Here is a 54,861-nt window from a genome sequence, read left to right as displayed (position 1 = left end):
TGCCAGCCCCGCGCCCAGGCCCGTTCGCCACGGGCATCGAGATCGCCGGTGAGCAGCAGTTTTTCGCCGTTTGCCTCGACCAGCAGCACACAGGAATCCTGGTTGCTGTCGCCAGCATCCTGCCACTGCCACAGTGAAAAATTCACCCCGTCCCACTGCCAGCGTTCGCCGCTGCTGCACGGCTGCGCTTGCAGCACTTCAGGCAAGGCCGCAGCCTCACCAGCCTGCACCCGCAGCACCGGCAACCCGCGCTGCACGGCGCGGGCGCCCCCGGCGTGATCGGCGTCGGCGTGGCTGAGCAACATCAGGTCGAGCTTGCTTACCCCCAGCTTGCGCAAGCTGGGAAGCACTACCCGCTCGCCCAGATCGAAATCGCCCATGGCCGGGCCGGCGTCATACAACATGGCGTGGTGCCGGGTGCGCAGCACAAAGGCCAGCCCCTGGCCGACATCCAGCTGCCAGACCTCTACCTGCCCCTGCGGCACGCGCTCTCGGGGCGCAAACACCGCCAACAGCAACAATGGCCAGCCCAGCACCCGCATCGGTATGCCACGCGGCAACAACACCAGCAATGCCCCCAGGCACACCAGCAACCAGGCCCAGAACGGCAATGGTTCTGGGATCCAGGCCGGTTGCCAAATCGCCACATGCGCCAGCAAGCGAAACAAACCGTCGAGCAGGCCGCCGGCAAGCCACAGCAAGCCTTCCCCCAGAAGCGGCACCGGCAGCAACACAGTGCCGAGCAACGCCATTGGCAACACCGCAAGGCTGATCCACGGCACTGCCAGCAGATTGATCAGCGGCGCCGTCAGGCTCACCGGCAAACCTTGCGCCAGCAGCACCGGCAGCAAGCCGATGGCGATCAACCACTGGGCGCGACTCCAGGCCAGCCAGGGGTTCCAGGCGCCAAGGCGGCCGCTGAAGGTGAAGATCAGAATGGCCACGGCCATGAACGACAGCCAGAAGCCCGGCTGCAAGCTGGCCAATGGTTCCCACAGCAGCACTGCATCGAGCGCCAGCAACAACGGCAGCCCGACACCCAGGTGACGAAAGCGCAGGCGCCAGAGCAGCACCATGGCCAGCATCATGCAGGCGCGCTGCACCGGCACCTGAAACCCGGCCAGCAAGCCATAGGCCAGTGCTGCGGCAAAGGCCAGCGCACAGGCCCAAGGCAGCCAGGGTAGCCGTTGCGGCCACCAGCCCAGGCGCGCCAGCCCGGCAATCAAGGCGTATACCAGCCCGGCCAACAGGCCAATATGCTGGCCGGAAATCACCAGCAAGTGCACCGTGCCGGTGGCCTGCAGCGCTTGCCAGTCCTGGCGCGCCAAAGCGCCGCCATCGCCGAGTATCAAGGCCACCAGCGCCGCCTCCCGGCCCTGGGCATCAACGCTGAGCAAGCGCTGGCGCAGATCATCCCGCCAGGCCGCCGTTGCCGGCAGCAGCCGCTCGCCGGCCTTGACGCTGCCGGTGGCGCCGATGCGCCGGGCCAACAGGTTGGCCTCCTGGTCCGGGCCGTGAGGATTGAGCAAACCTGCGGGGCGCTTGAGGCTGACTGCCAAACGCCAGTATTCACCGCTATTGACCGCCGGGCCGCCGAACCAGCTGAGCTGCATGCGCCTTGGCAATTGCCCCCGGCGCGACTCGGCATCGCTCAACTCGAACCTCACCGAGCGCGCACCCTGCTCCGGCAAACCAGTAACCCGGCCCTCTATCCACAGGGTACGGCCATCGAACTGCGCCGCCAGGCGCTCATCCAACGCCCATTGCGCCGAGACACAGGCCCAGCTCAAGCCCAGCAGAAACAGCCCGGCGGGCCACAGCCGCGTAGGCAGGCAGCAAAGCCCGGCAATTGCCAGCAGGACAAGTATCCAGACGGGCGGCAAAGCCGGCAGGAACCCGAGGCTGAGCAGCCCGAGTGCAAGCGCCAACATCCCTGTGCGCATAAGCGTGAAGCTCCAGAAGTAAACCACCCCCTGAGGCTTAGATCAGTGACGGCAACCGCTCGCTAAATAATTGTCACAAAGTCTGAATAAGGCACTTTTAGAATCCGTGCATACTGGCACCCTTCAGATTGCCGAGACCCCACATGCCGCGTCGTCTCTTCAAACGCTACATGCCCGATCCGACCAGCATCAGGGAACACAAATCCTTACGCTTTCTCGGCCGGCTGTTGCACGACCCCAACCTCTGGCACCTCAACCGGCATTCGGTTGCGCGCGCCATGGCTGTCGGCCTGTTCGCCGCTTTCATTCCGATTCCGATGCAAATGCTGCTGGCCGCAAGCCTGGCGATCATGGTCCGCGGCAACATGCCGATCGCGGTCAGCCTGGTGTGGCTGACCAACCCGATCACCATGCCGCCGGTGTTCTTCTGCACCTACCAGATGGGCGCCTGGCTGATGCAGATCCCACCACGCACCCTGCCTGAAGAACTGACCTTCGAGTGGATCACCGACCAGCTGTCGACCCTGTGGCAGCCGTTCCTGCTCGGCTCAGTGGTGTGTGGCGTGCTGCTCGGCGCCCTCGCCTACTGCCTGACCATGCTCTACTGGCGCTGGTGGGTCGGCAGGCAGTGGCGCCGGCGCAAGGTCAAACAATCAGGTGCGCATTCCTCGCCCACTGACCAGTAACCGCGCGCAGCCGATATACAGCACTGCCGTGGCGACCAGCATGAAGCTGATGGCGACGCCGATGCGGATGTCCGACACGCCGAGAATGCCGTAGCGGAACGAGTTGACCATGTGCAATACCGGGTTGGCCATCGACACGGTCTGCCAGAACGGCGGCAACAGGGTAATCGAGTAGAACACCCCGCCCAGGTAGGTCAGCGGCGTCAACACGAAGGTCGGGATGATCGAGATGTCATCGAAGTTGCGGGCGAACACGGCGTTGATGAAGCCCAGCAGCGAGAAGATTGTCGCCGTCAGCAGCACCACGACAATGGTCACGCCCAGGTGATGAACCTGCAGGTCGGTGAAGAACAGCGACAGCAAGGTGACGATCACCCCTACCGCCAAGCCGCGCAACACGCCGCCCAGGGTGTAGCCGACGAGGATGGTATGCGGCGACACCGGCGACACCATCAGTTCCTCGATCGAACGCTGGAACTTGCTGCCGAAGAAGCTCGAGACCACGTTGCCGTAGGAGTTGGTGATCACCGACATCATGATCAGCCCCGGGACGATGTACTCCATGTAGGTGAAGCCGCCCATGTCGCCGATCTGCCGGCCGATCAGGTTACCGAAAATCACGAAGTACAAAACCATGGTGATCGCCGGGGGCAGCAGGGTCTGCGGCCAGATCCGGGTAAAACGGCGTACTTCGCGGTAGACGATGGTATTGAGGGCGACCAGGTTGGCGCTCAGTTCCGAACTCATACCGCCACCTTTGCCAGGTTTTTCTCAACCAGGGACACGAACAGCTCCTCGAGACGATTGGTCTTGTTGCGCAGGCTCTGCACCTCGATGTTCTGCAGCGCCAGCTGGCCGAACAGCGCAGTAATGCCCACTTCCTTGTCAACTTGCACTTCCAGGGTGTGCGGGGTGATCAAGCGGCACGGATAGCCGACCAGGTTTGGCGCCTGGGGCAGGTCCTGCTTGAGGTCGAGCAGGAAGGTCTCGACATGCAGCTTGCTCAGCAAGGCGCGCATGCTGGTGTTCTCGACGATGGTGCCGTGGTCGATGATGCCGATGTGACGGCACAACTGCTCAGCCTCTTCCAGGTAATGGGTGGTGAGGATGATGGTGATGCCTTTCTGGTTGAGCTCGGTCAAAAAGCTCCACATCGACCGGCGCAGCTCGATATCCACACCCGCGGTCGGCTCGTCGAGGATCAGCAGGCGCGGCTCGTGGATCAGCGCGCGGGCGATCATCAGGCGGCGTTTCATGCCGCCCGACAGCGAGCGCGACGGCACATCGCGCTTGTCCCACAGGCCCAACTGGGTCAGGTACTGCTCGGCCCGCTCCTTGGCGACCTTGGCCGGGATACCGTAGTAACCGGCCTGGGTGACGACAATGTCGAAGGTCTTTTCAAACTGGTTGAAGTTGAACTCCTGCGGCACCACGCCGATGCAGCGCTTGAGCGCGGCGGGCTGGCGATCGAGGTCGTGACCAAAGATGCTGACGCTGCCGCTGGTCTTGTTGACCAGGGTCGAGAGGATGCCGATGGTGGTGGATTTGCCGGCGCCGTTGGGGCCGAGCAAGGCGAAGAAGTCACCTTCGGCGACATCCAGGTCAATGCCCTTGAGGGCCTGGAAACCGTTGCCGTAGGTTTTGGTTAGCTGCCTTATGGACAGAGCAGAACTCATAGCGGGTCGCGTACCAGTGTGGAAGGTTCTAGACGCGGCCGGGCGAGGCCAGCCGCAGTGAATAGGAGCATGGTGCTTGTGCAGACCAGACAAGTACAGTCATGTGTATCGATATTAACTATCAGCTTGACCGCACTTTCCCGGTAACCGTCAATCAGGTCAGCGCCGTCATCACCGCCGCCTGATAGGCCGGACGTTCTTGCAGGCGCTCATACCAGGCGCGCAGGTGGCGCATCTCGGGGCGCTCGATGGGCATCTCGAACCAGGCGTAGGCAAAGCAGCCCAGGGGGATATCGCCCATGCCCAGCTTGTCGCCAGACAAATACGGCTGGTGCGCCAGGGCCTGGTCGGCAATCGACAGCAACTGCGCGCAGGTCTTGTGTGCGGCATTGATTGCCACCCAGTCCTGCTGATCGGCAGGCGTGCGCAGGATGCCCCAGAACAACGGCCGGAACGGCGTGGCCAGGGAGGAAGTAACCCAGTCCATCCACTTGTCGGCCTCGGCACGCTTGCGTGCGTTCTGCTCATACCAGCCCGACTCGCAGCCGTACTGCGCCGACAGGTAGCGCACAATGGCATTGGACTCCCACAGCACCAGGCCGTCGTCCTCGATCATCGGCACCAGGCCGTTGGGGTTCAGCGCCCGGTACTGCGGCTCGTTGACCAGGCCGAAGGCGCCACCGGCATCGATCGACTCATACTCAAGACCAAGCTCTGCGGCGCACCACAGTGCTTTCCTGACATTCGACGAATTCTTCCTGCCCCAGATCTTGAGCATGTCGTTTCCCTGATGATTTGGCTGGTCGCCCAGTCTACTCCAGGCGCTCGCGCTGGCAATCGTTTGGCGTGCAGGCGAACTCCTGAGGTCATGTCCTGTCACTGTTCAGACAAGCCGTTTAGCCGATGCGGTCTAAGCTTCGATGGATGGCGAAATGCCCCGATGTTTCACGGAGGAATTCCTATGTTGCTGTTGTGGTTAGTGGTCCTGGTGATCGGCGTGGCTTACCTGGCCCACCGTCGCATCGCCGCCTTGCCGGCGTTGGGCATCGTTGCCCTGTACCTGCTGGCGATGGGCATTTTCAGCCACGCCCCAGGCTGGCTGCTGACGATTTTCTGGCTGCTGCTGGCCGCCGTCGCCGCGCCCCTGCTGCTCCCCGACCTGCGCCGCAAAGTGCTCACCGCGCCCCTGTTCGGCTGGTTCCAGCGCACCTTGCCGCCAATGTCGCAGACCGAACGCGAAGCCATCGACGCCGGCACCGTGTGGTGGGACGGCGAGCTGTTCAGCGGCCGACCGGACTGGAACACCCTGCTCGGCTACTCCAAGGCCGAACTCACTGAAGAAGAACAAGCCTTTATCGACGGCCCCACCGAAGAACTCTGCGCCATGGTCAGCGACTGGCAAATTGGCCAGGACCTGGATTTGCCCCCCGCGGCCTGGGAGCACATCAAGAGCCACGGCTTCTTCGCCCTGATCATTCCCAAGGAGTACGGCGGCAAGGGCTTTTCGGCCTACGCCCACTCGCAGGTGGCAATGAAGCTGGCGACCCGCAGCGGCGACCTTGCTTCCACCGTGATGGTGCCCAACTCCCTCGGCCCGGCCGAACTGCTGCTGCACTACGGCACCGACGAGCAGCGCAATCACTACCTGCCGCGCCTGGCCCGCGGCGACGAAATCCCCTGCTTCGCCCTCACCGGTCCGCTGGCCGGCTCCGATGCTGGCGCCATGCCCGACACCGGGATCATCTGCAAAGGCCAGTGGCAAGGCGAGGAAGTCATCGGCCTGCGCCTGAACTGGGAAAAGCGCTACATCACCCTCGGACCGGTCGCGACCCTGCTTGGCCTTGCCTTCAAGGCCTACGACCCCGAACACCTGCTGGGCGATAAAGAAGAACTGGGCATTAGTCTCGCGCTGATTCCCACCGACACCCCCGGCGTCGAAATCGGCAAGCGTCACCTGCCCCTGGGCGCGGCGTTCATGAACGGCCCCAACAGCGGCAAGGATGTGTTCGTGCCGCTGGAGTTTCTCATCGGCGGCCAGGACATGCTCGGCAAGGGCTGGATGATGCTGATGAACTGCCTGTCGGTGGGCCGCTCGATTTCCTTGCCAGCCGTGGGCACTGGTGCAGCCAAGTACACCAGCCTGGTGACCGGCCAGTACGCGCAGATTCGTGAGCAGTTCAACGTGCCGCTGGCGGCCTTCGAAGGTATCCAGGAATCCCTCGCGCGCATTGGCGGCAACGCCTTCCTGATGGACAGTGCGCGACTGCTCACCGCCAAGGCCGTGGACCTGGGCGAAAAGCCCTCGGTGCTGTCGGCGATTCTCAAGTACCACCTCACCGAGCGCGGGCGCGAATGCATCCAGCACGCCATGGACGTGCACGGCGGCAAGGGCATCATCATGGGCCCGAACAACTACCTGGGACGCAACTGGCAAGGCGCGCCGATCTTCATCACCGTCGAGGGCGCCAACATCCTCTCGCGCAACCTGATGATCTTCGGCCAGGGGGCGATTCGCTGCCATCCGTTCGTACTCAAGGAAATGGCCCTGGCCGGTCGCGAAGACCACGACCAGGCGCTCAAGGAGTTCGATCACCTGCTGATGCAGCATATTGGTTTTGCCGTCGGTAACGCCGCCAGTACCCTGGTGCTCGGCCTGGGCCTGGGCCATTTCGAGAAAGTCCCGGGCGACGCGTTAAGCCAAGGTTACTTCCGCGCCCTCAATCGCCAGTCGGCGGCGTTCGCCTTGCTCGCCGACCTGTGCATGATGCTCCTGGGCGGCGAACTCAAGCGTCGCGAGCGTTTGTCGGCGCGCCTGGGCGATGTGCTCAGTCATTTGTACCTCAGCTCGGCGGCGCTCAAGCGTTACCACGACCTGAATTCGCCCGAGTACCTGCAACCGCTGCTGCGTTGGGCCCTGGAGGAGAGCCTTGGCCAAGCCGAAAAAGCCCTGGACCGCTTGCTCGACAACTTCCCCAACCGCTTGCTCGGTTGCGCCCTGCGCCTGGTGGTGTTCCCCTTCGGCCGCCGGCATACCGGGCCAAGCGACGAACTGGACGCGGAGATTGCCGAACTGATCGGCCGCGCCAAGGGTGACCCGGCGCTGGAGGAGCTGCTTGCCGGTTGTTATCGGCCGCAAGCGGACGGCGACCCGGTTGCCGCCCTGCAACAGGCCTGCGATTTACTCAGCGCCGGCGCGCCGCTGCGTAAAAAACTGCACCAGGCCGTCAAGAGTGGCCAGGTTGACCCTGCGCCAGGCGAGTCGACTATCGACGCGGCGCTGCACGCTGGCGTGCTGCAAGCCAGTGAGGCGCAAAGCCTGCATGCCGCTGAGTCGGCACGCCGGCGGGTGATCGATGTCGATGCCTTCGACAAGGAGCAACTGCTACCGGCCGACGGCAAGATTCGCTAAGGGCCGGGACATCGGGCGCCGGGAGCCGTATACTCCCGCGCCCGTTTTTGCTCAAGAGGACTGCCTGCATGGCTACCGATCGCCTGGAATACCATCTCGCCCTGCTCACCCACCTGCGCACCATCCTGGTTGCCCTGGGCGAAGCCGAGCAGGTGCCGGAAGAAAGCCACGCGTTGTTTCTGGAGCGCTTCGACGATCTGATGCTGCAACTGCCCGTCGACCCGGAAAGCACCTATCTTGGCCAGGACCTGATGTGCCAGGTCATCCAGCGTTATCCACAGGTCGCGCACCTGGTACCGCGCGACCTGCTGTGGTTCTTTGGCGGCGACTGCCTGCACTTCATGCCGGAGAACGAACTGGACATGTACCAGGAACTGGAAGAGCGCCGCTTCGAGGCCGAGCAGAATGATGAACCCTTCGACTGGAACCAGGAAAAACAGCTGCTGAGCATGTCGGACGACGACAGCAAGCATTAAGCGATGAAGCTGCGCAGGGCTGACAACAGCCCTGCCGCACGCAGACAGCGGATAAAATCGAGACGAAAAAAAACGCCGTTCAAACGAACGGCGTTTCTTTATTTGGAGCGGGAAACGAGACTCGAACTCGCGACCCCGACCTTGGCAAGGTCGTGCTCTACCAACTGAGCTATTCCCGCAAATTTGTAGCGACCGGCCGGACCGGCAAGAACAAGCACTGACGCCCTTGTTCCATCACTACAGCGTTATCAAACGCTGGAGCACCATATTTGGAGCGGGAAACGAGACTCGAACTCGCGACCCCGACCTTGGCAAGGTCGTGCTCTACCAACTGAGCTATTCCCGCAAAAATGGCGTCCCCTAGGGGACTCGAACCCCTGTTACCGCCGTGAAAGGGCGGTGTCCTAGGCCACTAGACGAAGGGGACGACGCCCGAAACATGCAATGCATGCTTCAGTTACCAACTCAAACCATAAAGATCTGACGCTGGGTTTTTACAAGCCCTGCCGTTAAGCAAAGCCTTTGTAAACTGGAGCGGGAAACGAGACTCGAACTCGCGACCCCGACCTTGGCAAGGTCGTGCTCTACCAACTGAGCTATTCCCGCATTGGCGTCCCCTAGGGGACTCGAACCCCTGTTACCGCCGTGAAAGGGCGGTGTCCTAGGCCACTAGACGAAGGGGACACGCTACAACATTCACTCCCTGCCGCGTTCCGCTGTGTGCTTTACGCTGCAAGTGGCGCGCATTCTAGGGATGCTTTGATAAGCCGTCAACCCCTCTGTATAAATTTATTTAAATCAATGACTTCCCGGCGCTTTGCAGCCTTGCGCCAGGGCAACGCGCGCCTGAGGCTTGACGATTATTTTCTGACGCCCTACCCGCCTTCGGCCCAGCAGCCACGGCGATCTACCAGCAAAAGGCCATCAATCGCCCCCGGGCAACCGCCAAACAGCTCTATCCGGCTAAAAGCTTAGCCACTACACTCAAACAGTAAATCATCCTGTATGAGGCGTTAACGGTGACACCACTTCTGATCACCCTGCTTATAGTAGCGGGGATCGCGTTATTGATCGTGATCGGCTACCTGAACAACGTGGTCGAGAACAACAAGCTCGAGCGTGCCCGGCTGAAGATCGAGCTGGCCGAACGTTTGCGCCGTTGTGGCGAAATCACCGAAACCTTTCCTGGCCAGTTGATGACCCCGGCCCTCAAGTTGCTGTTGACCCGCCTGGAACTCAACCTCAACCAGCGCCAGTTGGCCCTGGACAAGCACAGCCGCGATATTCGCGCACGGATCGCCGAACTCGAAGGGCTGATTGCCAAAGGTGAAGCACTGCCGGTGAACAACCCGCCGATGCCGATCCAGACCGAAGCCCGGGCCAAGGATGTGCGTTTTTTGCTGGAAGGCATGCACAACCAGATCACCCGCGCCGCCCAGGAAGGCTTCCTGCCGACCAACGAGGCCAAGTACTGGGTCAAGGAAATTCGCCACATCCTGGTGCTGCTGCACATCGAGTTCTTCAACAACCTCGGCCAGCAGGCGCTGCAACAGAACCAGCCGGGGCACGCGCGCCTGGCCTTCGAGCGTGGCGTGCAATACCTGCGCAAGCAGCCTGACCCGGTGATTTACCGCGAACAACTGGAATACATGGAGAAGCTGCTGGCCCGCGCCAATGCCCAGGTGTTGAGCCAGCTGGAACCGGCCGAGGACGAAACCAACGCCCTGACCGAAGGCCTGAAGACCGATACCACCGAAGACTGGAAGAAAAAGGTCATCTACGACTGAGTTCTAATTGACCCAATCGCCGGCAAGGCCGGCTCCCACAAGGTTCGCTACATACAAGACCTGTGAGAGCTGGCCTTGCCAGCGATCGAGTGCAAAGCGCTCGTCAGCAATCGGTCAGTCGCAGGAAAATCCCCGCCAAACGCTCCAGCCCCGCCTGATCCACTTCACTGAAACGGGCAAGCTTAGGGCTGTCGAGGTCCAGCACGCCAATCAATCGGCCATCCTTTACCAGCGGAATCACCAACTCGCTGTTCGATGCACTGTCGCAGGCAATGTGCCCGGGAAACGCGTGCACATCTTCCACCCGCTGGGTTTCCCGGCTGGCCGCAGCCGCGCCGCATACACCACGCCCGAACGGGATGCGCACGCAGGCCACCTGCCCCTGGAATGGCCCCAACAGCAGTTGCTCGTTGCGGTTGAGGTAGAAGCCGGCCCAGTTCAGGTCTTCGACCTGACTGTAGAGAAACGCCGAAAACTGCGCGGCGTTGGCGATGAAGTCACGCTCATCGGCCAGCAGGGCTTCCAGTTGTGCCGCCAGCAGACCGTAGCCTTCGAGGCCGGCGCCGGTAGCGTTGAGGTCGATCATGATTTTTGCTCCAACAGTTTCAGTCCCACCCAGTAACGGGCGAACTGGTAGGCACAACGGCCGTTACGGTTGCCGCGACCGGTTGCCCAGCGCACGGCGAGAATGTCCAGTTCCTCGTCGCGGCGCCAGGCCAGGCCAGCGCTCTGCGCCAGCTGGGTGATCCAGTGCTCGACCACGTTGAGAAAATGCTCCTGGGTGAAGGGGTAGAACGACAGCCACAGCCCGAAGCGGTCAGACAGGGCAATTTTGTCCTCCACCGCTTCGTTGGGATGCAGCTCGCCGTCAACCATCTTCCAGTTTTCGTTGTCGCTCTGTTTTTCCGGCACCAGGTGGCGGCGGTTCGAGGTGGCATACAGCAGCACGTTATCCGGCGCCTGTTCGAGCGAGCCGTCGAGTACGCTCTTGAGCACCCGGTAGTCGCCCTCCCCGGCTTCGAACGAGAGGTCATCGCAAAACAACACGAAGCGTTGCGGCAGTTTCTGCAGTTGCTCGACCACCCGCGGCAGGTCGGCCAGGTGATCGCGCTCGATTTCGATCAGGCGCAGGCCGGCTTCGGCATGCTCGGCCAGCAGTGCGCGCACCAGCGACGACTTGCCGGTACCGCGCGAGCCCCACAGCAGTGCGTGGTTGGCCGGCATGCCATCGAGAAACTGGCGGGTGTTGCGCCCCAGTTGCTCGCGCTGCTGATCGACGCCGATCAGGTCGGACAGGCGCATGTCGAGGCTGACCTGCAGCGGCAGCAGGTAGCCGCTACGGCCATCGCGCTGCCAGCGCGCAGCCAGGCATTGCGACCAGTCGATGCTCGGGCGTGGCGCCGGCAACAGGGGCTCAAGGCGCGCAAGTACGGTTTCGGCGCGCTCCAGAAAAGCATTCAAACGTGAGTCCACAAGAATTCCTCAAGACAGATGCAAGGACAAAAGCACAGCTGAATGTGTGACAGGGCGTGCCAGCAGCCGGGACTGATCGGCTATGCTTGCGCAGCGCACGGAACGTGAAACTGGCTCGGGACTCATGGATATCAAGTTCACCAATCGCCTGTCCTACAAGCAAGCCCGGCTGACGGTCCTGGTCGGCTTCATCCTGGGTACATTGCTCAGTCTCATCCAGATCGGTATCGATTATGCCAGTGAAGACGCCTCCATCAACCGCGAGATGCAGGCGCTGCTGCAAATCAGCCATAACCCGGCTTCGCGCATCGCCTATAACATCGATGCCGAACTGGCCCAGGAACTGACCCGCGGCCTGCTGCAATCGCCGGCGATCACCCGCGCCTGGCTGATCGACAACAACGACACCGTCCTCGCCGATGTTCAGCGCCCACGCCAGGAAAGCAGCTACCGGCTGATCAGCGATTTCCTCTTCGGCGAATCGCGCCAGTTTCGCGACCAGCTGTTTCTCAGCCATATGCCCGACGAATACCTCGGCACCCTGTACCTGGACGTCGATACCTTTGCCTTTGGCAGCCGCTTTCTCAAGCGCGCCGAAGTCACCCTGCTCAATGGCTTTGTGCGCAGCCTGGTCCTGACCGGGATTCTTCTCGGCCTGTTCTACATCATGCTGACCCAGCCGCTGGTGCGGGTGATCAGCGCCCTGAGCAACAGTGATTCGCGCAACCCGGCGCAGTCCAAACTGTCGTTTCCACCCGGCCACGAGCAGGACGAAATCGGCGTGCTGGTCAAGGTCGCCAACCAGCAGTTCGTCAGCATGGCCACCGAGATCCAGCAGCGGCGCAACGCCGAAAACCGCCTGACCGACTACCTCAACGAGCTGGAGAACATCGTCTCGGCGCGCACCAACGAGCTCAAGGCCAGCAACACTCGCCTCAGCCAGTCCAACGAAGAACTCGAAGACGCCCGGCGCCGCGCCCTGGACATGGCCCAGGCACGCGCGGCCTTTCTGGCCAACATGAGCCACGAGATTCGCACCCCGCTCAATGGCCTGCTGGGGATGATCGCGCTGTCACTGGACAGCCCGCTCAATGCCGAGCAGCGCCAGCAGCTGTCGATTGCCCACGACTCGGGCAAGGTTCTGGTCGAGCTGCTCAACGATATTCTCGACCTGTCCAAGTTCGATGCCGGGCAACTGGAGCTTGAACGCATTCCCTTCGACCTCGGCGCGCTGGTCGAAGACACCGCCAACCTGCTGTCGCAGAACGCCGCGCCCAGTGTCGAGCTGACCTGCCTGATCGACCCGCAGTTTCCCTCGATGGTGCTCGGCGACCCGACACGGGTACGGCAGATTGTCAGCAACCTGCTGTCCAACGCCTTGAAGTTCACTCGCTTTGGTCGCGTCGATGTGCGCCTTTGCAGCTACGCCGGCGGCGTTCGCCTGGATGTCTGCGACACCGGCATCGGCATCCCCAGCGAAGCCCAGGTACGGATCTTTCAGCCCTTCACCCAGGCCGGCGCCGGTATCACCCGCCAATACGGCGGTACCGGCCTGGGCCTGGCGCTGACCAATAACCTCTGCGAAGCCATGCAAGGGCGCCTGAGCATCAGTTCTGAAGCCGGCTTTGGCAGCCAGTTCAGCGCCGAGCTGCCACTGCCCAGCCATACCGCGGCGGTGCCCGCGCAACCTTTGCATGGCAGCGTTGCGGCCATCAGCAATGCCAGCAGCGGCCTGGCCGAACTGCTGCAGACACTGCTGCCCGGCTGGGGCCTGGGCTACCAGCGCTACGACACGCCAGAGCAACTCAAGGACGCGACCCCGGACCTGCTGATCACCGACGACCTGGATTGCCTGTTCAGTTTGCGTCCGCAGATCAGTGCGCCAATCCTGCTGGTTACCGCCTATGGCAATTTCCTGCCCGGCGAACAGGCCGCGCACCTGGCGCCCTTGCAGCAGCAGGCCCGACCGCTGGCCCGCAACGCCCTGTATCAGACACTGCGGCGCACCCTGCACGGCGCCGACCACATCAACCAGTCACCGCTTGGCGGCGCCTCGCACAGCGAACGCCGTGCACGCATCCTGCTGGTCGAGGACAACCCGGTGAACCAGTTGGTGGCCAAGGGTATGCTGGCCAAGCTCGGCTGTGAGGTCAGCGTCGCCGCCCATGGCGCCGACGCCCTCGAACAGCTGGAGCAGTCACCCTTCGACCTGGTGCTGATGGACTGCAACATGCCGGTGATGGACGGCTATGAAGCCAGTCGGCGGATCCGCCAGAGCGGGCGCTGGCCAGACCTGCCGATCGTCGCCCTGACCGCCAACGCCATGCCCGAAGAGCGCGAGCGCTGCCGGGCCGCAGGGATGAGCGACTACCTGGCCAAGCCGTTTCGCCGCGAGGAATTGCTGGCGCTGATCGATCACTGGGTGCCGTTGACGGCTACCTGAGCAGTTTCTCGATCGAACCGGCCAAGGCGTCCGGCTTGGTGCTCGGAGCATAGCGGGTGACCTTGCCGGTGGCCGGATCGAGCAGGAACTTGGTGAAGTTCCACTTGATGCCTTCGGAGCCGAACAGCCCTGGGGCGCGCTTTTTCAGCTCGATAAACAGCGGATGGGCTCCGGCGCCGTTGACTTCGATTTTGCGAAACAACGGGAAGCTGACCCCAAACTTGAGCTCGCAGAACTGCGCAATCTCGCTCGCATCGCCCGGCTCCTGCTTGCCGAACTGGTTGCAGGGAAAGCCCAGCACCACCAGCCCCTGCTCGCGGTAACGTTGCCAGAGCTGCTCCAGGCCCTTGTATTGCGGGGTAAATCCGCACTGGCTGGCGGTGTTGACCACCAGCACTGCCTTGGCCGGGTAATCGGCCAGGGCTTTTTGCTCACCGGTCAGGGTAATGCAGGGAATCTTCAGCATTGCGTCGGCCATGACCTTGCTCCTTTGTCAGCGTGGCACCAGGTCCAGGCAGACCGAGTTGATGCAGTAGCGTAGCCCGGTCGGCGGCGGACCGTCGGGAAATACGTGGCCCAGGTGGGCGTCGCACTTGGCGCAGGTGACTTCGGTACGAATCATGCCGTGGGAGGTATCGCGAATTTCGATCATCGCGCTGTCGGCAATCGGCTCATAGAAGCTAGGCCAGCCGCACCCGGAATCAAATTTGCTGCTCGAATCGAACAGCGGCTCGTTGCAGCAGATGCAATGGTAGACGCCGTCGGTCTTGGTGCCGTTGTATTTGCCGCTGAACGGCCGCTCGGTGCCCTTCAGGCGGCACACGTTGTACTGCTCGGGGTCGAGCATGGCGCGCCATTCTTCAAGGGTTTTCGCGAGTTTTTCCATCATCAGGCCTCATCTGTCCAAAAACCCCGCGCCATGGCTTTTCCACAGGGCGGGCGGCACGTATATTATTGCGCCTCATCAGACATCAGTCTGGCACCCGCGTCATACGCATTTCAAACGTTTTCACAGCGCAATGCGCGGCGATCTTTTCTAATCGGGATCACATCATGCAGGTCAGCAAATCGAACAAGCTCGCCAATGTCTGCTATGACATTCGCGGCCCGGTGCTCAAGCACGCCAAACGCCTGGAAGAGGAAGGCCATCGCATCCTCAAGCTGAACATCGGCAACCCGGCGCCCTTTGGTTTCGAGGCGCCGGACGAGATCCTCCAGGATGTGATCCGCAACCTGCCGACCGCCCAGGGTTACAGCGACTCCAAGGGCCTGTTCAGCGCGCGCAAGGCGGTGATGCAGTACTACCAGCAAAAACAGGTCGAAGGTGTCGGTATCGAAGACATCTACCTGGGCAACGGCGTCTCCGAGCTGATCGTGATGTCGATGCAGGCGCTGCTCAACAATGGCGACGAAGTGCTGATTCCGGCCCCGGACTACCCGCTGTGGACCGCCGCGGTGAGCCTGGCTGGCGGTAACCCGGTGCACTACCTGTGCGACGAGCAGGCCGACTGGTTCCCGGACCTGGACGACATCAAGGCCAAGATCACCTCCAACACCAAGGCCCTGGTGATCATCAACCCGAACAACCCGACCGGCGCGGTGTACTCGCGCGAACTGCTGCTGGGCATGCTCGAACTGGCCCGCCAGCACAACCTGGTGGTGTTCTCCGACGAGATCTACGACAAGATCCTCTATGACGAAGCCGTGCACATCAGCACCGCCTCGCTGGCCCCGGACCTGCTCTGCCTGACCTTCAACGGCCTGTCCAAGTCCTACCGGGTGGCGGGCTTCCGCTCCGGCTGGCTGGCCATCTCCGGGCCCAAGCATCACGCCATGAGCTACATCGAAGGCATCGACATGCTGGCCAACATGCGCCTGTGTGCCAACGTGCCGAGCCAGCACGCGATCCAGACCGCCCTGGGCGGCTACCAGAGCATCAACGACCTGGTACTGCCACAAGGCCGCCTGCTTGAGCAGCGCAACCGCACCTGGGAGCTGCTCAACAGCATCCCCGGGGTCAGCTGCGTCAAGCCGATGGGCGCGCTGTATGCGTTCCCGCGCATCGACCCGAAAGTCTGCCCGATCCACAACGACGAGAAGTTCGTCCTCGACCTGCTGCTGTCGGAAAAGCTGCTGATCGTCCAGGGCACTGCCTTCAACTGGCCGTGGCCGGATCACTTCCGCGTCGTGACCCTGCCACGGGTAGACGACCTCGAGCAGGCCATTGGCCGGATCGGAAACTTCCTGAAGACATATCAGCAGTAACCTACTGCGCATATGGAAACGTCTGCGCCGCCCTCGGCGCAGACCTTTCAGACCCAGCATTCAGCCCTTACATCACCCGCCGCTCTGGCGTGCGGGTTGCTGGAATTCGTCTGTAATAAAGGCAAGTACACAGTTTGAAATAGTCGCCCGGTTGAATCACTGCAGCGCGCACCTTATATACCCCGCATACGTGACACTTTTATCCGTCAGGAGAACGTAACAACCATGATGCGCATCTTACTGTTTGTGGCCACCAACCTCGCGGTTGTGCTGATTGCCAGCATTACCCTGAGCCTGTTTGGCTTCAACGGGTTCATGGCGGCCAACGGGGTTGACCTCAAACTCGACCAGCTGCTGATTTTCTGCGCGGTGTTCGGTTTTGCCGGCTCGCTGATCTCGCTGTTCATCTCCAAGTGGATGGCGAAGATGAGCACCGGCACCCAGATCATCAGCCAACCGCGCACCCGCCACGAACAATGGCTGCTGCAGACCGTCGAGGAACTGTCCCGCGAAGCCGGCATCAAGATGCCCGAAGTGGGTATCTTTCCGGCCTACGAGGCCAACGCCTTCGCCACCGGCTGGAACCGCAACGACGCCCTGGTAGCGGTCAGCCAGGGCCTGCTCGAGCGCTTCTCGCCCGATGAAGTGCGCGCCGTACTGGCTCACGAGATCGGCCACGTGGCCAACGGCGACATGGTCACCCTTGCCCTGGTGCAAGGCGTGGTCAACACCTTCGTGATGTTCTTTGCCCGCATCATCGGCAACTTCGTCGACAAGGTGATCTTCAAGAACGAAGAAGGCCAGGGTATCGCCTACTACATCGCGACCATCGTCGCCGAACTGGTACTGGGCATCCTGGCCAGCATCATCGTCATGTGGTTCTCGCGCAAACGCGAGTTCCGCGCCGACGAAGCCGGCGCCCGCCTGGCCGGCACCAACGCGATGATCGGCGCCCTGCAGCGCCTGCGCTCGGAACAAGGTGTGCCGGTGCACATGCCCGACACCCTCAACGCCTTCGGCATCAACGGCGGCCTCAAGCAGGGCCTGGCCGGCCTGCTGATGAGCCACCCGCCGCTGGAAGAGCGCATCGAAGCCCTGCGCCGTCGCGGCTGATCGGTAGCAGCAATAAAAAAGGGCGACTTCGGTCGCCCTTTTGCATTTCAGCGCTGCAGGCGGTACACCCGCTCAAATAGCATCGGCACCCCGGCCTGAACGAACTTCGGGCTCTCGGCGAGAATATCCCGCGCCTCAAGCTCATGCGGCTGCCAGTCAGCGAACAGTTGCCGCACCTGGGCATCAACCACCGCAAAGGGCGGGCCCGGCAGCAGGGCCTGGTCGTAATCCATGGTGATCAACAGCCCCCGACACTCGGACCCCAGATAGCCACTGAGCAGCGCGGCATAGCGCTGGCGCAACGCAGGCGGCAAGGCAATCACTGCGGCCCGGTCATACAGCGCGGTGCAGTCGGCGATATCCTCGGCGCTCAGGGCGAAGAAATCACCACACCACAGCTGCAGGTTGCCACTGCGATAGGTCTTGAACGCGCCCCGCTGGCCGACTTCGGGCGTCAACCGCTGTTCGTTGAAGAAATCCTCCACCGCCCGCTGGGACAGCTCGATGCCGAGCACCTGATGGCCCTGCCCGGCCAGCCAGGCCAGGTCGAGGCTTTTGCCACACAACGGCACCAGCACCTTGCTGCCGGGCGCCAGGCCCAGGCTGGGCCAGTACTGTTGCAGGTCGCCGTTGACCTGGCGCTGATGAAAGCCGATCTGGTTGTCTGCCCAACGCTTGTGCCAGAACTCTGCCTGCATGGCATACCTCGAATTATTCGATCAGATTATGCGAAAACTTATATTGGAATCAGATCAATGATCTGCCGGAAGATGGACCCATCTTAACCGCCAGGACCCTCTCCATGCTGCCCAGCCTGTTTATTTCTCACGGCTCGCCCATGCTCGCCCTCGAGCCCGGTGCCAGCGGCCCGGCCCTGACGCGCCTGGCCGCAGAGCTACCGCGGCCCAAAGCCATTGTGGTGGTCTCGGCGCACTGGGAGAGCCGCGAGCTGTGGGTCAGCAGCCACCCGCAACCAGAAACCTGGCATGACTTCGGTGGCTTTCCTGCCGCCCTGTATGCCGTTCAGTACCCCGCTCCTGGCGAGCCGGCACTGGCCGAGCGCTTGATCGGCCTGTTGGGAGATGCCGGGCTAGCCGCGCGCCTCGACCCCAAGCGCCCGTTTGATCATGGCGTGTGGGTGCCGCTGTCGTTGATGTACCCGGCAGCCGACATCCCCGTAGTACAGGTGTCTCTACCAAGTCAGATGGGCCCGCAGTTGCAGGAGCAGGTGGGCAAGGCGCTGGCGCAATTGCGCGAGGACAACATCCTGCTGATTGGCTCGGGGAGCATTACCCACAACCTGCGCGAGCTCGACTGGCAGGCTGGACCCGAAAGCGTCGAGCCCTGGGCCCTGGCGTTTCGCGACTGGATAATCGACAAGCTGGTAGCCGATGACACCCCCGCCTTGCACGACTACCGCCAGCAGGCGCCGTTTGCCGTGCGCAATCATCCCAGTGATGAGCACCTGTTGCCGCTGTATTTCGCCCGGGGTGCGGGCGGGCGATTCGGGATTGCCCATCAGGGGTTTACGCTGGGGGCGCTGGGGATGGATATTTACCGGTTCGATTGATCCTGTCGCTGGATTGCGACCGATCGCGGGTCAAGCCAACACATCACCTCGTACAGGCAAAAAAAATCCCCGAACCAGTCGGGGATTTTTTTATCGCTCGCGGATCAGTCTTCGCGGTAGCGGCGCAGCTTCAGCTGCTTGCCGGCAACACGAGTGTCCTTGAGCTTGGTCAGCAGACGCTCCAGACCTTCCTCCGGCAGCTCGACCAGGCTGAAGCTGTCGCGCACCTGGATGCGGCCGATCGCTTCGCGGGCCAGGCCGCCTTCGTTGAGGATCGCGCCCAGCAGGTTCTTGGCGGCGATACCGTCACGCGCGCCCAGCGCGGTACGGCAACGCGCACGACCTTCGCCCAGCGGCATGGGTGCACGACGCTCACGCTCGCCACGCTCCGGACGATCGCCAGTGCGCTCACGCGGGGTGTAGGTCGGAACCAGCGGCTGCTCTTTCTCGACCGCTTCAAGGGTCAGGGCCTGACCGTTGGTAGCCTTGCGCAGCAGGGCAGCGGCCAGGGCACGCGGGCTGCAACCGATGTCGGCGGTCAGGCGATCAAGCAGATCACCGTGGGTCGACTCGGCGTCAGCAACCAGCGGCGCCAGGCTGTTGGTCAGCTTCTTGATGCGCGCATCGAGAACGGCCTGGGCGTTCGGCAGGCGAACTTCAGCAACCTTCTGACCGGTAACACGCTCGATCACCTGCAGCATGCGACGCTCGCGCGGGGTAACCAGCAGCAGCGCACGGCCTTCGCGACCGGCACGGCCGGTACGGCCGATACGGTGAACGTAGGACTCCGGGTCGTACGGCATGTCGACGTTGAACACGTGAGTGATGCGCGGTACGTCCAGACCACGGGCAGCGACGTCGGTAGCGACGACGATGTCCAGGCGGCCATCTTTGAGCGAGTCGATGACGCGCTCACGCTGGTTCTGGGCAATGTCACCGTTCAGCGCAGCGGCTTTGTAGCCTTTGGCTTCGAGGGCGCTGGCCAGGTCCAGGGTGGCTTGCTTGGTACGCACGAAGGCGATCAGCGCGTCGAACTCTTCCACTTCCAGCAAACGCAGGACAGCAGAAACCTTCTGGTCGGCGTGGACCATCAGGTGGGCTTGTTCGATAGCGGTAACGGTCTGGGTCTTGCTCTGGATCTTGACGTGCTTCGGCTCGCGCAGGTGGCGCTCGGCGATGGCACGGATGGATGCAGGCAGGGTGGCCGAGAACAGTACGGTCTGACGGCTTTCCGGCATGGCCTTGAAGATCACTTCGAGGTCATCCATGAAGCCCAGCTTGAGCATTTCGTCGGCTTCGTCGAGCACCAGGTGGTTGACGGTTGCCAGGACTTTCTCGTCGCGACGCAGGTGGTCGCAGAGACGGCCCGGGGTAGCAACGACGATTTGCGCGCCGTTACGGATAGCTTTCAGTTGTGGGCCCATCGGGGCACCACCGTATACGGCCACCACGGTTACGCCCGGCATTTGCTTGGCGTAGGTTTCAAAAGCGGTGGCTACTTGCAGCGCCAACTCACGGGTTGGCGCCAGGATCAGGGCTTGCGGCTCGCGCTTGCTCGGGTCGATGCGGTGCAGGATTGGCAGAGCGAAGGCAGCGGTTTTACCGGTGCCGGTCTGCGCCTGACCGATCATGTCGTGACCAGCGAGAATAATCGGGATCGATTGCTGCTGAATGGCGGACGGCTCTTCGTAGCCGGTAGCCAGCACTGCAGCAACAATGCTCGGATGAAGTTCGAGAGCGGCGAAGCCGCCGGTTTCCTGGGTCATGGGTCTGCCTCTAAGTGCATCCGCAAAGACCCATGCTCCAAAGCTGCACATGCCTTGTAAGACCCGAAGGTCACCCTGGCAGCTTTGTCGGCGGGGATTTGCGAAAACGATTGAAGAAAAAAAGGAACGTCAAGGAGAGTCCGCAGTGCGGACGCGCAGCCGAAGCTGGCTTCGGGGAATTGCACACCTTAAACGAGGTCCGGTGAAAGACCGGCGCGTACTATACCTGAATTCGCCATTCACGGGAGATTTTTTTCATGAAACACACCAGCGCCAGGCCACGTAACGGCGGGCCCGGAAAGTGGACGACACTGGCGGCTGAATCGATTTTCCGCCAGTGACACAGTGACGCGCCTCAGGACGCCGGGCGAATCGCACCGATCAGCGGTTGCAACGAGTAGCCCAGTTGCGGCGCCAGCGCCTCGGCCCGCGCGGTCAGGCCCGGCAGATCGAGCTGCTGGTCGAGGTCAGCCGGGACCATGAGGATCACATTGCCCTCCTTGACCGGCAATTCCCAGTAATGCCGATGATAAAGGCCGCGCAGCAGCGCCGCACCCAGTGGCTTGCCGTCGTCGCTGGCCCACTGGTTGATCACCAGCCAGCCACCAGGGTTCAGGCGTTTCTGGCAGTTTTCCAGAAAACTCCAGGCCAGGTGCGCGACCCCCGGGCCGTGGTCGGTGTAGAGGTCGACGAAGATCAGGTCGGCGGATTCGGCCGTCTCCAGCAGTTCCATGGCATCGCCGATACGAATGTACAGGCGCGGGTCGTCATCCAGGCCCATGTACTCGATGGCCAGGCGCGGCACATCCGGGCGCAACTCGATGGCTTCGACGTCTTCCAGCGGCAGGAACTTCAGGCAGGCCTGGGTCAGGGTGCCGGCACCGAGCCCCAGGAACAACGCGCTCTCGGGCTCGGCGTGAGCCAGCGCGCCGATCAGCATGGCACGGGTGTAGTCGTACTCCAGCCAGCTCGGGTCGGCGGTGAACACGCAACTCTGCTCGATCGCCTCGCCAAATTCGAGAAAGCGATAGTCGTCGACTTCCAGCACGCTGATGGTGCCGTACTGGTCCTGCACCTGGGCCAGCAGTCGCTCTACCCGTTCCACTGTCATGCTGTCTCCCGGCAGACGCCGCCGTATCGCGCAAAAACCGCCATTGTCTGTCAATAGCGCCAGTGCAACAAGGCATGCGCCACCTGTTAACATGGCAGACAGCCCCTTTCCGAACAGATCGAGCCCGCAATGAACCACCCCTGGAGTCCTGACAGCTGGCGCGCCCTGCCGATCCAGCAGCAACCAAGCTACCCCGATGCTGCCCATCTGCTCAAGGTCGAGCAGACCCTGGCCAGCTATCCGCCGCTGGTGTTCGCCGGTGAAGCGCGGGAGCTGCGCCGCCAGTTTGCCGAAGTCACCCAGGGCCGGGCCTTCCTGCTCCAGGGCGGTGATTGCGCCGAAAGCTTCGCCGAGTTTTCCGCAGCCAAGATTCGCGACACCTTCAAGGTCCTGTTGCAAATGGCCATTGTCATGACCTTCGCCGCCGGCTGCCCGGTGGTCAAGATCGGGCGCATGGCCGGGCAATTCGCCAAGCCGCGCTCGGCGGGCGACGAGACCATTGGCGGCGTCACCCTGCCGGCCTACCGTGGCGACATCGTCAACGGCATCGGTTTCGACGAAGAAAGCCGGATCCCCGATCCGGAGCGCCTGCTGCAGGCCTACCACCAGTCCACCGCCAGCCTCAACCTGTTGCGCGCCTTTGCCCAGGGCGGCTTTGCCGACCTGCATCAGGTGCACAAGTGGAACCTGGACTTCATCGCCAACTCGGCGCTGGCAGAAAAATACAGCCAGCTGGCCGACCGCATCGACGAAACCCTGGCATTCATGCGTGCCTGCGGCCTGGACAGCTCGCCACAGCTGCGGGAAACCAGCTTCTTCACCGCCCACGAAGCGCTGCTGCTGAACTACGAAGAGGCCTTTGTACGCCGCGACAGCCTGACCAACGACTACTATGACTGCTCGGCGCACATGCTCTGGATCGGCGATCGCACCCGTCAGCTCGATGGCGCCCACGTCGAGTTCCTGCGCGGGGTGAACAACCCGATCGGGGTCAAGGTCGGGCCAAGCATGAACACCGAAGAGCTGATCCGCCTGATCGACGTGCTCAACCCCAGCAACGACCCCGGCCGCCTCAACCTGATCGTGCGCATGGGCGCCGACAAGGTCGGCGAACACCTGCCGGCGCTGATTCGCAGCGTCGAGCGCGAAGGCCGCCAGGTGCTGTGGAGTTCCGACCCGATGCACGGCAACACCATCAAGGCCAGCAGCGGCTACAAGACCCGCGATTTCGCCCAGATCCTCAGCGAGGTCAAGCAGTTCTTCCAGGTGCACCAGGCCGAAGGCAGCCATGCCGGCGGCATTCATATCGAGATGACCGGGCAGAACGTCACCGAATGCATCGGCGGCGCACGCCCCATCACCGAAGACGCCCTCTGCGACCGCTACCACACCCATTGCGACCCGCGAATGAATGCCGATCAGTCGCTGGAGCTGGCGTTCCTGATCGCCGAAACCCTCAAGCAAGTGCGTCGCTAACGCGGCCAGCGGCCAGCGCCACGCGCAAGCGTGCGGCGCTGGCGCGCGGGCAGTGCAACTGCACCTCGGCCAGGCCCAGCCAACTGGCCATGCGCTGCAGGTTGTCGGCCAGGGCCTGCATGCCCGCGTCATCCAGCCCCGGCTGCTCTTCGTGCACCGCGTGGATTGCCAGGCAGTCATTGGCACGCTCGGCGCGCAGGTCGACCCGCGCGGCAATCCGTTCGTTGTGCAAAAACGGCAACACGTAATAGCCGTACACGCGCTTGGGCGCCGGCGTGTAGATCTCCAGGCGGTAACGAAAGTCAAACAGCCGCTCGGTGCGCTCACGCGCCCAGACCAGCGAGTCAAAGGGTGAAAGCAAGGCGCTGCTGCTCACTTTACGCGGCACCTTTGGCGCCTCCAGGCAATACGCCGCTTGCGTCCAGCCCTGTACCGCACAGGCTTGCAATTGCCCCTCCTCGACCAGTTCGGCCAGGCGTGCGCGGCTGTCGCCGGGGGCCAGGCGAAAGTAGTCGCGCAGGTCCTTCTCGGTGGCCACGCCCAGCGCCTGTGCGGCATGCAATAAAAGCCCACGCTGAGCGTCGGCCTCCGGCAGTGGTGGTTGCTCAAGCAATGCAGCCGGCAGTACCCGCTCGGGCAAATCATACAAGCGCTCGAACCCGCGCCTGCCGGCGACATTGACCAACCCTGCGGCAAACAGCCATTCCAGCGCGTGCTTCTCCGCGCTCCAGTCCCACCAGGGCCCAGCGCGCTCCTGGCGGGTCGACAGGCTGCCAGCGCCGAGGGCGCCGTGCTCGGTCACCGCCGCCAGCACCCGGGCAATGGTCGCTTGCTGCTCGCGGCCAAAACGCGCCAGCTGTTGATAGATCCCCTGCCCCTGGCGCGCACGCTCCATGCGCCAGCGCAGCAGTGGATACAGCTGCAGCGGCAACAGCGAGGCCTCATGCCCCCAGTATTCGAAGAGTTTGCGTTGACGGTTGCGCCCCCAGGCCAGCTGATCGAGCAGCGCCTGTGGATAACTGCCGAGGCGGGAAAACAGCGGAAGGTAGTGCGAACGCACCAGGGCATTGACCGAATCGATCTGCACCACACCCAGGCGCTCAATCATCCGGCTAAGTTGCGCGGCACCGAGCGACGGGCTCGCCTGCCGATTGTTGAAGCCTTGAGCCGACAACGCCAGGCGGCGCGCCTGGGCCAGGGAAAGCGACTGTGTGGTGGGCATGCCCGGCTCCTTGTGAACAAGCCCACTTACACTAGTCGTGGCACCGCCATGATGCGACTCATTTTTTCAGCGGATCATCCCAGAACGGGCGCTCCACCTCGCGCAGGATATCGGCGCGGCTCAAGCCGATATCGTCCAGCGCCGCGTCACTCAGGCGCGCCAGTTCGCGGCGCTCACGGCGCAGTTGGCGCCAACGCAGCAGTTGCTGGGCCGCCCCTTGGGTGAGCTGGTAGATCCAGCTGTGCTGGGACGTTGAGTACTGCAGAACAAGCGATTTCTGACCTTTCATCGTCTTACCCTCCTGTTGGGATGACGACAGTGTCAGCTCGAGCATAAGATCAATCCAACGAATGTTTCTTATGTAATACATCTAGGAGATTGATGCCTTGTCCCAGTACCAGAGTATCGATTCCGACGTGCTGCGCACCTTTGTCGCCATCGCCGAACACGGCGGCTTCACCCGTGCCGGCGAAGTGGTCAACCGTAGCCAGTCGGCGGTGAGCATGCAGATGAAACGCCTGGAGGAGGACATCATCCAGCGCCAGCTGTTCGAGCGCGATGGCCGCCAGGTGCGCCTGACCGCCGAGGGCCAGGTGCTGCTGGGCTATGCCCGGCGGATCCTCAAGTTGCACGGCGAGGTGTTCAATACCCTGCGCATGCCGCACATGGTCGGGGTGGTGCGCATCGGCACCCCGGACGACTACGCCATGCGCTTTTTGCCAGGCATCCTCTCAAGTTTTGCCCAGGCCTATCCGTTGGTGCAGGTCGAGGTGCACTGCGAAAGTTCGCGGCAGCTGATGCAACGCCAGGATCTGGACCTGACCATCGTCACTCGCGAGCCTGGCAACGAAATCGGCCAGTTGCTGCGCCGCGAGCGCGCAGTGTGGGTGCAGGCCCAGGGCTTCTGCCCGCATGAGCACAACCCGCTGCCGCTGGCGATGTTCAACTGCGATTGTTACTGCCGGACCTGGGCCTGCAACGCCCTGGATGCCATCGAGAAGGAGTACCGGATCGCCTATACCAGCGCCAGCACCGCGGCGATCATGGCCGTGGTCAGCGCCGGCCTGGCGGTCACCGCGCAATTGCAGAGCCTGATCACCAGCGACTTGCAGATCATCGGCGAGGCCGAAGGCCTGCCCCCACTGCCCACCGCCAGCATCATGCTGCTGCGCAATCGCACCACGCAGTCGGAAATGACAGACTGCCTGGCCGACTACATCATCGAGGGCTTCAGATCTTGAACGCGAGCATTACCGCGCACAGCACCAGAAAACCGCAGAACAGCGAACGCAGGACTTTTTCCGGCAGGGCGTGAGCCAGTTTCACACCCCAACTGATGCTCAGCAGGCCACCGATCGCCAGCGGGATGCCCATGCTCCACTGCACGTGTTGATGCAGACCATAAGTCAGCAAAGTAACGGCCGTACTCGGGGCCGCCAACGCCAGCGACAAACCCTGGGCAACCACCTGGGTGGTGCCGAAAACGCTGGTCAGCACCGGCGTTGCCACCACCGCCCCGCCGACCCCGAACAAGCCGCCCAGCACCCCGGCGCCGCTGCCCAGCACGCCCAGCCACGGCCAGGGCTGGCGCAGTTCACTGGATGGCTGCGCCGTGCGCATGAACATCCGCGCCAGGTTCCAGGCCGCCAGCGCCACCAGAAACAGCACGAAGCCAAAGCGCATGGCCTGGGCATCGACGCCCACCGCCCAGATCGAGCCCAGCCAGGCAAACACAAAGCTGCTCGCCGCCAGCGGCAGCGCATGCCTGAGCTCAATGCGATTGCGCTGGTGATACCGCCACAGTGCCAACAGCACGTTGGGCACCACCATCACCAACGCCGTGCCCTGGGCCAGTTGCTGGTCGAGGCCGAACAGCACCCCCAACGCCGGAATCGCGATCAGCCCGCCACCAATGCCGAACAACCCGCCTACGGTGCCCAGTGCCGCGCCTAGCGCTATGTATATCGCCCACTCGATCATTGCTGTCTCTCTTAAGTGCCAAGCGCTGCATGCTACCGAGCTGGCGCTAGCGGGGAAACGCACAGCAACGCACAATGGCTGTGCCATTTACGCAAAAGCAGATCTGCCGCCATGAACCCCGACGCCCTGACCGAACAACTCAGCCTGTTTCTCGATGTGCTGGAAACCGGCAGCTTCTCCGCTACTGCCAGGCGTCATCCGTTGACGCCTTCGGCGGTGGCACGGCGTATCGATAGCCTGGAAAGCGCAGTCGGCAGCCGCCTGTTCGTGCGCAGTACCCATGCGGTAAGGCCGACGCCGGCGGGCAATGCCTTTGCCGAGCGCGCCCGGCGAATTGTCGAAGAACTGCGCCTGGCCCGGGCTGAAGCGGTGTCGCTGAGCAATGCCCCGGAAGGCCTGATTCGCATCGACGCCCCGGCCGCCTTCGGCCGCCGCCACCTGGCCCCGGCCATCGCCGATTTCCTCGTTGCCTATCCCGGCCTGGACGTACAACTGCGCCTGATCGACAGCTTCGTCGACCTGCACGGCGCGCACCTGGGCGAAGTCGACCTGGTACTGCGCGCCGGCCCGCTGGCCGACACTCGCCTGGTGGCCACGCCGCTGGCCTATATGGTGCGCATTGCCTGCGCCAGCCCCGGCTATCTGGCCCAGCGCGGCATTCCCGCCAGCCCGGCTGAACTGCCTGAACACGATGGCCTGGACTGGGACGGCCTGGCCCCGCCCTTCGCCTGGCGCTTCGCGGTCGAGGGGCAGATGCGCCTGTACCGCCCGACGCGCATGCGCATGAGTGCCAACAATGCCGAAACCCTGCTGTTCGGCGCCCTCGCCGGCCTGGGCATCGCCCACCTGCCCACCTGGCTGATCAGCGAGTACCTGCTGCGCGGCGAATTGCTGCCGCTATTCTGTGACAACGGATTGCCCGGCGCCGAAAGCAGTGGCATCTATGCCCTGCGCCTGGAACATGAAACGAACTCTCGCAGCCGTTTGCTGCTCGAATTCCTCAAGAGCCGCTTCAGCCCGATCCCGCCATGGGACCTGGCGCTGCAAAGCGAGCTGCGCTGGCAGTAAGTGCGCTAATTACTTGCGTGCTAAATTTAAAGGACTCAACCCATGAAAGGATGTGCATGAACGCCGACCCGAAAGCGCCCGCTCCCTGCGACGAACTGCGCCTGGATAACCAGGTGTGCTTTGCTCTGCATTCGACTTCGCTGCTGATGACCAAGGTCTACAAGCCGCTGCTGCACAAGCTTGGGCTGACGTACCCACAATACCTGGCGATGTTGGTGCTGTGGGAACAGGACGGCCTGACCGTCGGCGAGATAAGCCAGCGCCTGCTCACCGATCCAGGCTCGCTCACTCCCTTGCTCAAGCGCCTGGAAGCCGAAGGCCTGCTCAAGCGTACCCGCAGCCGTGAAGATGAACGGGTCGTGCTGGTGCAGTTGAGCGACCAGGGCCGCGCCTTGCAAGCCCGGGCCAAGGATGTGCCGCACTGCATCCTCGCCGCCAGTGGCGAGAACCTCCAACGCCTGCAAAAGCTGCAGGCCGACTTGCTGGAACTGCGCGCCAACCTGCAAAAAAGCCTCTGAGGGCTATGCTGGTAGATGACCGTTCGTAGGTCAGCCGAAAAATTATCTTGCGCACTAAATAATTGCGCGCTAATTTAATTTCCGTACCCACTCAGCGCCGCGGCGCCACTCACAAGCGAGGCTCATCATGCAAAAAGTCACTCCGCTGTACATTGCCCAAGCCACATCCACCGGTGGCCGCGACGGTAAATCGAGCTCCAGCGACGGCAAGCTGGAAGTCCAGCTGAGCACCCCCAAGGAACTGGGCGGCGCCGGTGGTGACGGCACCAACCCCGAACAGCTGTTTGCCGCCGGCTATTCGGCCTGCTTTATCGGCGCCCTGAAGTTTGTCGCCGGCCAGCAGAAAAAGGCCCTGCCTGCTGACAGCTCGATCACTGCCAAGGTCGGCATCGGCCAGATTCCGGGTGGCTTCGGTCTGGATATCGACCTGAACATCAACCTGCCGGGCCTGGACCAGGCTGAGGCGCAAGCACTGGTTGACGCCGCTCACCAGGTCTGCCCGTACTCCAATGCCACCCGTGGCAATGTCGATGTACGCCTGCATGTGACTGTCTGAGTGATAAAACCCCAGGCATAAAAAAACCCGGCCAAGGCCGGGTTTTTCGATTGCGCAGGAATACCAGGCTTAGACCTTGGCACGGCCCTTGTAGGAGCCGCCTTCGCGAGTGTCGATCTCGATCCAGTCGCCGATTTCGATGAAGTCAGCAACGCTCAGCTCGGTGCCGTTCTTCAGCTTGGCAGGCTTCATGACCTTGCCCGAAGTGTCGCCGCGAGCGGAACCTTCGGTGTAGTCAACCTGACGCACGATGGTGGTTGGCAGGTCAACCGAAACCAGGCGCTCTTCGAAGAACACGGCTTCGCAGACGTCTTCCATGCCTTCTTCGATGAACGGCAGAACGGCCTCGATGTCTTCGGCGTTCAGCTCGTACATGGTGTAGTCAGTGGTGTCCATGAAGGTGTAGGTGTCGCCGTTGATGAACGACAGGGTCGCTTCTTTGCGATCCAGGATTACGTCGTCCAGCTTGTCGTCGGCCGAGTAGACGGTTTCAGTCTTGTAGCCGGTCAGCAGGTTCTTCAGCTTGGTTTTCATGATCGCGCTGTTACGGCCCGACTTGGTGAACTCAGCCTTCTGAACCAGCCATGGATCGTTGTCGATACGGATCACGGTACCGGGTTTCAGTTCTTTACCAGTTTTCATTGCGATATATCCGAATTTGGATGGATTTACAAAAATCGAGGCCGCATATCATAGCCAATTTCGGTAAAACTGTACCAGCGCCGCGGCAAGGTCCGGCTGAGCGGCCTGTACTGCGCTCCAGCGGCGGGCATGCCGGTCCAGTTCGTCCCAGTGCGCCAGCACCTGTTGCCAGGCCTGCCCCATGTCGCTGTCCATGTTCCAGGCTCGCCACAATTGCACCAGCGCAGCCCCCGCCGGGGCGGACAATTCCAGGATGTACAGGTCGAGAAACGCCTCGAGTTTTTCCCAGTGGGCGTATTCTTCCTGCACATAGATATGCCAGAGCAGCGGCCGTGCCGCCCACTGCGCACGGACGAAAGAATCTTCGCCACGCACCGCGTTGAAATCGCAGCACCAGAGCAGCCGGTCGTAATCGTCCTGGCTGACGAAGGGCAGGATCTGCACGGTCAGCGCACCGCGCCGGGCAATATTGCCCACGCTCAGCGCCTGTTCGCCAAGCCAGGCCTGAACGTCACCCAGCACGCGCCCTTCGGGTACCAACAGGTGGTTGGGGCGGCTGTCGGCGGCCAGCACGTCCAGCCAACTGGCCACGCCGGGGTTTTCGTAGGCGAACAGCGAAATCAGCCGGGCATTGTTTTCTGGCGTTACGCCCAGGCCCTGCAGAAATGCCTTGCGTGCAGCCGGGTCCTGCTGGAGCGCGTCGCGCTGTGACAGCAGGTTTGCCTCACGCAGCAAGCCGCCGGTTTTGCGGGTGAAGCCCGGAAAGAAAAACACCTTGCGCAAGCCATTGGCCTGGGGCGACGGCAAACCATGGCAGCCTTCGACCCAGTCTTCGGCGCTGAGATAATCCAGGTTCAGCCACAATGGCGCACGTGGCTGATCGAGCATCGCCTGCACATAAGCGGGCGGCAACTGACAAGCGAACGCGCCAATCACCACCTGCGCTACCGCCGTGTCCTGCCACTCGCCAGGCCATTGGCGCACATCAACGCCGTGCTGCCATTGCTGGACGGCATCGGCCCGGCCTTCGGGGCAGATACGCACGAACGCCTTCAGGTCATCCACCCACAGGCGCACCGCGAGGCCCTGCTCGGCCACCAATTGCCGGGCCAGACGCCAGGTCACGCCGATGTCGCCGTAGTTGTCGACGACACAACAGAAGATGTCCCAGTGCGTTTTCATCGCTGGTCCCGTGAAAAAACGCCGATTGTCCGGGTAAATCATCGCAGACAAAAGCATGGCAGGTAAAAAACCTGCTGCACCATGCGACAATGGCCACCCGTGTCCTGGCCAGGAGGCCATCATGCCCCGCCCTCGCGAACTGAAGATCGCCCTCAAGCCGCTGCAACTGATCCTGTGCATTGCCCTGGGCCTGTGGCTTGGCGCCGTGGCCATCGCCCTGAGCCTGTGGCTGGCCGGGCGCCTGCTGCCTGCGACGGTGCCGCCGATCGGCCAGGTGCTTGCGCCGCCTGCCATCGCCCCGGCGCCCCCGCCGGCGGCAGACCCGCAACAGCAGATGTTCGAGCAGTACCAGCAGATCCTGCGCAACCAGCAGGTACAGCAGGCCGAAGAACAGGCACAAGGCAGCATGCGCAACCTGTCCAACCCCAAGTGCCAGTTCTGGCTGCAGCAAAACCGCAACCTGCCCACGGAAAAAAGTCGCGCCCATGTCCTGGAATTTTGCAACTGACACCATGAACAAAGCCGACCTGTTGCAACGCATCATCGATACCCTGACCTTCGACCTGGACGTCGCCCAGCGCGCGGCGCAAACCGCCTATGAAGCGGCCACCGCCGAAGAGAACATCGCCGAGAACAAGTACGACACCCTGGGCCTTGAGGCTTCGTACCTGGCCACCGGGCAAGCCCGGCGCATGGAAGAGATCCGCCAGGCGCGGGCGGCGTACCAGCAGTTGCTGCTGCGCGACTATGACCCGCAACGCGGCATCCAGGTCAGCAACCTGGTGACCCTCGAGGCCGAGAACGGCAGTTGCCAGCAGTTATTCCTCGGCCCCGAAGGCGCGGGCCTGAAGATTGGCCAGGGCGAGCACCTGGTCACGGTGATCACCCCGCGCTCGCCACTGGGTCAGGGCCTGCTCGGCAAGGTCGAAGAGGATGAGGTCAGCCTGGTGCTCGGCGGCGTGCCCCAGCGTTACTTCATCCTCAAGGTTCTGTGATCAGGAAGGCTGCGCCTTCACAAAGATCCCAAGGCATCAAAGCGCTGCGCCAACCCCTGGCTGGCAAACTGCTCGATGATAAAATCGACAAAGGCCCGGGTCTTGCCCGGCAACAGTTTGTGTTCGGCGTAGTACAGCGAGATGTTGCCGTCGTCCACATACCAGCCCGGCAACACTCGCAGCAGCCGCCCGGCCTGCAGGTATGGCACGGCAAATGGCATGCTCACCAGCGCCACGCCCAGGCCCTGCTCCGCTGCCGCGCAGGCGGCTTCCGAATCGCTCATGGTCATGCGCAGGCGCAGGCTCAACGGACTTTGTTCCCGCTCGCGGCTGGTCAGCGGCCAGGAGCGCACGCGCCCGGTTTGCGGCGAACGGATGAGGATGCCATCGAGTGCGTGCAAGTCGCCAGGCTGGGTGATCGGCGGATGCTGCTGCAGGTAGGCCGGCGCCGCTACCAGAATCCGGTGCGCCGGAGTCAGCTTGCGCGCCACCACGCCTTGCGGCAGATCGAAGCCGCCGCCAATGGCCGCATCGAAACCCTGGCCAATCAGGTCGACCTGGCGGTTATCAAAATGCCAATCGGGGCTGATGGCCGGGTAGCGCCGCAGGAACTCAGCCAGCAACGGCACAATGTACAGACGGCCGAACACCGTGCCCATGCTCACTTTCAGGGTACCGGCCGGCTGCCCTTCGGCACTGGCAAGGTTAGCCACGGCGTACTGGATGGTCTGGAAACTCGCCGCTACCTCACCGAGAAAACGCTGGCCGGCCTCGGTCAGGGTCAGGCGCCGAGTACTGCGCTGGAACAAGCGCACACCCAGACGTGCCTCCAGGCGGGCGACGTTCTTGCCCACTGCCGCCGGGGTCAGGCTCAGGCGCCGCGCGGCTTCGGCAAAGCTGCCGACCTCGGCGCTGCGGACAAAACACTCGATACTGCTGAACGACTCCATCGCGGCGATTCCATACTTCTGGTTTACACAGACTATAGCGATTACTGGCTACCGGCAGGGTAATCAGCGGCCGATACTGGGCCCCATCCAAGGCATCCGGCCTTGTTCTTTCGGGAGCACAGCATGTCGACCCAATCCAGCCTCAACGGTAAAGTAGCCCTGATCCAGGGTGGCTCGCGCGGTATCGGCGCTGCCATCGTCAAACGCCTGGCCGCCGAAGGCGCCAGTGTCGCCTTCACCTACGCCAATGCCACGGCCCAGGCCGATGCCTTGCAGCAGAGCATCATCGCCGACGGCGGCAAGGCCCTGGCAATCAAGGCCGACAGCGCCGATGCCAGCGCCGTGCAGCAAGCTGTGGCAAGCACCGTCGAGGCCTTCGGTGGCCTGGATATCCTGGTCAACAACGCCGGGGTACTGGCCGTCGGGCCCCTGGCGGATTTCAGCCTGGAAGACTTCGACCGTACCCTGGCGGTGAATGTGCGCAGCGTTTTCGTCGCCACCCAGGCCGCTGCCCGGCACATGGGCCAGGGCGGGCGGATCATCAACATCGGCAGCACCAATGCCGAGCGCATGCCCTTCGCCGGTGGCGGCCCCTATGCCATGAGCAAGTCGGCGCTGGTCGGCCTGACCCGCGGTCTGGCCCGTGACCTCGGCCCCCTGGGCATCACCATCAACAACGTCCAGCCGGGGCCGGTGGACACCGACATGAACCCGGCCCAGGGCGAGTTCGCTGAAAGCCTGATGGGCTTGATGGCGGTGGGTCGCTACGGCCACGTCGATGAGATCGCCAGCTTCGTCGCCTACCTGGCCGGCCCGGAGGCGGCGTACATCACTGGCGCAAGCCTGAGCATCGATGGCGGCTTCGCGGCCTGAGGCCAGTCAATGACCGTCCCTGTCGGCCAGGCGCTGTTCAATCAACTGGACGAAGGCCCTGGCGGCCGGGGTCGGGTGCGTCGACCAGATCGCATAAACGTGACGCACCGGCGCATCCTCAACCGCTACCGACGCCACGCCATTGAAGCCGTTGGCAATTCGCGCCGGCACCAGGCCGATCGCCAGGCCGCGCTTGGCGAATTTCTCCACCAGGCGGATGTTGGTCATTTCGAACTGCACCCGATGGCGCACTCCGGCGGCAGCAAAGGCTTCGTCAGTTTGCCGGCGCGCGCCGCTACCGGCGGGAAAATCCACCAGCGGCTGGGCTTCAAGATCGGCCAGGGACAAGCGAATCTTGCCTGCCAAAGGGTGCTCGACAGCCATCACCGCCACCAATTCTTCTTCGGCCAGCAGGCGGTACTCGACGCCTTCCAGCCGCTCGCCCGGCCAGATTCCGATAAAACCCACGTCCAGGCGTCGCTCGCGCACGTCGGCGATCAGCAACTCGCTCTTGGCCATCAGCCAGCGGATGTCCACCCGTGGATGTTGGGCATGAAAATCAGCCAGCAGATCGACCAGGTCCAGCTCGGTCAGCGAGGTGATCTCGCCGATCGACAATTGCCCGCGCACTTCACCGCAGGCGGCGGCAACATCCTCGGCAATCCTTCGAGTCGCCTCCAGTGCTGGCCGCGCGCTTTGCACAAAAGCTTCCCCCGCAGGCGTCAGGCGCACGCGCCGCGAGCTACGCTCGAACAGGCTGACGCCGAGGGTTTCTTCCAGCCGGGCAATCTGATGGCTCAAGGCCGACTGCACCACATGGCAGCGCTCGGCGGCGCGGGTGAAGCTGCCGGTGTCGACTACCGCCAAGGCATATTCAATCTGCTTGAGATTCATGGATCGATCTATTTTCAAGATGGATAGAATGAAAACGATACATTGGCGTCATGCTAGCGCATTTCCCATACTGTCACCTCCAACTGCCACTGATTAGAGACGGTCCATGACCTCTGCCACCCACCCCCTGAGCCGCGGCCTGATTTTGCTGATGGCCACTGCCACAGGCCTCGCGGTCGCCAGCAACTACTACGCACAACCCTTGCTGCACAGCATCGCCGAGCATTTCGGCCTGACCACCGCCAGCGCCGGGGCCATCGTCATGGCCGCACAACTGAGCTACGGCGCCGGCCTGTTGCTGCTGGCACCGCTGGGCGACCTGTTCGAACAACGCAAGCTGATCGTCAGCATGATTGCCATCAGCACCCTGGGCCTGCTGATCAGCGCCTTTTCGCCAAGCCTGATATGGCTGCTGATCGGCACCACCCTCACCGGCCTGTTTTCGGTGGTCGCCCAAGTGCTGGTACCGATGGCGGCGGGCCTGAGTGATCCGGCGCAACGCGGGCGGGTGGTCGGCACGCTGATGAGCGGGCTGCTGCTGGGCATCCTGCTGGCGCGCACGGCTGCCGGCTTCATGGCTGAAGTGGGTAGCTGGCGCAGCATCTACCTGTTGGCGGCAGGATTGATGGGGCTGTCGGCGATCGCCCTGTTCCGTGCCCTGCCCGAGCGTCACCAGCACGCTGGGCTCAGTTATCCGGCGCTGCTCGGCTCGGTGTTCCGCCTGTTCGTCGACGAGCCGATCCTGCGCTTGCGCTCGCTGCTGGGGCTGTTGTCGTTCAGCCTGTTCGCCTTGTTCTGGACGCCGCTGGCCTTTCTGCTGTCGGCCGAGCCTTACCACTATTCCGACGCAGTGATCGGCCTGTTTGGCCTGGCCGGTGCCGCCGGGGCCCTGTCGGCCAACTGGGCCGGGCGCCTGGCCGACCGCGGCAAAGGCCCGCTGGGCACCACGGTGGGCTTGCTGGTACTGCTGCTTTCGTGGGTACCGCTGGCCTTTGCGCAGTCGTCGCTGGCGGCATTGCTGGTTGGCGTGCTGTTGCTCGACCTGGCGGTGCAACTGGTGCACGTGAGCAACCAGAACGCGGTGATTGTCCTGCGTCCGCAAGCGCGCAACCGCCTGAATGCCGGCTACATCACCTGCTACTTCATCGGCGGCGCCCTCGGCTCGCTGCTCGGCACGCAGCTGTTCCAGCGCTATGGCTGGGACGGCATCGTCATCGCCGGCCTGAGCATCGGCGCCCTGGCCCTGCTGGTCTGGGGCCTGGCTGAACGCCAGCGCGCCGTGCGCCCGGGTATCGCCTAACGGCGCACAAAGGCTTCATCGACCCTCGCCAGGTGCTCCTCGCGCAGGGTCCCGGCGTAGTAGTGCAGCTTGATCCAGGCCAGTAAATAGTCGTAGCGGGCCTGGGCCAGGTCGCGGCGGGTGGTCGCCAGTTGCTGCTCGGCATTGAGCACATCGAGGTTGACCCGCTCGCCACCCAGCACACTCTGGCGGGTCGATTGCACCAGCGCCTCGGCCGAAGTCAGCGCGCGCTGATAGGCACGCAGGCGGCTGACGCCGGACTGGCAGGCGTTGTACTGGCGGCGCAGCTCGATCAGGGTGGTACGGGTATTGCCGTCCAGTTCATATTCGGCCTGCTCCAGGTTGCGGCTGGCCTGACGGGTGGCCGCCGACACCCCGCCCCCGGCAAACAACGGCAGGCTGACTTCGATGCCGATGGTGTTGGTGTCATAGCGCTGGTTATAGGTGTTGCCACTGTCGGACTGCATTTGCCGAGAAGTCGCGTAAGCCGTGACCTTGGGCAGGTGCCCGGCCCGGTTGCGCTCCACCTCGAATCCGGCCACTTGCAGGGCCTGGCGCTGGGACGCCAGTTGCGGGTTGTTGGCCAGGGCCAGCTCATGCCAGGCCTCGTAGGTCGCCGGTTGCAGCGCCAGCAGGGCAAAGCCGTCGTTGAGCGGCGCCAGCTCGTCGATGCGCGCCGAAGGCTCGCCGATCAGCGCCCCTAGCTCGCGCAGGGCGGCGTCCTGGTCGTTACGGGCCTGGATCTCCTCGGCGTCGGCCAGCTCATAGCGGGCCTGGGCTTCGAGGATGTCGGTACGGGTGCCCTCGCCCTGCTGGAACAGTTGCTGGTTCTGCTGGAACTGCTGTTGATAGGCCTGCTTGCTGGCGACACTGATGCTGATCTGGTCGTCGGCGAACAGCGCCTGGGTATAGCTGGTCATCACCCGCACCAGCAGTTCCTGGCTCTTGCCGCGAAACTCCTCATCGGCAAACAGCGCCTGGGCCACGCCCTTGCGGTAACTGGCGTAGGCCTCGTAGTCGAGCAACGGCTGCTGAAGGATGAAGGTCGAGCCGTAGCTGTTGTAGTGGCGGTCTTCATCTTCGCGCCGCGAATCGCCCAGGTAACGGGCCTTGGAATCGTTGCGGCCCTTGTTGTAGTTGTACGACAGGTTTGGCAGCAAGCCGGCGCGGCCGATGGCGCGGTTTTCCTGCCCGGCGTCGCGGGCCTTGAGCGCGCCGAGGAACACCGGGTCCTTGCGCAGCGCCTGTTCATACACCTGAAACGGCCCCATGGCCTGCGCGCCCGCCCCTGTTGTCAGGGCGAACGCCGCCAGCAGCCCGGTCATCAAGCTTTTCATCCACGGGCTTCCTTATTGTTCGGTCAACGCGGTGCCTGCCCGGTCGAGCAGGGGTTTGAACAGGTAATTGAGCATCGAGCGCTCGCCGGTACGCACGAACAATTCGGCCGGCATGCCCGGCTTGATCACCAGCCCGTCCAGGCGTGCCAGGGCCTGCTCGCTGACGGTGCTGCGCAGCACGTAATACGGTTGGCCGGTCTTGTCGTCGAGCAACTGGTCGGCGGAAATCAGCGCCACCTCGCCCGACACCCGCGGTGTGCTGCTCTGGTTGAAGGCGGTGAAGAGGATATCCACAGGCAGCTGCATCGCGACTTTATCCACAAGGTTGACCGGCAAGCGCCCTTCCACTTCCAGGGCGGTGCCCTGGGGCACCACCTCCAGCAAGGTTTCGCCGGCGCGCACCACCGCGCCCTCGGTATGCACGCCAAGGTTGACCGCAATGCCGTCGGCCGGGGCGAGGATCTCGCTGTGCTGCAGGTCGAAACCGGCCGAGGTCAGTTGCTGCTCAAGGGTCAGGCTTTTCAGTTGCGCTTCGGCCAACTGGCTGCGCACCTCTTTCTGATATTCCTCGCGCCGCTGCTGCAGGTTCAGCCGCGACTCGACAATGCCCTGCTCCAGCCGCGCGCTGTCGCCGCTGTTTTGCGCCAGATCGCGCTGGACCTGGGACAACTGACGCTGATACTCGAGCAAGCGGTTGCGCGGAATGTAGCCCTGAATTGCCAGCGGCTTGAGGTTCTCCAACTGCTCACGCAGCGAATCGGCCTGGGCCTGCAGGTCGCCACGGGCGCGGCGCATGCCGGCCAACTGAGCCACGGCGCCGTCGATACTGGCGGTCAGCCCGGCCTGCTCGCGGGCCTGGGCATCACGGCGGCTGCTGAACAGCTGGCGCTGGCTCTCGAGCACCAGGCTCAGCTGCGGGTCGGGGTTGCTGGCAAGCTGCGCTGGAAAGATGATTGCGCCGAGGTTGTCGCGCTCGCTCTGCCAGCGCGCCAGGCTGGCCCAGGCCAAGCGGTACTGGGCCTGCAGCGATTGCACATCGGCCTGGACCTGGGTCTGGTCGAGGCGAAACAACGGCTGACCCTGTTTTACCAACTGGCCTTCGCTGACCAGGATGCGGCTGACCACGCCACCGGCCAGAGATTGCACCGCCTTGCGCTTGCCCGAGACCACCACGGTGCCCTGCACGGCAATGCCTTGATCGAGCGGCGCCAGGGTTGCCCAGGCAATGAACCCGCCAAAACCGACCAGGGTCAGCAGCCAGCCCAGGCGCACGTAAAACCGGGCACTGCGGCTTTTATCGACCTGGCTCATGCGCCACCTCCGGTTGCCAGTGCGGCATTTGCGGGCTGGCGCTGGGCCTGCTCCTGAGCCCGGCTCAGGGCCTGCATGACTTCATGGGTCGGGCCAAAGGCCTGCATCCGGCCCTCGCTGAGCACCAGCAGTTTATCCGCCTGGGCGAGGGCGGCAGAGCGGTGCGTAACCAGCACCACGGTGCGGCCCTGGGCTTTCATCTGGGCGATGGCAGTGGCCAGCGCCGCTTCGCCGCTGGTGTCGAGGTTGGAATTGGGTTCATCGAGCACGATCAGGCTCGGCCCGCCGTACAGGGCCCGGGCCAGGGCGATGCGTTGCTTCTGCCCGCCTGACAGGTCGCCGCCGTCTTCGCCCAGGCGTGTGTCATAGCCTTGCGGCAGGCGCAGAATCAGTTCGTGCACGCCGGCCTGGCGCGCGGCTTCGACCACCTTGAGGCCGTCGAGCTCGGCAAAGCGGGCAATGTTCTCGGCAATGCTGCCGCGCAGCAGTTCGATGTTCTGCGGCAGGTAGCCGATATGCGGGCCGAGGGCCTCGCGGTCCCAGCGGTGCAGGTCGGCGCCGTCCAGGCGCACGGTACCGGCCAGGGTCGGCCAGACGCCGACCAGCACCTTGGCCAGGGTCGACTTGCCCGAGCCGGAGGTGCCGAGCACGCCAAGTACTTCGCCGGCACCCAGGTTGAAACTGATCTGCTGCAAGGTGGCCACGCGCTTGCCAGGCGGCCCGGCGCTGACCTGTTCGAAGCCCAGGCGCCCGCTTGGCGCTGGCAAGGCCATCGGCGCCGGCGGCTCGGGAAACGCGCGCAGCAGGCCATCCAGGCGCTGATAGGCCATGTGCGCGCCACTCCACTGCTTCCACACGGCAATCAGCTGATCGATCGGGCTGAGCACCCGGCCCATGAGGATGGAACCGGCGATCATCATCCCCGGAGTCATCTGCCCCTCGATCACCAGCAGGGCACCCAGCCCCAGCACCAGCGACTGCAGGCACAGGCGCAGCGACTTACTCACCGCGGTGATCACCGCCGAGGTATCGCTGGCCTGGTTTTGCAGGTTCAGAAAGCGCGAATGCAAGGCAAACCAGCGCTGGCGCAAGGCGCCAAGCATGCCCATGGCCTGGATGCTCTCGGCATTGTGCAACTGGCTGCTGGCCAGGTGTGTGGACTGCTGCTGGAAACCGCTGGCCTCAACCAGCGGCTTGTGAGTCAGGCGTTCGTTGAGCACCGCCAGGGCAATCAGCAGCAGCGCCCCGGCACAGGCCATGACACCCAGCCAGACGTTGAAGAGGAAAATCACTGCCAGATAAATCGGAAACCAGGGTGCATCAAAGAAGGCAAACAGTGCAGGACCGGTGACAAATTGCCTCACTTGCGTGAGGTCGTTAAGTGCTTGCCCGGCCTGCCCGTCACCCTGGCGCAAGTTGCGCTCAAAGGCTGCACGGTAGACGTGGAGGTTAAAGCCCTGCTCCAGCTGGTTGCCAACCCGGATAACAATAAAACTGCGGATCGCTTCCAGCGCGCCGATAAATACGAAGAAGCCGACTACCATCAACGTCAACATCCACAGGGTTGTTTCGTTTTGCGAAGACAGTACCCGATCATACACTTGCAGCATATAAATCGAGGGCACCAACATAAGCAGGTTAATCAACGCGGTAAAACAACCCACACTCAATAGCGTGGACTTGTGATCGGCCAGTGCTGCCCACAGGGGCGCCCCGGCTTTATGAGTCGGCTTGTTCATTGTCCGCCTTTCTATCCCTGAAAAATCGGCAATCGCCTACAAGGCTTTATTCTTTATTCTTACGTTCCAGCAAGAGTATCTTTCCGGATATGGAAGTCCATTTGAAGATATCTGGCTTATAACGGTTAAAGTGCACCATCGCGCTACCGCTGCCATCAAGCAAAGCCAGCGTATCAGTGGTCGGCAGCCAGCCGCTGGGGCGCTGCCCAATCAGCCCTGCTACGCATTCGAGATCGCCGCGCAAGGTTTGCGCTGCATCCAGGTGCATTTTACAACCCGCGGCCCGATCGTTTTCGGGGTAAAGCATCCAGTCACCGGCCAGTTGCGCGGGCGTGGGGAGTAGCAGGCTGCTTGCCATACCGACCTCGGTCATCAACATCAGGGGAATCGCGCCAAGCGCGATCATTCGCTTCAAAGCCATTATCTGCCCGCCTCGGAAAGAGCGGCGCATCGGCGCCGCCCTTTCAGGTTGCTATCAGACCACGATATCCGTGGCGACCGCCTGACCTACAGTGGTCACCAGGAAATCAGACAGGCTGTTGCCGGTGAAGTCGATCGACAGGCTACCGAGGTTGCTTGCCTGATCGAAGCTCAGCACCGCTTCGCCGGCATGGCCGGTGAAGGCATCAACGAACTGCAGCGGCAGCTTGTTGACGGCAAAGGCCGACATTGCCGACAGATCGATCTTGTCCTGGCCGCTGACGAAATCCATGATCCGGTCGGGATTGCTCGGGGTCGAATCGCTGCTGGCAGCGAAGATAAAGGTGTCGGAACCGGCACCACCCCAGAGTTTGTCGGCACCGCCGCCGCCGTAGATGATGTCGTTGCCGGCACCACCCTTGAGCTCGTTGGCCACGGCGTTGCCGATCAGCAGGTCGTTGCCCGAGCCGCCGATGGCGTTCTCGACGATGGCACCCTTGGCAATGGAAATATTGCCGATCATGCCGCCGACGTCGGAGAACGACGCGTCATTGAGGTTGATCTTCTGGTTCTGGGTAAAACCGGAGAAGTCCAGGGTGTCGCTGCCGCCACCGTCCCACACCGAGAAGACGATTTTCGACGAGGCCGAGGTGGCCGAGTAGAAGTCGCGGTCAGCGGTGGAGTTGAAGCCGTACACGGTGTCGCCGGAGCGGGTCGCGTAGTTGGCGCCATAGAGCTTCTGGATGGCGGCGATGTCATCCATCAGCGGTGCCGAGGAGTACACCTGCACACCGCCCTTGGTGAAGTTCTGGCTGGTATTGCTCTCGCCCCAGTAACTCATGACGCTGTAGCCACGGGTGTCCTGGCCGTAGCTAGCATCGGCATAGGTCGGGTAGCCTTCGCCGGCGTTGTAGTCGCCGGGGTGGGACAAGCCCAGGACGTGGCCGATTTCGTGGGTCAGGGTCTGACGGCCGTAGTTGCCGTTTTCCGGGTTGACGTTGGCCTGGTACTGATTGTTGATCAGGTACCAGGATTCGCCCTTGTGCGAGCCCGGAGCGTCGAACGGCAGGTAGGCGAATGCCGCGCCGCCGGTGCTGCCATCGCTGTAGTTGCCGAAGGTCATGTGACCGTCGCCGCCCGAGGCGCCTTCCTTGAAGGTGACCTTGGCCACGTCCGCCCAGGACTGCATGGACAGTTTGGCCTGGGCTTTCTGCTGCGCGGAAAAGGCGCTGAACGAGCCCAGCCCCTGACCATAGAAGTCAGAAGGTGCCTTGGTCAGGAAGGTATAGGTCAGGCTGATGGTGCCGTCCTTGTTCAGGTCTTTCCAGGCAGCGCCGTCGCGCAGCAACTGGGTAGCGGCCTGGTCGACCGAGAACGAAGGTTTGCCATTGACTGTCGCACTGCCGCCGCGATCATATTGATGGCCGAAACTATTGATCAGACTGTAAGCGGAACTTGCACCGTGCGGTTGCAATACAGAGCCAGCTGAAACAATAGCGCTTTCTTTGACTTTCGACATACAGACACTTCCTTGTTTACAAAAAAGCAGTTGTTGTCCGATAGGACGCTCCTGCGGCGAGATCGTCCTATCACTCGCCTGAATGAGGCGGGGAAAAACTGACACAGGTGGAATTGAACTGTCCAGCTTTTTTTGACGTCAATTTTCAATAAGACTAATTGTTTATTGTCCTACACGCGCAAACCCTTGATTTAGCCAATGCGTATACATTTGCGCAAACGACGATATATCGAGACTGACAAAAACCCCGGCCCTAGACGAAAACTGACCCGACAGTTTTAGTTGCATAATCGAAGTTTAATTATAAGAATGCGACATGCCGTTATAACCCGCTGATTCTGAGCCTTTACTTTTTTGTGACAACTAGCGGGTGACCCTCCGTCGGCTGGCCATTGACTTGTGACGGGCCCGGGCGCTGAGTAGGGATTGGTCAACAGCCCTTTCAACCTGGATGCCACTATGACAAGACTCACGGTTCAATCCGGCGATTTCTTGCAAGGTGAAGGCGAGTACCGCAATGGATCGCTCACACTCAAGACCGCCCGCAGCCCCTCACCTGGCGAGAAAATCGCCCTGACCCGCATTACCGATCTGATCGTCGCCAATCAGGAATCCAGCCGCAGCCTGAGCAGTGCGCTGGGCTGGGGCGTTGCCGGCGCCCTGGTGGCCGGCCCGGTCGGCCTGATCGCCGGCCTTTGGCTAGGCGGCAAGGAAGAAGAAGTGACCTTCCTGGCGACCTTCAAGGATGGTCGCAAGCTGATGGCCATCACCGACAAGAAGACCTGGTCGAAAATCGACGGCAATTGGCGACGCCACAGCCAGGCGGCAGCGAACGGCTGAATCCACACAGCCCTCGTACGTTCATGGTCATGACAATCGATTGAAAACAGGGGCGCCGCCAACCGGTCGCCCCTGCTAAGATTGCGCCCCCGCCTGCCCGGCGCAATACCCGGCAGGCTTTCGCCACCCGGGCTCGCGCCCCTCATCGCCTATCGGGCAAATACGCCCTGCCGGACAGCAGCCGATCGATAACGGCGCGTTCGCGTTCGTTTTCAAGGAGCTCCTGCATGACCCTGCCTCGCCCTCGCCTGCCCTTGCGCCTGCTCGGCCTGAGCCTGGCCCTGCCGGCTACACACAGCCTGGCCGAGGACAGCATCACCCTGGCCCCGCTGCAGGTGTCGCAGGTCTATAGCGAGGGGTACCAGGCCCGCGAAGCCGCGGTCGGCGGTTTCCAGCCGGCGCCACTGCTCGATACGCCGGCCTCGATTGCAGTGTTCAACGAGCAACTGCTGGCCGACCGCCAGGTGCGCAAGCTCAGTGAAGTGCTGCAAAGCGATGCCTCGGTGGGTGAAAGCTATGCGCCGATCGGATACTACGAAAACTTCAACGTGCGCGGCTTCGAGCTCAACGCCGCCAGCAGCTACAAGATCAACGGCCAGACCATCGCCGGCGAGCAGAACGTGGCGCTGGAGAACAAGCAACAGGTCGAGTTGCTCAAGGGCCTGTCGGGCTTGCAAAGCGGCGTGTCGGAACCCGGTGGCCTGATCAACTACGTGACCAAGCGCCCGGAGGATGTGCGCTCGGTGACGGTTTCAAGCAACGAACAAGGCGAGCGCTACCTGGCCACCGACCTCGGCGGCTGGTTCGGCAGCGAGCGTCAGTTCGGCCTGCGCGCCAACCTGGCGCATGAGGACATCCGCAGCTACGTCGACCACGCCGACGGCAAGCGCGACTTCGCCTCGCTGGCCTTCGACTGGCAGATCAACCCCGACGCCGTGCTGCAGCTGGATGCCGAATACCAGCAGCGCGAGCAGCGTTCGGTGCCGGGCTACCAGTTGCTCGGCGGCAACAGCCTGCCCCACGGCATCGACCCGCATGACCGCCTGGCCTATCAGCACTGGGCCAACCCGGTGAGCATCGACTCGCTGAACCTTGGCGGGCGCTTCGAATATCGCTTCAGTGACAACTGGACGGGCAGCGTCAGCGCCTCGCGCAGCAAGGTGGTGATCGATGACTACAGTTCGTTTGCCTGGGGGTCAGGAGGCGGCATGGCTGCCCACTTCAGCCCGGAAGGCGACTATGACGTCTATGATTTTCGCAGCCCCGACGACACGCGCCGCATCGACGAAGCACAGGTGGCGTTGAACGGTCGCTTTGAAATGACCGGGTTGAGCCACGAACTGACCGTCGGCAGCGGTGCACAGCGGCGCACCCTCGACCAGCGACCAACCTTCAACCAGCTCATCGGCAGCGCTAACATCTACCAGGCGACCCCTGCACTGGAGCCGTTCGATGGCGTGCCAGGGCACTCCGAACGGCGCCTGGACAGCCGTCAGTACGGTATTTTTGCCAGCGATCGCATCACCTTCAATGAGCACTGGCAAACCCAACTGGGTGCACGTGTGGTGCGCCTGGACGAAAAAGCCTTCAATGAAGCTGGCAACGACCGTCGGCACACTCGCCAGTACGAACTCCTACCCAATGCCGCGTTGATCTACAAACCTCGGGCCGACATCTCACTGTATACCAGCTACAGCAAAGGCCTTTCAGCGGGCAGTGCGGCGCCATGGTTTGCCCAGAACAGCCAGGACATCCTCGCCCCGACCACCTCGCATCAGATCGAGCTGGGCATCAAGCGCGACTGGCAACGCCTGAGCCTGAGCGCCGCGCTGTTCCAGCTGCGCCAGGCCTATCAGTATTCACAACCTGACGGTGCCGGTGGTTTCACCTATGTGCAGCAAGGCCAGCAAAAAAACATCGGCCTGGAGCTGGGCGCCAGCGGCTGGCTGACCTCCAACCTGCAGATCAACGCCAGTGCTGCGGCAATTCGCGCGCGGGTCAAAAACAGCGGCACGGCAGACTACGAAGACCATCAGGCGCTCAACGTACCGAACTTGCGCGCTGCGGTGCAGGCCGACTACAGCCTGCCGATCCCGGGCCTGGCCCTGCTCGGCGGTGCGCGCTACAGCGCCAGCAAGTACGCCAATCAGGCTGGAACGTTAGAGGTCGGCAGCTATGCGGTGTTTGACCTGGGCAGCCGTTACAGCACCAAGGTTGGCGGCTACGACACGGTACTGAGACTGATGGTGGATAACGTCTTCGACAAACGCTACTGGCGCGATGCCGGGGAGTACCTGGGGGATGGTTATCTGTTTCAGGGGGCGCCGCGCACTGCACGGGTTTCGGCGTCTGTGAGCTTCTGAGGGGCTCATCGCGGGTCGACTTGACCCGCGATGAAGACACCGCCGTCAGAACGGCTCGCTACCCTCGCGAATTTCCACTTCCAACACCTCACCCAACGCCACCAGCTGCGTCGCCACGTCCCTGGTGGTAATGAAACCGCTGTAGCAGTCACCGTCGGTAGACCAGTTCCACAGCACCAGGCCCTGCTTGTGCAGTTCGTCGTGGGCGGTGACCATCAGTTCGGGCACCGTGGTGCCTTCGAGGAAGTCTTCATCTTCCGCGTCCTCGACGCCGAACGTAACGTCGGCATCCCGTGCCTCGGCCAGCTGCTGCACGCTCTGCACAAAAGACTCGGTGTCTTTCCAGTCGACAAAGAACACCGACTCCCAGTCTGCCACGTCCTTGACGATGTACATCAGTTGCTGCGGATCGTCCTCGAATTCCTCGATGTCGTCTTCATCCAGCTCGACCTCGCGCAGGGCCTGGACATGCTGGCTGGCCATTGCCGCCGACGGGCTGACCAAGGTCAGCAATTGTTCGGCGGCGAGGATCTGCGCCTTGGTAAAACATTCTTTGAGCATCTGAAACATCCTTTTTCATGGGCAAAACAAAAAGCCCCCGACCTTGTTCAGGTCGGGGGCTTTTCTAGATATGGCGGTGAAGAAGGGATTCGAACCCTTGATACAGTTTCCTGTATACACACTTTCCAGGCGTGCTCCTTCAGCCACTCGGACACTTCACCGTTTCTCTTCAAGCAGTTCAGCCTGTCGAGGCGCGCTAATGTAGTCGAAAGAGGTTCTGATGGCAAAGGTTTTTTTCAGAATATTCATGCGCTTAAGCCATTCAAGCAAAAAACCACGGTACACAGGGCAAAGCCGCCATTCTCTGGCGTGCTTTGACAGCGCCGATTCACCTACTCCCGTCAGCACGAGCGAACGGGCCGTCAAGCTGACCGGTCAGTCAGTCACAGCGCTTTACCTCGGGCACTTGCCTGAGTAACGTCTGCCCCACTCCCCTTTAAGGAACTCTGTCATGAGTGAGCTGATTACCTACCACCTCGAAGACGGCATTGCCACCCTGACCCTGAACAACGGCAAGGTCAACGCCATCTCGCCTGACGTCATCAAGGCCTTCAATGCCGCTCTCGACCAGGCCGTGCAGGACCGCGCGGTGGTAATCATCACCGGCCAGCCCGGCATTCTGTCCGGCGGCTATGACCTCAAAGTCATGACCGCAGGCCCTAAAGAAGCCGTCAGCCTGGTCACCGCAGGCTCGACCCTGGCCCGGCGCATGCTTTCGCACCCGTTCCCGATCATCGTCGCCTGCCCGGGCCACGCGGTGGCCAAGGGCGCTTTCCTGCTGCTCTCGGCCGACTACCGCATCGGTGTCGAAGGCCCGTTCAGCATTGGCCTTAATGAAGTGCAGATCGGCATGACCATGCACCACGCCGGTATTGAACTGGCCCGCGATCGCCTGCGCCGTGCAGCATTCCACCGCTCGGTGATCAATGCCGAGATGTTCGACCCGGTCAGCGCCGTGGACGCTGGTTTCCTCGACAAGGTCGTGCCGGTCGAGCAACTTCAGGAAGCTGCGCTGACTGCCGCCCGGCAGTTGAAGAAGATCAATATGAACGCCCACAAGCACACCAAGCTCAAGGTGCGCAAAGCTCTGCTGGAGCTGCTCGACGACGCGATCATCCGCGACCAGGAACACCTCGGCTGACCCCCTACCAAGGCCTGATTGCAACTAATTGTGTAATCAGGCCTGTCCCGCCCAATGAGCGTTTGCCGATAGAAGTGCACACCCGTACACTGCGCCGCGTTTGCCTGGTGTGAGTCGTACGAATGCTTTTTATTATCCGCATGTTCCTGTTGGGGCTGCATTTTCTCCTGGCCGGTGTTCTTGGTGTGCTGGTCGGCCTGTGCCGACCGTTCAACCCGGACAACAGCCGAATTTGTGCACGCCTTTACGGCCTGCCCGCCACCTGGCTGATGCGCCTTGAGATCAAGGCCGAGGTCGGCCCGCTGTTCGACCAGCCGCCGGGCTGCGTGATCATCGCCAACCACCAGTCCAACTACGACTTGTTCGTGCTCGGCCATGTGGTGCCGCCGCGCACCGTGTGCATCGGCAAGAAGAGCCTGAAATGGATCCCACTGTTCGGCCAGTTGTTCTGGCTGGGCGGCAACGTGCTGGTCGATCGCGGCAATGCCTACCAGGCGCGCCGGGCCATGCAGACCACCACCCGCACCCTGAGCGAAGACGACACCTCGATCTGGGTGTTCCCCGAAGGCACGCGCAATGCCGGCGAGCATCTGATCACCTTCAAAAAGGGTGCCTTCCACATGGCCGTGGAAGCCGGTGTGCCGATCGTGCCGGTGTGCGTCAGCCGCTATGCCAGCCGCCTGAAGCTCAACGGCTGGCGGCGCAGCAAGGTCATCATCCGTTCGCTGGCGCCGATCGCCACCAGCGGCCTGACCCAGCAGGATGTGCCGGCCCTGGCCGAACAGTGCCGCCTGCAGATGCAACACTGCATCGATCGCATGGAAAGTGAACTGACCCAGGCGTGAACGGTTGCCGAATCGTGCCGGTCATACCAAGCTACTGGCACGGTTAACAGAAGAAGCGGACAACCATGGGTCGAGTCGTTGCGGCGGCGGTGTACAGCGCCGGCAGAAAAGTCACCAATATCAGCCTCGATGAAGGCAGCCAGTGGGCAAGCAAACCCGGGCATTTTGTCTGGATCGGCCTGGAAGAGCCCAACGCCCAGGAACTGGCCAACCTGCAACGCCAGTTCAACCTGCATGAGCTGGCCATCGAGGACGCGCTGGAAAAGCACAGCCGGCCCAAGCTCGAGACCTTCGGCGATGCGCTGTTCATCGTCACTTATTCGCCAGTGCGCCATGAAGGCAAGCTGGAGTTCATCGAAACCCACATCTTTGCCGGCAACGGCTACATCATCACCGCCCGCAACGGCCACTCGAAATCCTACGCCCTGGTGCGCCAGCGCTGCGAGGCCCGGCCGCTGCTGCTCGAGCACGGCGAAGACTTCGTGCTCTACGCCCTGCTCGACTTCGTCACCGAGAACTACCAGCCGGTCAGCGAAGCCATTCATGGCGAGATCGAGGAGCTTGAGCGCAGCGTGCTCAGCGGCTCGCTCAAGGAAGAAGACATCCAGCGCATCCACAGCCTGCGCCGCGACATCCTGCGCCTGCGCCGCTATGTGGCGCCGATGGTCGAGGTCAGCGAAGAACTGCAGCGTCTGACCTTCCCGTTCATCGACAAGAACATGCGCCCGTACTTTCGTGACGTGCAGATCCACGTCACCCGGCAGATGGAGGACCTGGCAGGGATTCGCGACATCGCCAGCCAGACCATCGAAATCGGCATGCTGCTGGAGTCGTCACGCCAGAGCATCGTGCAGCGCAAGTTCGCCGCCTGGGCGGCGATCCTGGCCTTCCCCACCGCCGTGGCGGGGATCTACGGGATGAACTTTCAGAACATGCCGGAGCTGAGCTGGCACTACGGCTACTTTGCCGTGCTGGGCGGGATCGCCGTGGGCTGCACGGCGCTGTACGCCAGCTTCAAGCGCTCCGGCTGGCTGTAACGGCAGGCCTCAGGCCGAACTGCCCTGGGGCTTGTGCGCGACGAAGCGCATCATCCATTCAGCCACCGTGCTGCCCTGGTGCTGCTGCGCCAGGCTGTCGATGCCCTTGCGGTAGACCTCCTGGCCGAGGCTGTCCTGGCGCAGCTCGAGCAGCGCCCGCGAATAGTCGTGGATGAACTCCGGGTGGCCCTGAAAGCACAGCACCTGGTCGCCGATGTGATAAGCGGCGTTCGGGCAGAAGTCGCTGGAGGCAATCACCGTGGCGTTCTCCGGCAGGCGGGTGACCTGGTCCTGATGGCTGATCAGCAAGGTCAGCTCTTCGACCTGTGGGCTCATCCACGGCGCCTTGGCGTTCATCACATAGCGGTGGGTACCCACCCCCCAGCCTTGGTGCGCGCGCTCGCTCTTGCCGCCCAGCAGCAGCGCCAGCAGTTGATGACCAAAACACACGCCAAGCAGTTTGTCGCCACGCTGATAGCGCTCCAGCAGGAACGCCTTGAGCTTGTGAATCCACGGATCATCACCGAACGAGTCGGCCTTGCTGCCTGTAACCAGGTAGGCATCGAACACTTGGTCATCATCGGGGTATTCGTCGTTCAACACGTTGTAGACGCGAAACTCGGCGGCGATTGGCTGGCGGGTAAACAGCTGCTCGAACATCCGTCCGTAGCCCTGATACTGCTCGACCAGCTCCGGTCGCAGGACGTCGGTTTCCAGGATGCAGATGCGTAGCGACATAGAGATAGTCCTGAACGACAAAGGCGGGATTGCCCCGTAAAGCCTGCCCCGAATAAGGCGCGCAGGCAAGTATGATGCTCGGACGAACGGTCATGAGCTTGGGATCCACTTGCCGATGTGGCGCAGGCGTCTAGCAAGGGGAATGCTGGTGGATGGCAAAAGGCCTCATAGCGAAAAACATCTGAAGCGCAATAAGTACAGATTAAAGCGTTCTAAAACACGGGTGACGTTGACCCTAAGGTTAGCTGTATACCCATTAGCAACGGTTCGCGACTTAATGTTTCACCACGTTAAATGATGTTCGCCAGATCGACGACAAGGAAGCCTCTGGGCACTCAGGAATAACAACAAAAAGGCGGTCAGCCATGTTCAAACAACACAAAGTACGTCAAGCCGGGCTCATTCTCTTCGCCACTACGCTGCTGTTGATCCTGCCGAACCTTTCACGCCTGTTCGGCTGAGCGGCATGCCCTCTTCCCGCGGTTTGTGCCTGGCACAAACCGGTTGTGTGCAGGTAATCTGCCGACCCTGATGGTTGGAGACTGCCCATGCGCCACTGTTTCAGCTTGTTGCTCGCCCTGCTGTGCCTGCCCCTGCAGGCGGCGCAGTTGACCCTCGACCTGGGCAACGGCAGCCGCCACTGGCAGAGCGCCGAGTTGCTGGCGCATCCGCTGGCGCAGGATATCCAGATTGAAAACGACGTTTCCTACAAGCGAACCATGCATTACCGCGCGGTACCACTAGCTGTGCTCCTACAGGGAGTGCAGGCCGATGATCACCTGCAAGCCATTGCCCTGGACGGTTTCGCCGCCGAGATGCCCGCCGCGCCTTTGCTCAAGGACGGCCCTGCGCGGGCCTGGCTGGCCATTGAAGACCCGGCCAGACCCTGGCCGGCACTGGCCAAGGGCAAGCCCGGTGCCGGGCCGTTTTACCTGGTCTGGACCGACCCGCAAGCCGGGCGCATCAGCCCTGAGCAATGGCCTTTCCAGGTCGCCAGCATTCGCCGCCTGGCGGCAGTGGCCGAACGCTTCCCGGCCATGCGCCCGGCGCCAGGCATTAACGCCGACAACCCGGTCAACCAGGGCTTTGCCGTGTTCCAGAGGAACTGCCTGGCCTGCCATCGCCTCAACGGCGCCGGGGACGCCCAGTTCGGCCCGGACCTGAACCTGCCGCACAACCCGACCGAGTACTTCCAGGCCGATTTCCTCCGGCGTTACATCCGTGACCCGCAAAGCCTGCGCCAGTGGCCCCAGGCAAAAATGCCCGGGTTTGCCGCAGCGGTCATCAGCGATAGCGAGCTGGATGCGCTGCTGGCGTACCTGGCCCACATGGCCACGCGCAAACCCTGAGGCTCACTGCTGCTGGGCGTTGAGGGTCGGGGTCACCAGCACCTTGGCGTGCATCTGCTCGAAACCACCACCGCGGCGCATGCCGCGCACCGGGCAGGCATCCAGGTAGTCCAGGCCCACCGCCAGTTTCAGGTGGCGTTCAGGCCGGGCCAGTTGGTTGGTGACATCGAAGCTGTACCAGGCATCCTCCAGCCAGGCTTCGGCCCAGGCGTGGCTGGCCATCTGCTGGCTGTCGCTGTCGAACAGGTAACCGGACACATAGCGCGCCGGGATGCCCAGGCTGCGCGCGCAGGCCAGGAAGGCATGGGTGTGGTCCTGACATACCCCGGCGCCGCCGGCAAACGCCTGGGCGGCGCTGGTATCCACGGCGGTGCTGCCGGGCCTGTAGGCCATGCGCTGGTTCAGGGCATTCATCAGTTCGATCAACGTCGAGCGGTCACGGCGCTTGCGGCAGTGCTGGCTGGCGAAGGCACGCAAGGCTTCGTCAGCTTCGGTCAGGCGGGTGAAGCGCAGGAACGGCAGCGGCGATTGCAACTCGTGCTCGGCCTCGCGGCTTTCATCAATATCGACCAGGCCACGGGCGCCGATGACCAGGTCAGAATGTGGCTCTTCCAGGCTCAGCACATGCAGGATGTTGCCGAACGGGTCCAGTTGCGCGCGCACCGGCCGCGGCAGGTCCAGTTGCCAACTGAGCACCTGTTGACGCTCGCTGTCGTGAGGAGTCAGACGCAGGTACTGGATGCTGGCACGCACCTGGTCTTCGTAGTGGTAGGCAGTTTCGTGGCTAATGGTCAGTCTCATACGGCCTCCAGGTAGGCGCTGTGAATGGCGTTGCCCAGTTCACGCACCAGCGGGATGTAATGGGTCAGCCAGGGGTGCAGCCCTTCGGCAAGGATTTCATCGATCGAGGTGTAGCGCAGGCGCGCGTCCACCTCGGCGGCCAGGCGCTGGGCCGGGCGGCCGTTGCCGCCGGGCAGGCTGGCGAGGATCAGGTCGATTTCCTCGGTGCAGGCACGCAGCGAGCGCGGCACGTCGGCGCGCAACAGCAGCAACTCGGCAACATGGCGAGCGGCCGGTGCATCACGGTAGATTTCGGTGTAAGCCTCGAATGACGACAGCGCGCGCAGCAAGGCGCTCCACTGGTAATAACCGCGCGCCGAGCTGTCGCTGACCGCCTCGGCCTCGTCGCCAAGCATCTCGTAGCGGGCATCGAGCAGGCGCAGGGTGTTGTCGGCGCGCTCGATGAAGGTGCCCAGGCGGATGAAGCGAAAGGCGTCGTTGCGCATGATGGTGCCGTAAGTGGCACCACGAAACAGGTGCGAGCGTTCCTTGATCCACTCGCAGAAACGGCTCATGCCATAACGGCCCAGGCCTTGCTCGGCGATGCCACGAATTTCCAGCCAGGTGGCGTTGATGTTTTCCCACATGTCGGCGGTGATCCGCCCACGTACCGCATGGGCACTGGCCCGCGCGGCACCCAGGCAGCTGTAAATGCTCGCCGGGTTTTCCGGGTCGAGGGCGAAGAAGTGCAGCAGGCGTTCGGCATGCAGCTGACCATGGCGCTCGAGGTAGTCGTCGAGGGTGCCGGTGATCAGCAGCGGCATGGCCATTTCATCCAGGCCATCGCCGCGCCCGTCTTGCGGCATCAGCGACAGCGAATAACTGACATCGAGCATCCGCGCGAGGTTTTCCGCCCGCTCCAGGTAACGCGACATCCAGTACAAATCAGAGGCAGTTCTACTCAGCATGACTTAATCCTCGACCACCCAGGTGTCCTTGGTGCCGCCGCCCTGGGACGAGTTGACCACCAGCGAGCCCTCGCGCAGCGCGACCCGGGTCAGGCCGCCTGGCACCACCCGGGTCTCGCGCCCGGACAGCACGAACGGGCGCAGGTCGATATGCCGCGGGGCGATGCCGTTTTCGACAAAGGTCGGGCAGGTCGACAGCGACAGCGTCGGCTGGGCGATATAGGCCGCTGGCCGGGCCTTGATCCGGGCGGCGAACGCCTCAATCTCGGCACGGCTGGCCGCCGGCCCGACCAGCATGCCGTAGCCGCCGGAACCCTGGGTTTCCTTGACCACTAGCTCCGGCAGGTGCGCCAGCACGTGGGACAGTTCTTCAGGCTTGCGGCACTGCCAGGTCGGCACGTTCTTGAGGATCGGCTCCTCGTCGAGGTAGAAGCGGATCATGTCGGTGACATAGGGGTAAATCGACTTGTCGTCGGCCACCCCGGTGCCAATGGCATTGGCCAGCACCACGTTGCCGCAGCGATAAGCCGCCAGCAGCCCGGGCACACCGAGCATCGAATCGGGGTTGAAGGCCAGCGGGTCGAGGAAGGCATCGTCCAGGCGCCGGTAGATTACATCGACCGCCTTGGGGCCGTCGGTGGTGCGCATGAATACCCGCTCGTCACGCACGAACAGGTCGGCGCCCTCGACCAGCTCGACGCCCATCTCGCGGGCGAGGAAGGCATGCTCGAAGAAGGCGCTGTTGAAACGCCCGGGCGTCAACACCACCACGCTGGGGTTGTCCAGCGGGCTTGAGCTCTTGAGGGTATCGAGCAACAGGTTGGGGTAATGATCGATCGGCGCGATGCGCTGGGCAGCGAACAGCTCGGGGAACAGGCGCATCATCATCTTGCGGTCTTCAAGCATGTAGCTGACGCCGCTGGGGGTGCGCAGGTTGTCTTCGAGCACGTAGTAACTGCCATCACTGTCGCGCACCAGGTCGACCCCGGAAATGTGCGAATAGATGTCGCGGTGCAGGTCCAGGCCCTGCATCGCCAGTTGGTACTGCTCGTTGGCCAGCACCTGCTCGGCCGGAATGATCCCGGCGCGAATGATGCGCTGGTCGTGGTACAGGTCGGCTAGAAACAGGTTCAGCGCCTTGACCCGCTGAATGCAGCCCCGTTCGACCACCCGCCATTCACTGGCCGGGATGCTGCGCGGGATAGTATCGAAGGGAATCAGGCGCTCGGTGCCCTGCTCGTCGCCATAGAGGGTGAAGGTGATGCCGGCGCGGTGGAACAGCAGGTCGGCTTCACGTCGACGCTGGGCCAGCAGCTCTGGCGGGGTTTCGGCCAGCCAGCGGGCGAATTCCCGGTAGTGCGGACGGACCTGGCCGTCAGCGGCGTACATTTCGTCATAAAAGGTGCGGATCATGCCGAACTCCTTGTCACCCGTGCACCGGAGCCATCGCAAGCCCCGTGCCAGCGGCACAATTCCTTGTTATTCAGTATGTTGCGTTTTAAACGAAGAACGGTCGCACCAGATCTGTGCAACCGCTGCGCTCGCTTTGACGGCGGCGCCTCATTGCGAAGCGCCGCGCTTGCTTGCCGGTCAAGCCAGTTGACGTTCCTGCTTGACGCCCCAGCCTTCTATTTCTCCGCCCAGCGGGGCGATCACCGCCTCGAAATCCTGTTCGAATTCGCCGATACCGCCATAGGTTGCAAACATCACCTTGCTCAGCTCCAGGTGCCAGGCGCCATCATCGCGCTCGTGGACCTGGGCACTGAGTGATTCGCCGCGAAACTTACCTGCCGCTCGCCGCGCCCGTGCCTCGTCCGGAAAGACCGCATAAAACTCGATGGGATGAATCTGCGCGAAGTTGAACCCGCCTTCTTTCATCCGACGCAAGACCGTGCTGCTGATGTCCTCGTATTGGCTGCTCATGAATCGTCCTCCTCATTACCGATGGATAGACTTTCAGTGCAAAACGCACCTGCCCGCCACACAAGCCGTGCGGGGGCAATTCGAGCTGTTGCGTGACGTGGATCGGCAAGCCCGGACAATCAGAAAAAATCGCCCGACCTTGTCTGCAGCGTAGCGCCTGATTGCCCAGCGTGCCAGCCGGCATGCGGGTTCAAGGCCCTTCAGTGATGGCAGTGATCTCCACCCCGTTCTGCTCCTTCAGCCATTTGGCCGTTGGCGAGGTTTCGCGGTCCTGGAAATCATTGAGGTCCAGCTCGCCCAGGACCGGAAACAGATGGGAGCGAATCAGCCGCGCCGCCTCTTCGATACTCGGTTCCAGCTCTGCGCTGAGCGGCAGCGAGGTACGCTCGCCCTTCTGGTCAACGAAGGTAATGACCCATGCTTTCATTGGACTCTCCTCTGTACAGATGTTCAGGGTGAATCGGGCTTACCTTCCGTTGACCTCGATACAGCGGTGGTTGTTCAGTCTTCTTGCGGCTCGAAGCGATGAGCGCCTGGCAGCGCGCGTATGCTTTGCAGCGTGCGTAGAAAATCGTCCCTGGAAGGCTCGAACTGCAGCGGCGGCTCGGAGTGTTCA

54 protein-coding genes and 6 tRNA genes (2 of these 60 running past the window's edge) are annotated in these 54,861 nt (G+C 62.6%); 23 read left to right on the top strand and 37 right to left on the bottom strand.

Annotated elements, in window-relative coordinates:
• On the bottom strand, positions 1 to 1,943 hold the 5' portion of the coding sequence (locus JYG36_RS08430; protein ID WP_213603577.1) for a DNA internalization-related competence protein ComEC/Rec2. The gene continues 280 nt to the left of window position 1, outside the view; only the first 1,943 of its 2,223 coding nucleotides appear in the window; it begins with the start codon at positions 1,941 to 1,943; its stop codon lies beyond the left edge, outside the window.
• Between the two features lie 143 nt (positions 1,944 to 2,086).
• Here JYG36_RS08430 and JYG36_RS08425 point away from each other — a divergent pair, with 143 nt between their 5' ends.
• Positions 2,087 to 2,629, top strand: coding sequence for a DUF2062 domain-containing protein (locus JYG36_RS08425; RefSeq protein ID WP_045195193.1), 543 nt, complete (start codon positions 2,087 to 2,089; stop codon positions 2,627 to 2,629).
• On the opposite strand, the gene JYG36_RS08420 is transcribed toward JYG36_RS08425, so the two are convergent.
• The 3 genes from JYG36_RS08420 to JYG36_RS08410 form a co-directional block, all read right to left on the bottom strand.
• Complete coding sequence (locus tag JYG36_RS08420; protein WP_045195195.1) at positions 2,597 to 3,376, bottom strand: ABC transporter permease; 780 nt, start codon at positions 3,374 to 3,376, stop codon at positions 2,597 to 2,599. The two genes, JYG36_RS08425 and JYG36_RS08420, sit on opposite strands and share 33 nt — an antisense overlap.
• Positions 3,373 to 4,305, bottom strand: coding sequence for an ABC transporter ATP-binding protein (locus tag JYG36_RS08415; protein ID WP_213603574.1), 933 nt, complete (start codon positions 4,303 to 4,305; stop codon positions 3,373 to 3,375). Before JYG36_RS08415 ends, JYG36_RS08420 begins: the two co-directional genes overlap by 4 nt.
• Before the next feature lie 154 nt (positions 4,306 to 4,459).
• Entirely contained in the window at positions 4,460 to 5,083 is a 624-nt protein-coding gene (locus tag JYG36_RS08410) for a glutathione S-transferase (RefSeq protein ID WP_093380561.1), read from the bottom strand.
• 183 nt (positions 5,084 to 5,266) lie between these two features.
• Between JYG36_RS08410 and JYG36_RS08405 the strand changes: the two genes are divergently transcribed.
• Positions 5,267 to 7,714 carry an acyl-CoA dehydrogenase gene (locus tag JYG36_RS08405; protein WP_213603572.1) on the top strand — a complete coding sequence of 816 codons (2,448 nt, stop codon included), beginning with the start codon at positions 5,267 to 5,269 and terminating at the stop codon, positions 7,712 to 7,714.
• A 68-nt stretch (positions 7,715 to 7,782) separates the two neighbouring features.
• Entirely contained in the window at positions 7,783 to 8,190 is a 408-nt protein-coding gene (locus tag JYG36_RS08400; RefSeq protein WP_045195203.1) for a PA2817 family protein, read from the top strand.
• A gap of 103 nt (positions 8,191 to 8,293) precedes the next feature.
• Here the strand turns inward: JYG36_RS08400 and JYG36_RS08395 are convergent.
• The 5 genes from JYG36_RS08395 to JYG36_RS08375 form a co-directional block, all read right to left on the bottom strand.
• Positions 8,294 to 8,369: transfer RNA gene (locus JYG36_RS08395), tRNA-Gly, on the bottom strand.
• A 91-nt stretch (positions 8,370 to 8,460) separates the two neighbouring features.
• A tRNA-Gly gene (locus JYG36_RS08390) sits at positions 8,461 to 8,536 on the bottom strand.
• 5 nt (positions 8,537 to 8,541) lie between these two features.
• A tRNA-Glu gene (locus JYG36_RS08385) sits at positions 8,542 to 8,617 on the bottom strand.
• Positions 8,618 to 8,720: 103 nt separating this feature from the next.
• Positions 8,721 to 8,796, bottom strand: a tRNA-Gly gene (locus JYG36_RS08380).
• Between the two features lie 2 nt (positions 8,797 to 8,798).
• A tRNA-Glu gene (locus JYG36_RS08375) sits at positions 8,799 to 8,874 on the bottom strand.
• A gap of 335 nt (positions 8,875 to 9,209) precedes the next feature.
• Here JYG36_RS08375 and JYG36_RS08370 point away from each other — a divergent pair.
• Positions 9,210 to 9,977 (top strand): hypothetical protein, encoded by a 768-nt coding sequence (locus tag JYG36_RS08370; protein WP_045195204.1) that lies wholly within the window; start codon positions 9,210 to 9,212, stop codon positions 9,975 to 9,977.
• A gap of 103 nt (positions 9,978 to 10,080) precedes the next feature.
• Here the strand turns inward: JYG36_RS08370 and msrC are convergent, their stop codons facing one another.
• Together msrC and JYG36_RS08360 are read right to left on the bottom strand one after the other, a co-directional pair.
• Positions 10,081 to 10,563 (bottom strand): free L-methionine (R)-S-oxide reductase MsrC, encoded by a 483-nt coding sequence (gene msrC, locus JYG36_RS08365; protein ID WP_093380555.1) that lies wholly within the window; start codon positions 10,561 to 10,563, stop codon positions 10,081 to 10,083.
• Positions 10,560 to 11,450, bottom strand: a complete 891-nt coding sequence (locus JYG36_RS08360) for an ATP-binding protein (protein WP_045195206.1) — start codon at positions 11,448 to 11,450, stop codon at positions 10,560 to 10,562. Before JYG36_RS08360 ends, msrC begins: the two co-directional genes overlap by 4 nt.
• Before the next feature lie 82 nt (positions 11,451 to 11,532).
• Here JYG36_RS08360 and JYG36_RS08355 point away from each other — a divergent pair, with 82 nt between their 5' ends.
• Positions 11,533 to 13,893 (top strand): response regulator, encoded by a 2,361-nt coding sequence (locus JYG36_RS08355; RefSeq protein WP_213603570.1) that lies wholly within the window; start codon positions 11,533 to 11,535, stop codon positions 13,891 to 13,893.
• On the opposite strand, the gene JYG36_RS08350 is transcribed toward JYG36_RS08355, so the two are convergent.
• Together JYG36_RS08350 and msrB are read right to left on the bottom strand one after the other, a co-directional pair.
• Complete coding sequence (locus JYG36_RS08350) at positions 13,886 to 14,371, bottom strand: glutathione peroxidase (RefSeq protein WP_045195209.1); 486 nt, start codon at positions 14,369 to 14,371, stop codon at positions 13,886 to 13,888. The two genes, JYG36_RS08355 and JYG36_RS08350, sit on opposite strands and share 8 nt — an antisense overlap.
• Before the next feature lie 15 nt (positions 14,372 to 14,386).
• Positions 14,387 to 14,779: a peptide-methionine (R)-S-oxide reductase MsrB gene (msrB, locus tag JYG36_RS08345; RefSeq protein WP_045195211.1), complete on the bottom strand. Its 393-nt coding sequence runs from the start codon at positions 14,777 to 14,779 to the stop codon at positions 14,387 to 14,389.
• 167 nt (positions 14,780 to 14,946) lie between these two features.
• Between msrB and JYG36_RS08340 the strand changes: the two genes are divergently transcribed.
• Together JYG36_RS08340 and htpX are read left to right on the top strand one after the other, a co-directional pair.
• Positions 14,947 to 16,158 (top strand): pyridoxal phosphate-dependent aminotransferase, encoded by a 1,212-nt coding sequence (locus JYG36_RS08340; RefSeq protein ID WP_123567230.1) that lies wholly within the window; start codon positions 14,947 to 14,949, stop codon positions 16,156 to 16,158.
• Between the two features lie 225 nt (positions 16,159 to 16,383).
• Positions 16,384 to 17,271: a protease HtpX gene (gene htpX / locus JYG36_RS08335; protein WP_045195215.1), complete on the top strand. Its 888-nt coding sequence runs from the start codon at positions 16,384 to 16,386 to the stop codon at positions 17,269 to 17,271.
• A 47-nt stretch (positions 17,272 to 17,318) separates the two neighbouring features.
• Here the strand turns inward: htpX and JYG36_RS08330 are convergent, their stop codons facing one another.
• Positions 17,319 to 17,969 (bottom strand): thiopurine S-methyltransferase, encoded by a 651-nt coding sequence (locus JYG36_RS08330; RefSeq protein ID WP_213603568.1) that lies wholly within the window; start codon positions 17,967 to 17,969, stop codon positions 17,319 to 17,321.
• A gap of 104 nt (positions 17,970 to 18,073) precedes the next feature.
• On the opposite strand from JYG36_RS08330, the gene JYG36_RS08325 reads away from it, so the two are divergent.
• Positions 18,074 to 18,841 (top strand): DODA-type extradiol aromatic ring-opening family dioxygenase, encoded by a 768-nt coding sequence (locus tag JYG36_RS08325; RefSeq protein ID WP_093380543.1) that lies wholly within the window; start codon positions 18,074 to 18,076, stop codon positions 18,839 to 18,841.
• A 104-nt stretch (positions 18,842 to 18,945) separates the two neighbouring features.
• Here JYG36_RS08325 and JYG36_RS08320 read toward each other — a convergent pair whose 3' ends face one another.
• Together JYG36_RS08320 and JYG36_RS08315 are read right to left on the bottom strand one after the other, a co-directional pair.
• Entirely contained in the window at positions 18,946 to 20,607 is a 1,662-nt protein-coding gene (locus JYG36_RS08320) for a DEAD/DEAH box helicase (protein WP_036996503.1), read from the bottom strand.
• A 355-nt stretch (positions 20,608 to 20,962) separates the two neighbouring features.
• Positions 20,963 to 21,718 carry a spermidine synthase gene (locus JYG36_RS08315; RefSeq protein ID WP_045195222.1) on the bottom strand — a complete coding sequence of 252 codons (756 nt, stop codon included), beginning with the start codon at positions 21,716 to 21,718 and terminating at the stop codon, positions 20,963 to 20,965.
• A gap of 129 nt (positions 21,719 to 21,847) precedes the next feature.
• Between JYG36_RS08315 and JYG36_RS08310 the strand changes: the two genes are divergently transcribed.
• Positions 21,848 to 23,194, top strand: coding sequence for a class II 3-deoxy-7-phosphoheptulonate synthase (locus JYG36_RS08310; protein WP_093380541.1), 1,347 nt, complete (start codon positions 21,848 to 21,850; stop codon positions 23,192 to 23,194).
• Here JYG36_RS08310 and JYG36_RS08305 read toward each other — a convergent pair.
• Entirely contained in the window at positions 23,175 to 24,416 is a 1,242-nt protein-coding gene (locus JYG36_RS08305; protein ID WP_093380539.1) for a winged helix-turn-helix domain-containing protein, read from the bottom strand. The two genes, JYG36_RS08310 and JYG36_RS08305, sit on opposite strands and share 20 nt — an antisense overlap.
• 58 nt (positions 24,417 to 24,474) lie before the next feature.
• A complete protein-coding gene (locus JYG36_RS08300; protein ID WP_123567225.1) occupies positions 24,475 to 24,705 on the bottom strand; it encodes a DUF1127 domain-containing protein in 231 nt (76 codons plus the stop codon).
• A 97-nt stretch (positions 24,706 to 24,802) separates the two neighbouring features.
• Between JYG36_RS08300 and JYG36_RS08295 the strand changes: the two genes are divergently transcribed.
• Complete coding sequence (locus tag JYG36_RS08295) at positions 24,803 to 25,657, top strand: LysR family transcriptional regulator (RefSeq protein ID WP_213603563.1); 855 nt, start codon at positions 24,803 to 24,805, stop codon at positions 25,655 to 25,657.
• Here the strand turns inward: JYG36_RS08295 and JYG36_RS08290 are convergent.
• Positions 25,647 to 26,396, bottom strand: a complete 750-nt coding sequence (locus tag JYG36_RS08290) for a sulfite exporter TauE/SafE family protein (protein WP_213603561.1) — start codon at positions 26,394 to 26,396, stop codon at positions 25,647 to 25,649. The two genes, JYG36_RS08295 and JYG36_RS08290, sit on opposite strands and share 11 nt — an antisense overlap.
• A 111-nt stretch (positions 26,397 to 26,507) precedes the next feature.
• Here JYG36_RS08290 and JYG36_RS08285 point away from each other — a divergent pair, with 111 nt between their 5' ends.
• The 3 genes from JYG36_RS08285 to JYG36_RS08275 all read left to right on the top strand — a co-directional run bounded on the left by JYG36_RS08285 (position 26,508) and on the right by JYG36_RS08275 (position 28,538).
• Positions 26,508 to 27,464 carry a LysR family transcriptional regulator gene (locus JYG36_RS08285; protein ID WP_213603559.1) on the top strand — a complete coding sequence of 319 codons (957 nt, stop codon included), beginning with the start codon at positions 26,508 to 26,510 and terminating at the stop codon, positions 27,462 to 27,464.
• A 56-nt stretch (positions 27,465 to 27,520) separates the two neighbouring features.
• On the top strand, positions 27,521 to 27,982 hold the full coding sequence (locus JYG36_RS08280) for a MarR family winged helix-turn-helix transcriptional regulator (protein WP_093380528.1): 462 nt from the start codon (positions 27,521 to 27,523) through the stop codon (positions 27,980 to 27,982).
• A gap of 127 nt (positions 27,983 to 28,109) precedes the next feature.
• Positions 28,110 to 28,538, top strand: coding sequence for an organic hydroperoxide resistance protein (locus JYG36_RS08275; protein WP_213603557.1), 429 nt, complete (start codon positions 28,110 to 28,112; stop codon positions 28,536 to 28,538).
• Between the two features lie 69 nt (positions 28,539 to 28,607).
• Here JYG36_RS08275 and JYG36_RS08270 read toward each other — a convergent pair whose 3' ends face one another.
• Complete coding sequence (locus tag JYG36_RS08270) at positions 28,608 to 29,180, bottom strand: elongation factor P (protein ID WP_038994110.1); 573 nt, start codon at positions 29,178 to 29,180, stop codon at positions 28,608 to 28,610.
• Positions 29,181 to 29,228: 48 nt separating this feature from the next.
• The gene (gene earP / locus JYG36_RS08265; protein ID WP_213603555.1) at positions 29,229 to 30,362 is read right to left on the bottom strand and encodes an elongation factor P maturation arginine rhamnosyltransferase EarP; all 1,134 of its coding nucleotides are present in this window, start codon (positions 30,360 to 30,362) and stop codon (positions 29,229 to 29,231) included.
• 121 nt (positions 30,363 to 30,483) lie between these two features.
• Between earP and JYG36_RS08260 the strand changes: the two genes are divergently transcribed.
• Positions 30,484 to 30,870, top strand: a complete 387-nt coding sequence (locus tag JYG36_RS08260; protein WP_213603553.1) for a hypothetical protein — start codon at positions 30,484 to 30,486, stop codon at positions 30,868 to 30,870.
• A 4-nt stretch (positions 30,871 to 30,874) separates the two neighbouring features.
• Positions 30,875 to 31,357: a GreA/GreB family elongation factor gene (locus JYG36_RS08255; RefSeq protein ID WP_123567219.1), complete on the top strand. Its 483-nt coding sequence runs from the start codon at positions 30,875 to 30,877 to the stop codon at positions 31,355 to 31,357.
• A gap of 17 nt (positions 31,358 to 31,374) precedes the next feature.
• Here the strand turns inward: JYG36_RS08255 and JYG36_RS08250 are convergent, their stop codons facing one another.
• Entirely contained in the window at positions 31,375 to 32,307 is a 933-nt protein-coding gene (locus JYG36_RS08250) for a LysR family transcriptional regulator (RefSeq protein ID WP_045195247.1), read from the bottom strand.
• 123 nt (positions 32,308 to 32,430) lie between these two features.
• On the opposite strand from JYG36_RS08250, the gene JYG36_RS08245 reads away from it, so the two are divergent.
• The gene (locus JYG36_RS08245) at positions 32,431 to 33,180 is read left to right on the top strand and encodes a 3-oxoacyl-ACP reductase family protein (protein WP_213603551.1); all 750 of its coding nucleotides are present in this window, start codon (positions 32,431 to 32,433) and stop codon (positions 33,178 to 33,180) included.
• Positions 33,181 to 33,186: 6 nt separating this feature from the next.
• Here JYG36_RS08245 and JYG36_RS08240 read toward each other — a convergent pair whose 3' ends face one another.
• Complete coding sequence (locus JYG36_RS08240; protein WP_093380517.1) at positions 33,187 to 34,074, bottom strand: LysR family transcriptional regulator; 888 nt, start codon at positions 34,072 to 34,074, stop codon at positions 33,187 to 33,189.
• Positions 34,075 to 34,180: 106 nt separating this feature from the next.
• Here JYG36_RS08240 and JYG36_RS08235 point away from each other — a divergent pair, with 106 nt between their 5' ends.
• Positions 34,181 to 35,374, top strand: a complete 1,194-nt coding sequence (locus tag JYG36_RS08235; RefSeq protein ID WP_213603549.1) for an MFS transporter — start codon at positions 34,181 to 34,183, stop codon at positions 35,372 to 35,374.
• Here the strand turns inward: JYG36_RS08235 and JYG36_RS08230 are convergent.
• From JYG36_RS08230 to JYG36_RS08210, 5 genes are read right to left on the bottom strand one after another with little or no spacing between them, the layout of a single operon-like run.
• Positions 35,371 to 36,711 (bottom strand): TolC family outer membrane protein, encoded by a 1,341-nt coding sequence (locus JYG36_RS08230; protein WP_213603548.1) that lies wholly within the window; start codon positions 36,709 to 36,711, stop codon positions 35,371 to 35,373. The genes JYG36_RS08235 and JYG36_RS08230 overlap by 4 nt on opposite strands.
• A 12-nt stretch (positions 36,712 to 36,723) precedes the next feature.
• Positions 36,724 to 38,022 carry an HlyD family type I secretion periplasmic adaptor subunit gene (locus tag JYG36_RS08225; RefSeq protein ID WP_093380515.1) on the bottom strand — a complete coding sequence of 433 codons (1,299 nt, stop codon included), beginning with the start codon at positions 38,020 to 38,022 and terminating at the stop codon, positions 36,724 to 36,726.
• Positions 38,019 to 39,761: a type I secretion system permease/ATPase gene (locus JYG36_RS08220; RefSeq protein WP_093380513.1), complete on the bottom strand. Its 1,743-nt coding sequence runs from the start codon at positions 39,759 to 39,761 to the stop codon at positions 38,019 to 38,021. Before JYG36_RS08220 ends, JYG36_RS08225 begins: the two co-directional genes overlap by 4 nt.
• Positions 39,762 to 39,807: 46 nt before the next feature.
• Positions 39,808 to 40,212 carry an AprI/Inh family metalloprotease inhibitor gene (locus JYG36_RS08215; protein ID WP_249744409.1) on the bottom strand — a complete coding sequence of 135 codons (405 nt, stop codon included), beginning with the start codon at positions 40,210 to 40,212 and terminating at the stop codon, positions 39,808 to 39,810.
• Positions 40,213 to 40,236: 24 nt separating this feature from the next.
• A complete protein-coding gene (locus tag JYG36_RS08210) occupies positions 40,237 to 41,700 on the bottom strand; it encodes a serralysin family metalloprotease (RefSeq protein WP_213603547.1) in 1,464 nt (487 codons plus the stop codon).
• Positions 41,701 to 42,159: 459 nt separating this feature from the next.
• On the opposite strand from JYG36_RS08210, the gene JYG36_RS08205 reads away from it, so the two are divergent.
• Together JYG36_RS08205 and JYG36_RS08200 are read left to right on the top strand one after the other, a co-directional pair.
• On the top strand, positions 42,160 to 42,540 hold the full coding sequence (locus JYG36_RS08205; protein WP_045195746.1) for a hypothetical protein: 381 nt from the start codon (positions 42,160 to 42,162) through the stop codon (positions 42,538 to 42,540).
• Positions 42,541 to 42,767: 227 nt separating this feature from the next.
• A complete protein-coding gene (locus JYG36_RS08200) occupies positions 42,768 to 44,903 on the top strand; it encodes a TonB-dependent siderophore receptor (RefSeq protein ID WP_213603546.1) in 2,136 nt (711 codons plus the stop codon).
• A 45-nt stretch (positions 44,904 to 44,948) separates the two neighbouring features.
• Here JYG36_RS08200 and JYG36_RS08195 read toward each other — a convergent pair whose 3' ends face one another.
• Positions 44,949 to 45,464, bottom strand: a complete 516-nt coding sequence (locus JYG36_RS08195) for a DUF6630 family protein (protein WP_195884776.1) — start codon at positions 45,462 to 45,464, stop codon at positions 44,949 to 44,951.
• Between the two features lie 71 nt (positions 45,465 to 45,535).
• Positions 45,536 to 45,625: transfer RNA gene (locus JYG36_RS08190), tRNA-Ser, on the bottom strand.
• Between the two features lie 290 nt (positions 45,626 to 45,915).
• Between JYG36_RS08190 and JYG36_RS08185 the strand changes: the two genes are divergently transcribed.
• The 3 genes from JYG36_RS08185 to JYG36_RS08175 all read left to right on the top strand — a co-directional run bounded on the left by JYG36_RS08185 (position 45,916) and on the right by JYG36_RS08175 (position 48,487).
• On the top strand, positions 45,916 to 46,605 hold the full coding sequence (locus tag JYG36_RS08185) for a crotonase/enoyl-CoA hydratase family protein (protein ID WP_045195264.1): 690 nt from the start codon (positions 45,916 to 45,918) through the stop codon (positions 46,603 to 46,605).
• A gap of 122 nt (positions 46,606 to 46,727) precedes the next feature.
• Positions 46,728 to 47,450, top strand: a complete 723-nt coding sequence (locus JYG36_RS08180; protein WP_045195267.1) for a lysophospholipid acyltransferase family protein — start codon at positions 46,728 to 46,730, stop codon at positions 47,448 to 47,450.
• A gap of 65 nt (positions 47,451 to 47,515) precedes the next feature.
• Positions 47,516 to 48,487 carry a magnesium and cobalt transport protein CorA gene (locus tag JYG36_RS08175; RefSeq protein ID WP_045195270.1) on the top strand — a complete coding sequence of 324 codons (972 nt, stop codon included), beginning with the start codon at positions 47,516 to 47,518 and terminating at the stop codon, positions 48,485 to 48,487.
• 9 nt (positions 48,488 to 48,496) lie between these two features.
• Here the strand turns inward: JYG36_RS08175 and JYG36_RS08170 are convergent, their stop codons facing one another.
• Positions 48,497 to 49,225 (bottom strand): amidotransferase, encoded by a 729-nt coding sequence (locus JYG36_RS08170; protein WP_093380506.1) that lies wholly within the window; start codon positions 49,223 to 49,225, stop codon positions 48,497 to 48,499.
• Between the two features lie 548 nt (positions 49,226 to 49,773).
• On the opposite strand from JYG36_RS08170, the gene JYG36_RS08165 reads away from it, so the two are divergent.
• The gene (locus JYG36_RS08165; protein WP_213603545.1) at positions 49,774 to 50,574 is read left to right on the top strand and encodes a cytochrome c; all 801 of its coding nucleotides are present in this window, start codon (positions 49,774 to 49,776) and stop codon (positions 50,572 to 50,574) included.
• Positions 50,575 to 50,577: 3 nt separating this feature from the next.
• Here JYG36_RS08165 and JYG36_RS08160 read toward each other — a convergent pair whose 3' ends face one another.
• The 6 genes from JYG36_RS08160 to JYG36_RS08135 all read right to left on the bottom strand — a co-directional run.
• A complete protein-coding gene (locus JYG36_RS08160) occupies positions 50,578 to 51,375 on the bottom strand; it encodes a transglutaminase family protein (RefSeq protein ID WP_213603544.1) in 798 nt (265 codons plus the stop codon).
• Positions 51,372 to 52,322, bottom strand: coding sequence for an alpha-E domain-containing protein (locus JYG36_RS08155; RefSeq protein ID WP_045195278.1), 951 nt, complete (start codon positions 52,320 to 52,322; stop codon positions 51,372 to 51,374). The genes JYG36_RS08160 and JYG36_RS08155 overlap by 4 nt, the downstream gene beginning before the upstream one ends.
• Before the next feature lie 3 nt (positions 52,323 to 52,325).
• Complete coding sequence (locus JYG36_RS08150; RefSeq protein ID WP_093380500.1) at positions 52,326 to 53,735, bottom strand: circularly permuted type 2 ATP-grasp protein; 1,410 nt, start codon at positions 53,733 to 53,735, stop codon at positions 52,326 to 52,328.
• 177 nt (positions 53,736 to 53,912) lie between these two features.
• Complete coding sequence (locus JYG36_RS08145; RefSeq protein ID WP_010226349.1) at positions 53,913 to 54,245, bottom strand: ribonuclease E inhibitor RraB; 333 nt, start codon at positions 54,243 to 54,245, stop codon at positions 53,913 to 53,915.
• 190 nt (positions 54,246 to 54,435) lie between these two features.
• On the bottom strand, positions 54,436 to 54,672 hold the full coding sequence (locus tag JYG36_RS08140) for a hypothetical protein (RefSeq protein ID WP_045195283.1): 237 nt from the start codon (positions 54,670 to 54,672) through the stop codon (positions 54,436 to 54,438).
• Positions 54,673 to 54,746: 74 nt separating this feature from the next.
• Positions 54,747 to 54,861, bottom strand: partial view of a hypothetical protein gene (locus JYG36_RS08135; RefSeq protein ID WP_213603543.1) — the 3' end only. 1,220 nt of this gene lie beyond the right edge of the window; only the last 115 of its 1,335 coding nucleotides appear in the window; its start codon lies off the right edge, out of view; it ends in the stop codon at positions 54,747 to 54,749.

The sequence above is a fragment of the Pseudomonas sp. SORT22 genome, assembly GCF_018417635.1.
Lineage (GTDB): Bacteria > Pseudomonadota > Gammaproteobacteria > Pseudomonadales > Pseudomonadaceae > Aquipseudomonas.
The sequence above is the reverse complement of the archived record's forward strand: the minus strand, read 5'-3'. Positions and strand labels throughout refer to the sequence as shown.

Coding starts and splice junctions, on each gene's coding strand:
- JYG36_RS08425 (WP_045195193.1), top strand. CDS start 2,087: ATGCCGCGTCGTCTCTTCAAACGCTACATGCCCGATCCGACCAGCATC.
- JYG36_RS08420 (WP_045195195.1), bottom strand. CDS start 3,376: ATGAGTTCGGAACTGAGCGCCAACCTGGTCGCCCTCAATACCATCGTC.
- JYG36_RS08415 (WP_213603574.1), bottom strand. CDS start 4,305: ATGAGTTCTGCTCTGTCCATAAGGCAGCTAACCAAAACCTACGGCAAC.
- JYG36_RS08410 (WP_093380561.1), bottom strand. CDS start 5,083: ATGCTCAAGATCTGGGGCAGGAAGAATTCGTCGAATGTCAGGAAAGCA.
- JYG36_RS08405 (WP_213603572.1), top strand. CDS start 5,267: ATGTTGCTGTTGTGGTTAGTGGTCCTGGTGATCGGCGTGGCTTACCTG.
- JYG36_RS08400 (WP_045195203.1), top strand. CDS start 7,783: ATGGCTACCGATCGCCTGGAATACCATCTCGCCCTGCTCACCCACCTG.
- msrC (WP_093380555.1), bottom strand. CDS start 10,563: ATGATCGACCTCAACGCTACCGGCGCCGGCCTCGAAGGCTACGGTCTG.
- JYG36_RS08355 (WP_213603570.1), top strand. CDS start 11,533: ATGCTTGCGCAGCGCACGGAACGTGAAACTGGCTCGGGACTCATGGAT.
- JYG36_RS08350 (WP_045195209.1), bottom strand. CDS start 14,371: ATGGCCGACGCAATGCTGAAGATTCCCTGCATTACCCTGACCGGTGAG.
- msrB (WP_045195211.1), bottom strand. CDS start 14,779: ATGGAAAAACTCGCGAAAACCCTTGAAGAATGGCGCGCCATGCTCGAC.
- JYG36_RS08340 (WP_123567230.1), top strand. CDS start 14,947: ATGCAGGTCAGCAAATCGAACAAGCTCGCCAATGTCTGCTATGACATT.
- htpX (WP_045195215.1), top strand. CDS start 16,384: ATGATGCGCATCTTACTGTTTGTGGCCACCAACCTCGCGGTTGTGCTG.
- JYG36_RS08330 (WP_213603568.1), bottom strand. CDS start 17,969: ATGCAGGCAGAGTTCTGGCACAAGCGTTGGGCAGACAACCAGATCGGC.
- JYG36_RS08325 (WP_093380543.1), top strand. CDS start 18,074: ATGCTGCCCAGCCTGTTTATTTCTCACGGCTCGCCCATGCTCGCCCTC.
- JYG36_RS08320 (WP_036996503.1), bottom strand. CDS start 20,607: ATGACCCAGGAAACCGGCGGCTTCGCCGCTCTCGAACTTCATCCGAGC.
- JYG36_RS08315 (WP_045195222.1), bottom strand. CDS start 21,718: ATGACAGTGGAACGGGTAGAGCGACTGCTGGCCCAGGTGCAGGACCAG.
- JYG36_RS08310 (WP_093380541.1), top strand. CDS start 21,848: ATGAACCACCCCTGGAGTCCTGACAGCTGGCGCGCCCTGCCGATCCAG.
- JYG36_RS08305 (WP_093380539.1), bottom strand. CDS start 24,416: ATGCCCACCACACAGTCGCTTTCCCTGGCCCAGGCGCGCCGCCTGGCG.
- JYG36_RS08300 (WP_123567225.1), bottom strand. CDS start 24,705: ATGAAAGGTCAGAAATCGCTTGTTCTGCAGTACTCAACGTCCCAGCAC.
- JYG36_RS08290 (WP_213603561.1), bottom strand. CDS start 26,396: ATGATCGAGTGGGCGATATACATAGCGCTAGGCGCGGCACTGGGCACC.
- JYG36_RS08285 (WP_213603559.1), top strand. CDS start 26,508: ATGAACCCCGACGCCCTGACCGAACAACTCAGCCTGTTTCTCGATGTG.
- JYG36_RS08280 (WP_093380528.1), top strand. CDS start 27,521: ATGAACGCCGACCCGAAAGCGCCCGCTCCCTGCGACGAACTGCGCCTG.
- JYG36_RS08275 (WP_213603557.1), top strand. CDS start 28,110: ATGCAAAAAGTCACTCCGCTGTACATTGCCCAAGCCACATCCACCGGT.
- JYG36_RS08270 (WP_038994110.1), bottom strand. CDS start 29,180: ATGAAAACTGGTAAAGAACTGAAACCCGGTACCGTGATCCGTATCGAC.
- earP (WP_213603555.1), bottom strand. CDS start 30,362: ATGAAAACGCACTGGGACATCTTCTGTTGTGTCGTCGACAACTACGGC.
- JYG36_RS08260 (WP_213603553.1), top strand. CDS start 30,484: ATGCCCCGCCCTCGCGAACTGAAGATCGCCCTCAAGCCGCTGCAACTG.
- JYG36_RS08255 (WP_123567219.1), top strand. CDS start 30,875: ATGAACAAAGCCGACCTGTTGCAACGCATCATCGATACCCTGACCTTC.
- JYG36_RS08250 (WP_045195247.1), bottom strand. CDS start 32,307: ATGGAGTCGTTCAGCAGTATCGAGTGTTTTGTCCGCAGCGCCGAGGTC.
- JYG36_RS08245 (WP_213603551.1), top strand. CDS start 32,431: ATGTCGACCCAATCCAGCCTCAACGGTAAAGTAGCCCTGATCCAGGGT.
- JYG36_RS08240 (WP_093380517.1), bottom strand. CDS start 34,074: ATGAATCTCAAGCAGATTGAATATGCCTTGGCGGTAGTCGACACCGGC.
- JYG36_RS08235 (WP_213603549.1), top strand. CDS start 34,181: ATGACCTCTGCCACCCACCCCCTGAGCCGCGGCCTGATTTTGCTGATG.
- JYG36_RS08230 (WP_213603548.1), bottom strand. CDS start 36,711: ATGAAAAGCTTGATGACCGGGCTGCTGGCGGCGTTCGCCCTGACAACA.
- JYG36_RS08225 (WP_093380515.1), bottom strand. CDS start 38,022: ATGAGCCAGGTCGATAAAAGCCGCAGTGCCCGGTTTTACGTGCGCCTG.
- JYG36_RS08220 (WP_093380513.1), bottom strand. CDS start 39,761: ATGAACAAGCCGACTCATAAAGCCGGGGCGCCCCTGTGGGCAGCACTG.
- JYG36_RS08215 (WP_249744409.1), bottom strand. CDS start 40,212: ATGCGCCGCTCTTTCCGAGGCGGGCAGATAATGGCTTTGAAGCGAATG.
- JYG36_RS08210 (WP_213603547.1), bottom strand. CDS start 41,700: ATGTCGAAAGTCAAAGAAAGCGCTATTGTTTCAGCTGGCTCTGTATTG.
- JYG36_RS08205 (WP_045195746.1), top strand. CDS start 42,160: ATGACAAGACTCACGGTTCAATCCGGCGATTTCTTGCAAGGTGAAGGC.
- JYG36_RS08200 (WP_213603546.1), top strand. CDS start 42,768: ATGACCCTGCCTCGCCCTCGCCTGCCCTTGCGCCTGCTCGGCCTGAGC.
- JYG36_RS08195 (WP_195884776.1), bottom strand. CDS start 45,464: ATGCTCAAAGAATGTTTTACCAAGGCGCAGATCCTCGCCGCCGAACAA.
- JYG36_RS08185 (WP_045195264.1), top strand. CDS start 45,916: ATGAGTGAGCTGATTACCTACCACCTCGAAGACGGCATTGCCACCCTG.
- JYG36_RS08180 (WP_045195267.1), top strand. CDS start 46,728: ATGCTTTTTATTATCCGCATGTTCCTGTTGGGGCTGCATTTTCTCCTG.
- JYG36_RS08175 (WP_045195270.1), top strand. CDS start 47,516: ATGGGTCGAGTCGTTGCGGCGGCGGTGTACAGCGCCGGCAGAAAAGTC.
- JYG36_RS08170 (WP_093380506.1), bottom strand. CDS start 49,225: ATGTCGCTACGCATCTGCATCCTGGAAACCGACGTCCTGCGACCGGAG.
- JYG36_RS08165 (WP_213603545.1), top strand. CDS start 49,774: ATGCGCCACTGTTTCAGCTTGTTGCTCGCCCTGCTGTGCCTGCCCCTG.
- JYG36_RS08160 (WP_213603544.1), bottom strand. CDS start 51,375: ATGAGACTGACCATTAGCCACGAAACTGCCTACCACTACGAAGACCAG.
- JYG36_RS08155 (WP_045195278.1), bottom strand. CDS start 52,322: ATGCTGAGTAGAACTGCCTCTGATTTGTACTGGATGTCGCGTTACCTG.
- JYG36_RS08150 (WP_093380500.1), bottom strand. CDS start 53,735: ATGATCCGCACCTTTTATGACGAAATGTACGCCGCTGACGGCCAGGTC.
- JYG36_RS08145 (WP_010226349.1), bottom strand. CDS start 54,245: ATGAGCAGCCAATACGAGGACATCAGCAGCACGGTCTTGCGTCGGATG.
- JYG36_RS08140 (WP_045195283.1), bottom strand. CDS start 54,672: ATGAAAGCATGGGTCATTACCTTCGTTGACCAGAAGGGCGAGCGTACC.